Origin of the sequence: Aeribacillus pallidus (genome assembly GCF_050478865.1) — a bacterium.
Classification (GTDB): Bacteria; Bacillota; Bacilli; order Bacillales; family JACDOC01; genus JACDOC01.
Genome location: NZ_JBCNBW010000040.1, coordinates 1 through 55,363, shown reverse-complemented (window position 1 = coordinate 55,363; position 55,363 = coordinate 1). Strand labels below are relative to the sequence as shown.

The following is a 55,363-nucleotide window of genomic DNA, read 5'->3' as shown; positions in this document are numbered from 1 at the left end:
TGTTAAACGATACTGTTGATATTTATACATTACGCTTGTGGCGGACACTTTCCGGGGGCAAGCCGCAAGCCGCTTCTCTCGCTACGCTCAAGTATGGGTCTTGCGGCTTCTTGTTCCCGCTGGAGTCGCCGCCTTTCGTTTCAGTAAACAATTAGCTAAAAATCAACAATGAAATATAACATAGACTTTTTTTATTTTTGTATGACTAATTGAATCAAATTGATAAATCTACAAACAATCAGCATGTTATGATAAGTAGAATTTGACAAACTTCAACAAAATATACAAAAAATTAACGTATCTGCCCGTTTGTACATGTTATGATGAAAATGCAATTTGTCAATATCGGTTATTTTGTAAAATCCTTTATACCATTTCAACATTTCACTATGGAAGAAAAAGATGAAAATTGATACAATGAATACCGAGATATTTGTCGAAAATTGTCCATTTTCTGTATTTACAAAATAATGTATATAATTAATTCTAAAGTACTAGTTCTAAAAAATAGGTTAGTAGTCTTAGGAAATGAAATAGACATGGGGTTTGGAAAACATTACAATAGTTACTGTGATTTTCCGTGAAATTTGTCAAAAAAGATAAAAAAATGTAATCCTCGTAAAAAAGGAGGACGCTATGAAGTTATTTTCATCGACAATTACTTTGCTAGAAAAAGGGTTAGATTATTCTGCCCTCAAACAAAAGGCGATCTCCAATAATATAGCGAATGTGGATACGCCAAATTATAAAGCCCAAAATGTCAGTTTTCGACAAATATTCGAAAAAGAACGGAATTACCAATCGTTCTCTGCTTATCGCACGGACAAAAGGCATTTTGATTTTCAAAGTCGTCAGACAACGACTGGTGCATTTATTACTTCCCAATTGAGGAACTACAATCATTCGGGAAATAGTGTTGATTTAGACAAAGAAATGGCAGATTTAGCGACAAATCAAATTTATTTTCACGCCTTAACCGATCGAATCAGCGGTAAGTTTTCTTCATTACAAACCGTTATTAAAGGAGGTAAGTAAGGTCATGTCGATCTTTACTAGCTTAAATATCACCTCTTCTGCCTTAACCGCTCAGCGATTACGCATGGATGTTATTTCCTCCAATATGGCGAACGTGGACACGACTAGAGCCCAACTTGTGAATGGCGAATGGCAGCCATACCGCCGGAAAATGGTTGTTCTTGAACCAAAGGGTCATTCATTTGCGTCATTTTTGCGCCAAGCAATGGGAACAAATGAGGCGACTAAAGGGGTAAAAGTGTCGAAAATCGTTGAAGACCAAACCCCTTTTAAACTAGTCTATGACCCCAATCACCCAGATGCTAACGAGGATGGTTATGTTGAATTACCGAACGTTGATCCACTCCGCGAAATGGTTGATTTAATAAGTGCAACACGTTCGTACGAAGCGAACGTAACGGTATTTAATGCATCTAAAGGAATGATGATGAAAACTCTTGAAATCGGAAAATAAGTAAAGGAGTTATGAAAATATGCTACTCAATGAAATAAATTCGAATGTTGTTTCTCCTTTTCGACCGTTAAGTGAAAAAAAAGTTCAAAAATCTGCTTTTTCTGCTCAACAATCTTTTGCCAAAGTATTAAAGCAATCCATTGAACAAGTGAACCAATCCCAACTTGAAGCGGATCGTTTAACAGAGAAGTTAGTAAAAGGTGAAAATGTGGAGCTTCATCAAGTGATGATTGCCGCTCAAAAAGCAACGATTTCGTTACAAACAGCTGTAGAAATTCGAAACAAAGTAGTTGAAGCTTATCAAGAGATGATGAGAATGCAAGTATAATTTTACTCTTCAGTAATATCGATAACGCCGGAGGATTACGATGAATGAGACGTTACATAGATATATAGAACCACTGAAACAATTTTGGAACAAAAAATCTACGAAACAAAAATGGCTTATAACCGGTATCTCTCTTCTCGGTATCATCTTAATTTCGGTAACGGTGTACATACTTTCACGTCCCACGATGGTTCCTCTTTATAGCAATTTATCTCCAGCTGAGACTGGATCGATAAAAGAAAGCCTTGATGCAAAGGGGATTCCGTCTGAAATTACCGATGGTGGTACGACCATCAAAGTGCCAGACCAATATGTGGATACGTTATTAGTGGAACTAGCAGCTGAAGGAATTCCTAAGTCTGGGAGTATCGATTATTCATTTTTTAGTCAAAACGCCGGATTTGGTATGACAGAAAATGAGTTTAATGTCATGAAGCTAGATGCGATGCAAACCGAACTTGCTGAGTTAATCAAAGGGATTGACGGAGTACGAGACGCCCGAGTGATGATCAACTTACCAAATGAAGGAGTTTTTGTAAAAGATAAAGCACAAGAAGCGTCGGCTTCCATCGTTCTACAAACAGAGCCGGGATACGATTTTGATGAAAAACAAATAAAATCGTTGTATCACTTAGTTTCTAAAAGTATTCCCAACCTTCCTACTGATAATATCGTTATTATGAACCAATATTTTGAGTATTTTGACCTGAAAGATGATAAAAATTCGACTGGTTCATTATTTGCTGAACAACAAAATATTAAAGAACAAATTGAACGCAATATTCAACGCCAAGTGCAAAGTATGCTTGGAACATTAATGGGACACGATAAAGTCGTTGTTTCCGTAACAGCTGATGTTGATTTTACCCAAGAAAATCGCGAGGAATCATTAGTCACTCCAGTTGATGAGGAAAATATGGAAGGAATTACGATTAGTGCCCAACGGATTACGGAAACCTTTACCGGTAATGCGGATGCTGCAGGAGGGGTGCCGCAAGGAGAAGACCCTACCGATTCGCTCGGTACTTCCTATTTAGAAGGGAATGGAGGAACTGGTGATTACGAACGAATGGAAGAAACGATTAATAAAGAAGTGAATCGAATTCGAAAAGAAATCGTTGAGAGTCCATACAAAATTCGTGATTTAGGAATCCAAGTGATGGTAGAACCTCCAAACCCAGATGATCCTTCCTCTTTACCTGAGGACCGTCGTGAAGACATTACGAAAATGCTAGCAACCATTGTCCGTACTTCAATTGATAAAGAAGTCGCAACACCATTAACGGATGAAGAGATTGAAGATCGCATTGTTGTTTCCGTCCAACCGTTTAAAGGGAAAATCGAATTTAATCCAACATCTACAACTATTATTCCTTGGTGGGCATACGTTGTTGGCGGAGTACTTATTGGTATTATTGGTCTATTAATCTTCCTATTAATAAGAACTCGCCGCAGACAAGATGAAGAGGACATGGTGTTACAAGAAATGAGTGCATCAATTGAAATCCCGGACGTGAACGAAGAAGTAGAAACAGAAGCATCGATGAGGAGAAAACAACTTGAAAAAATGGCTAAAGAAAAGCCGGAAGAATTCGCTAAAATATTGCGTACTTGGTTAGCGGAAGACTAGGAGTGAACTAGAAGATGAGTAAGAAAAATTTTAAAGAACTAACAGGAAGACAAAAAGCTGCCATTCTTCTCATTTCACTAGGACCTGATGTATCTGCTTCTGTTTACAAACATTTAACGGAAGAAGAAATTGAACGATTAACGCTTGAAATTTCTGGAGTGAAAAAAGTTGATTCACAAGCGAAAGAAGAAGTCCTTGAAGAGTTCCATAATATTGCTTTAGCCCAAGACTATATTTCCCAAGGTGGAATCGGCTATGCAAAGACAGTATTGGAGAAAGCGCTAGGGGAAGAACAGGCCGCTGCAATCATTAATCGTTTAACATCATCTTTACAAGTAAGACCGTTTGATTTTGCTAGAAGAGCAGATCCGGGACAAATTTTAAACTTTATTCAAAATGAACACCCGCAAACAATTGCGCTCGTTCTATCATATTTAGATCCTGCGCAAGCAGGTCAAATACTTTCTGAATTACCTCAAGAAGTTCAAGCGGATATCGCCCGACGCATTGCTTTAATGGACTCTACTTCACCGGAAATTATTAATGAAGTAGAGGCGATATTAGAACGGAAATTATCGACGACCGTAACTCAAGATTATACTCAAACGGGTGGAATTGAGGCGCTCGTCGAAGTGTTAAATGGTGTTGACCGGGCAACAGAACGGACCATTTTAGATGCATTGGAAATCCAAGACCCAGAACTAGCCGAAGAAGTAAAAAAGCGGATGTTCGTTTTCGAAGATATTGTTACCTTGGACAATCGTTCCATTCAGCGAGTTATTCGCGATGCGGATAATGAGGATTTAAAGCTAGCTTTAAAAGTTGCGAGCGACGAAGTCAAAGAAATTATTTTTCGCAATATGTCCAAACGGATGGTGGAAACATTCAAAGAAGAAATGGAATATATGGGTCCAGTCCGCCTACGAGATGTAGAAGAAGCCCAATCTCGTATTGTTGCTATTATCCGGCGTCTAGAGGATGCGGGAGAAATCATTATTGCACGCGGAGGAGGGGACGATATTATTGTCTAAAATTATCAAGTCCCGTTGGACCAATGCTCAAGCATCATCAAAGGTTATTGGAATACGTAATCTTCATTTTGAAGTGAAGAAAAATGATGTTCAAAAGAATGAAATCAATGCAGAACAAGAAAAACAGCGCCTTTTGGAAGAAGCACGAACGAAAGCAGAACAAATCATTCAACAGGCCCAATTGGAACTAGAACAAGCGAAAAAGCAAATTGAATTGGAAAAAGAGCAGCTGGAACAAGAAAGGCAGCGATTATTACATCAAGCGAAGGAAGAAGGGTATAAAGCTGGATTTCAACAAGGAAAACAACAAGGGTACGATGAACAGCGGGAATTCATTCAAGAAGCTAAAAAGATCGTTCAATTATCACAACAACAAGCGAATGAGAATATTGAACGATCAGAACATGTCATTTTTGAACTAGGAATGAAGACGGCTGAGCGCATTGTGGGACATGCTTTAAACGAAGACCCATCCATCTTCAGTTCGATTGTCAAACAAGTATTAAAAGAAGCACGAGAATATCGTGATATTCAAATTCATATCCATCCATCAAAGTACAGTTATTTGCTGTCGGAAAAAGAAGAATTACAAACGCTATTTCCGAATGAAGTGCAATTATACGTTTATCCAAATGATGAGTTACCATTAGATGGTTGTTTCATAGAATCACCGCAAGGACGAATTGATGCCAGTGTCGACACCCAATTAAATGAAATCCGCCGACAATTACAGGCAATTCTTGAAGGAGATTCAAATGAATGAAGGCTGAACAATTACTACTTTATATTCCTAAACTTGTCCCCATTAAACGGTACGGTCGGGTAAAACGAGTGGTTGGTTTATTAATTGAATCGCAAGGACCTGAAAGTTCCATTGGGGACGTGTGCTTGATTCATGCAGGGCAACGGAGGATTTTAGCAGAAGTCGTTGGATTTAAAGATGAAAATGTCATGCTTATGCCATATACGAACGTAAAAGAAATAGCTCCAGGAAGTTTAGTTGAAGCCACATTAAAGCCACTTGAAGTAAAAGTTGGTGAATCTTTAATTGGACAAGTAGTCGATGCCTTTGGCCATCCGTTAAATGGCGGAATACTTCCAAAACGGCTTACCAGCGTACCAACGGAACAAGATCCACCTAATCCATTAACTCGACCTCCGATTGTGGAGCCAATGGAAGTTGGAGTAAAAGTCATTGATAGTTTACTAACGATTGGAAAAGGGCAACGTGTTGGTATTTTTGCTGGAAGTGGAGTTGGTAAAAGTACGCTATTAGGGATGATCGCTCGCAACACAAAGGCCGATTTAAACGTTATCGCCTTAATTGGTGAGCGCGGCAGGGAAGTACGTGAATTTATTGAACGGGATTTAGGTCCAGAAGGATTGAAACGTTCGATTGTCGTGGCCGCCACATCGGATCAACCAGCCTTAATGAGAATCAAAGGGGCCTTAACAGCTACTGCCATCGCCGAATATTTTAGAGACCGTGGAATGAATGTGATGTTAATGATGGACTCTGTCACTCGTGTAGCCATGGCTCAACGTGAAGTTGGATTAGCGATTGGGGAGCCACCGACGACCAAAGGATACACTCCATCTGTTTTTGCCCTTTTACCGAAGTTATTAGAACGGACAGGAACGAATGAAAAAGGGACTATTACAGCTTTTTATACGGTATTAGTGGATGGAGATGACATGAATGAGCCAATTGCCGATACTGTTCGAGGCATACTAGATGGTCATATTGTTTTAGATCGAAAGTTAGCAAATCAAGGGCAATATCCCGCCGTCCATGTGTTAAAAAGCGTAAGCCGATTAATGAATCATTTAGTTACCGATGAACATTTAGAAGCAGCTTCCATCATTCGGAATCGACTTCATACATATATACAATCAGAAGATTTAATCCATATTGGGGCTTATAAAAAAGGGACTTCACGGGATATTGATGAAGCCATTCAATTTTATCCAAGTATCATACAGTTTTTGAAACAATCGATGTACGAACAAGTGTCGATGAAAGAAAGTGTTGATCAGTTAATAAACCTCAGCCGTAAAGGAGGTTAGTCGAATTGTCGTTTCAATTTCGTTTAGAAAAAGTAATGGCGATGAAGGAAAAAGAACAAGAAAAAGCGCAGCGGGATTATCAAGAAGCGATTGAACAATTTGACAAAGTGGCTACAAAATTATATGAGCTTTTAAAAAGAAAAGAAGACCTTGAAACGCTTCAACAAAAACAGCTGCTTTCTGGTATGTCTGTACAACAAATGAAACATCATCAACAATTTATCGCCAATTTGGAACGCTCGATTGACTATTTCCAAGGAGCCGTTCGTAATGCGCGTACCCGTATGTATTGGCAAGAAGAACAATTAAAAGAAAAACAAATAGAAGTAAAAAAATACGAAAAAGTAAAAGAGCAAGAATTTAAAAAGTTTATTGAAATCGAAAAACAGCAAGATATGCGGGAAATGGACGAAATTTCAATTTTTCAATATGTATACCGCAGCGGAAGTTAGGTGTTGAAAATGGAAGAGATGACAAACAAAAGGTATAGACCACTTCAAGTTGTTGTGTTTCTTATCGTGATTCCTTTACTTTTTGCAACGACCGTTGCACTTTTTGTCATGACCGCTGCTGGAGTTAACGTATTTGAAAGCGGAAAAGAATGGGCGCACAAAGTACCTTTTTTATCTTCAACAATAGAAGGGGAAACTAAAGATTCGATTACTAAATTAAATGAACAAATTTTTGAATTAGAAGCAGAAATGAAAAATAAAGAAGCGAAAATTACTCAACTTGAAGAGAAATTGGCTTCTTCAGAAAAAACGAATAGCGAGTTAAAAGCCGAGAAAGAACAACTGATGCAACAAATGGAGGAACTTCACCAAATTCAGGAAGAAAATAAGCGAGCATTTAATGAGTTAGTTCAAACGTATGAGACGATGTCTCCTAAAAATGCTGCCTCCATCCTTTCTAATATGGAGGAACAGCAAGCGGTGAAAATTTTAGCAAATATAAGTACAGAAGCGCTTTCGAAAATTTTGGAAAAAATGTCTCCAGAAGATGCGGCCAAATATACCGAACTATTAGCAACAAATAACCATTAAGTTTTTTTGAAGACTATGTTATATGTCATGATTTTTAGCAAGTTATTCACACGGCGACGACTCTAGCGGGAACAAGAAGCCGCAAGACCCATACTTGAGCGTAGCGAGGGAAGCGGCTTGCACCTTGCCCGCGGAAAGCGTCCGCCACAAGCGAAATGAATAAATATCAACAGTATCGTTTAACAGAGCCTTTTTGAAAGGAGGTGAAAAAAGGTGGAAGTGAGTCTCGTAAAAGCAGGAACACCGTTTCTGTCATCAACACCTACAACAACTAAAAGGAATGGTACTTCTTTCGGTGCTGTGTTTGCTCAGTTGCAAGGGAAAACTACTAATTCCCCATTCATTAGTAATGAAACCAACCTTCCATTATCAAGTCATGAAGTGTGGAAGGATATTATTCGCTTATTAAATGAACAAGTCTCTTTTATATCTCCTATTCAAGACGGAACAGCAGAAGAAGTAACATTACAGAAGACCGGTCTAACAAACAGTGAGTTGAACGATGCTCTAAACGAATTGATTAACGGGTTACAACGATTAGAGATAAATGATCCTATATTCCAAGAACAACTACATTGGCTCATAAAAGTTCAAAACCAAGGGGATTGGAGTGCAGTTTTATCTCCATTGCTCAGCCTTTTACATATGGTTCCTGCTGATAAGTTAAGTCAATTGTCATCTAAGCACTTAAAATCCGTCCTCTATGCAGCGAAAATGTTTGAACACGTTATTCGTCATATGGATGGATTCGGAAAACGGTTGGAACAAGCGAACGAGTTACAACAGTTGCTTAGAGGAATGGCTCAACGATTGGAACCGCTGATTGGAAATAACAACAAAGCCTTTTTAAAACAAGTGTATCATCATATGTCCCAATCAAATACTGAAACGGGCCAATCTATGACAACGCTAGGTGGACAATTGGTTAAAGGGTCGATGTTCGGTTGGACTGAAACCATTGGTAACGGACAAAGCGTCTTCATGCAGCCATCCCGAGCAGAGCAACTGATGCTTACCCTAACTTCGCAATCGAAACCATTGAGTTATGAACAATTTGTAGAGGAATTTACGAACATATTGAATCGCTCCTCTTTCATGAAAGGGAAAGGAACAGAGAAGCTGCTCATTAAGCTATATCCTGAGCATTTAGGTAGTTTACGGATTGAATTGATTCAAAAAGACGGGATATTGACAGCAAAAATGTTAGCATCTACTGCTGCTGCGAAAGAACTGCTTGAGTCTCAAGTACAAGGATTAAAATCAGCTTTTGCTCAACACCAAATTCAAGTAGAGAAAATTGAGATCTCCCATGGTCAATTAGAATCACAACGTTTTGACAAAGGGGGACAACAATCACGAGGTGAACAAGAAGCTTCCCAGCAGGAATCGAAACAGAAGCAAAAAGAACAATCAGCAGAATCGTTTGACGAGTTTATAAAAGCGGTCGAAATAATGGAAGAATAAGGTGAGAAGGATGACGGTTTCTTTAGACCCAAACTTATTTTTAAGTTCCATTCAACAAAAACGTACAGCAAAGAGCGATACGTTAGGGAAAGATGACTTTTTAAAAATTTTAATGACCCAATTACAAAACCAAGATCCGTTAAACCCATTACAAGATAAGGATTTTATTGCCCAAATGGCGACATTTTCAACATTAGAACAAATTACGAATCTAGCAACTAGCTTTGATCGTTGGGCCAATGAGCAAAAGCAAAATCAAATGATTCAAATGAATCAATTTGTCGGGAAAGAAATTTCTTGGCATAAAGTTGTCGATGAAGATCAACTGATCGTTGAAGAAGGAACTGGTGTGATTCAATCGATTCGATATAAAGGTGATTATGCGGAATTCATACTAGAAGATGGGACCGTTTTAAAACCTGAGAACATATCAGAAGTCCATCAACCGATAGAACAAGAAAGTAATCTTCTCTTACAAGGCAGTTTGATGATTGGACGAAATGTTACATGGATGAATGATCAAGAAAAACGAACTGGAGTCATTCAAGCGGTTTCCGTCAAATCAGGCATCCTTCAACTGAAATTAGACAACGGTGATGAAATAACGTTAGATGAGGTGATATCCATTTCACAATAAAAGGAGGGATCACATGAAGCCACCGTATGTATTAGGCTTTCCTCCACAGTCGATTCAACCGACAGGGAAAAATAAGTCGTTACAACGTCCGTTAACGAAATCAACGCAAGATTTTAAAACCATTTTTCAAGATACCATTCATCAACAACGAACATTAACAATCAGTAAACATGCCAATGAACGACTTGCGCAACGGGGGATCCATATTCCTGCCCAAGAATGGCAAAAGATCACAGAAAAAGTGTTGGAGGCAAAGAAATTAGGTGTGAATGAATCGCTCGTTCTGACCAAACATGCTGTCTTAATTGTCAGTGCAAAAAATCAAACCGTCATAACAGCGATGGACCGCACCGAAGCAAAGACGCAAATTTTTACTAATATAAATGGGACCATAATTGTAGACGATTAACAGCTGGACCTTTTTTAGGAGGCTGTCACGCTGCTGACTGACAGATGCAGCAAAAAAAAGAAAGGGGTATTCGCTATGCTAAGAGCTATGTATTCAGGTATTAGTGGAATGAAAAATTTCCAAATTAAGTTAGATGTTATTGGTAACAATATTGCCAATGTAAATACTTATGGTTTTAAAAAAGGGAGAACAACGTTTAAAGATATGGTAAGTCAGCAAATCTCTGGTGCTAGTAGTGCAACGGCGACAAGAGGTGGAACAAACCCAAAACAAGTAGGACTTGGCTCCCAGTTAGCAACAATCGATACCATTCATACTCAAGGTAGTTTACAAACAACCGGTCGACCATTAGATTTATCTATTTCTGGTGATGGTTTTTTTGTCTTGTTAAATGGTGCCCAAACCGTATTTACTCGTGCTGGGAACTTTTATTTAGATGTAAATGGTGACTTGGTCAATGCTGATGGTCTTTTTGTAAGAGAAGTTGGCGGAGGTAGAATCAACATTCCGAATACAGCTAAAAGTTTTAGTATTGGCAGTGATGGAACTGTTACTTATATTGACGCAGCTGGTACTTTACAACCTGCAGGGCAAATAACAATTGCTAAATTCGATAACCCAGAAGGATTAGAAAAAGCCGGTTCAAACTTATTTATTGAAACATCAAACTCAGGTGCACCTGCTTACGGTACAGCTGGAGGAGCAAATGGTGAAGGGACAATCGTGGCCGGTACACTTGAAATGTCTAACGTTGATTTATCAGAAGAATTTACTGAAATGATTGTTGCTCAACGTGGATTCCAGGCGAATACGAGAATTATCACGACATCAGATGAAATTTTACAAGAATTAGTGAATTTAAAACGATAAAAAGGAGGTAGAGGGCTAAGCTTTGTGCCTTAGCCCTCAAATTACCGTGATCCAAGTTACACGCTTAAATGGCAAGTCTTTTTTACTTAATGCACTATACATAGAAACTGTTGAGTCACTTCCTGATACAACGATTACACTTACAAATGGAAAAAAGTATGTTGTGAAGGAAAAAGAACACGATGTAATGGAACGAATCCTCCATTTTTACCGTTCTGTTCACGTATTAGGGGTTGTGCCAAAGGGGGATGAAGATGAATAATCGCTTAATCCGAATCATGCTCATTTTATTAACAGTAATTACTTTAGTAGGGGTCGTAGCACTGGTCGTCATATTAAATTTAAATGACGATCCCAATGCAGAACCTACCATAGATGAAGTATTGGAAGCTACTGTAGATATTGAAGAAATTACGACGAACTTATATAGCAATGATTATATTAAAATCTCATTTAAGATTCAGACCAGTTCCAAAAAAGCAAAAGAAGAATTGGAAAAACGTAACTTTCAAGTAAAAGATATTATTATAAAAGAGCTTTCCGAGATGAAAGCCGAGGACCTGAAAGGAAAAGAAGGAAAGCACCATTTAGAAGAAATGATTCGTTCGAAAGTGAACAGTATCATGCAAAAAGGAACGGTTGAAAAAGTGTATATCACCTCCTTAATCATTCAATAATTTATTAACAGAAATTTTACGAAAGAGGAGGTGGAGGTGAAACAATGTCAAGCGAAGTATTATCTCAAAGCGAAATCGATGCCCTCTTATCTGCCTTAACAACAGGAGAGATGAGTGCAGAAGAATTAAAAAAAGAAGAGGACGAGAAAAAAGTGAAAGTTTACGATTTTAAGCGGGCGCTTCGTTTTTCCAAAGATCAAATTCGAAGTTTAACGCGTATTCATGAAAACTTTGCTCGTCTTCTAACAACTTATTTCTCTGCTCAGCTCAGAACTTACGTGCAAATCACCGTCGCCTCAGCGGACCAATTGCCGTATGAAGAATTTGTCCGCTCGATTCCGAAAATGACGATATTAAATGTTTTTGAAGTTCCTCCATTAGACGGTCGTATTTTGATGGAAGTTAATCCACATATAGCCTATGCGATGATGGACCGCGTGCTTGGGGGAAAAGGAACGAGCATGAATAAAATTGAAAACTTGACCGAAATTGAAACAAAAATCATGTCGAATTTATTTGAGAGGGCGTTCGAAAACTTACGAGATGCTTGGAGTACCATTGTAGATATTGACCCTGTTTTATCAGAGTTTGAAGTCAATACACAATTTTTGCAGATGGTATCACCGAATGACACGGTAGTAGTTATTTCGTTAAATACCCAAATTGGTGATACAAGTGGGATGATTAATATATGTATTCCACATGTCGTATTAGAACCGATTATTCCTAGATTATCTGTTCATTACTGGATGCAAACGAAGAAAAAAGAACGTTCACCTGAAGAAATAGTTCAACTAGAAAAACGAGTGAAAAGGGCTGTTGTACCATTAGTTGCAGAATTAGGTACGTCTGAAATCAGCATTGAAGAATTTTTAATGTTAGATGTAGGGGATGTCATCGAATTACATCAAAAAATTGATCAGCCCCTCACCGTGAAAGTAGGAAATATACCAAAATTTATCGCTCAACCAGGTAAGGTGAACAAACAACTCGCCATTCAGATTTTAGACACTTACAAGGGGGGAGATTTGGATGTTGAATGATGGCATGCTCTCTCAAGATGAAATTGATGCACTTCTAAGAGGGACAGCTGATGATGGAGATATGTTCGATAATAAAGAAGAAATTAATGTTGACGATTATTTAAATTCAATGGAGCAAGACGCTTTAGGTGAAATCGGAAATATTTCATTTGGAAGTTCGGCGACTGCTCTTTCGCAATTATTAAACCAGAAAGTAGATATTACAACACCAGAAGTGGGGATCGTACCAAAAAATAACTTGAAAGATGAATTTCCACATCCTTATGTAGCGATACAAGTGGAATATACAGAAGGGATTCTTGGGACAAACCTTCTTGTCATCAAGCAAAGCGATGCGGCTATTATTGCCGATTTAATGCTGGGAGGAGACGGGACAAATCCTTCCGATATGCTTGGCGAAATCCAAATAAGTGCCGTCCAAGAAGCAATGAACCAAATGATGGGATCTGCCGCTACATCGATGTCGACCATTTTTAGCAAAAAGGTAGATATCTCCCCTCCTTCTGTCGAGTTGCTTGATTTAACTCAAGGAGAAGGAACGGATACGCTTCTCGAAGAAGATCTGCTAGTCAAGGTTTCGTTTCGTTTGACCATTGGTAATTTAATAGATTCAAATATTATGCAATTACTACCACTACCATTTGCTAAGACTTTAGTAGGAGAATTATTGAATCCTACATCTACAAATGAAGAAATCTCCGTTACAATGGAAGAGAAGCAATTACAACAGACGGTATCACCATCAGTATCATCATTACAAGAAACTGTATCTAACTCAGAGCCCGTGGAGGTTCAACAACCATCCTTTTATACACCTCCACTATCAGCTCAACAAACACCGAATCACTTTGGTGGCCATGGCTTTGATCAACAACCGAAAAATGTCCAACCAGCCATGTTTTCAGAGTTTCAATCGGTACCTCCACTACAGGAACATGAGACTCGTAATCTAAACATGTTGCTTGATATCCCATTACAAGTGACTGTCGAACTAGGAAGAACTTCCCGTTCAGTAAAAGAAGTATTAGAATTAACATCTGGTTCTGTCATTGAATTAGATAAATTAGCTGGTGAGCCAGTTGATATTCTTGTCAATAACCGTTTAATTGCCAAAGGGGAAGTCGTTGTCATCGAAGAAAACTTTGGGGTACGAATCACGGACATCTTAAGTCAAAAAGAGCGAATTAAAAAATTAAAATAAACAATTCGGAGGTAATTTTGATGGCAAGCAAAATATTAATTGTAGATGATGCAGCGTTTATGAGAATGATGATTAAAGACATTTTAACGAAGAACGGTTACGAAGTGGTGGCAGAAGCAGCTGATGGTGTACAAGCGGTTGAAAAATATAAAGAACTTCATCCAGATTTAGTGACAATGGATATTACGATGCCAGAAATGGACGGAATTACTGCTTTAAAAGAAATTAAGAAACATGACCCAAATGCGAAAGTGATTATGTGTTCAGCAATGGGACAACAAGCAATGGTTATTGACGCGATTCAAGCTGGGGCGAAAGATTTCATCGTTAAACCGTTCCAAGCGGATCGAGTACTTGAAGCGATTCAAAAAACAATTGGGTAAGGATCGTTAAGAGGGTGCCTAGCCTTGTTTAAAAAAGTCAACCTTGTCATAACTTTCATTTTCGTCATGTTTTTTTTCGTACCAGCCCACATAATGGGGGCTGGTACGGAGCATCAACCGTCTGTCTTGGATTGTACGAAAAATAACGTGGATTGTTCTAACCTGACTGACTCATCGTTACATAACGACGCTAGGTCCCAAACGGATATTACGATGTGGGACTATATAAAAATGATATTTGCGTTATTGTTCGTCCTTGGACTTCTTTATGGATTGTTAAAATTTATTCAGCATCGAAGTCGTTCATACCAACCAATAAAAACGATTCAACATTTAGGAGGTACCCCATTAGGAGGTAACCGTTCCTTGCAATTAGTTAAAGTAGGTGACTCATTATTTGTTTTAGGTGTGGGCGAGGATGTCACCTTATTAAAAGAAATTGACGATGAGGACGAAAAAGAGAAACTTTTGACACAGTTTTCGCAAGAAAGAGAAGAGCTTTTTCAACCGATCAAATGGTTAGACCGTTTTCAAAAACAGAGCAATTCTCAGCAGCCGTTTGCTGAAACGCTAAAACAACAGTTGGACGAAATAAAAAAACAGCGACAAAAGATTGTGCAGTCAAAGAAGGAGAAGGGAAAACAAGAGCATGAATGAATTTATCGAATTTTTTAATACAAGCTCTCCTGAAAATGTGTCAACTGCTGTCAAATTATTACTTTTATTAACTGTACTATCATTAGCTCCTAGCATTTTAATTTTAATGACATGTTTTACACGAATCATTATTGTTTTATCCTTCGTACGAACTTCGTTGGCAACACAACAAATGCCACCGAACCAAGTGCTTATAGGCTTAGCGTTATTTTTAACGTTCTTCGTTATGGCTCCTACGTTTCATGAAGTCAATGAACAAGCGCTGCAGCCTTTATTTAATGAGGAAATAAATTTAGAAGAAGCGTATGAACGCGCCTCTATTCCATTTAAAGAATTTATGAGCGCTCATACACGTCAAAAAGATTTACAGTTGTTTTTAGATTACACGCAAGCAGAGCCACCGAGTTCGATCGAGGAGATTCCATTGACGACACTAGTTCCAGCGTTTGCTATTAGCGAATTAAAAACTGCTTTTCAAATTGGCTTTATGATTTTTATTCCGTTTTTAGTGATTGATATGGTGGTGGCAAGTGTCCTGATGTCGATGGGGATGATGATGTTACCTCCTGTGATGATTTCATTACCGTTTAAAATATTGCTATTCGTTCTTGTAGATGGATGGTATTTAGTTGTAAAGTCTCTACTCCAAAGCTTTTAAGTAGGTGAATAGGATGAGTCCTGAAACAGTCATCGGCATCGCTGAGAGAGGCGTCTATATTACGCTAATGGTTTCTGCTCCTCTCTTACTATTAGCACTCATTGTCGGATTAATCGTAAGTATTTTTCAAGCGACGACACAAATTCAAGAACAAACGCTAGCATTCATTCCAAAAATCGTAGCAGTTCTTGTTGGCTTAATCTTTTTTGGACCTTGGATGTTAAGCCAATTATTGATGTTTGCTAACGAAATATTTACGAATTTAAATCGATTTGTAGGTTGATGGTATGGATGAATTACTACCTCAGTTTTCCACATTATTATTAATATTTGTTCGTTTATCGACATTTTTTGTTACTTTGCCGTTCTTTTCATATCGGACCATTCCGGCAAGACATCGGTTAACGTTAGCGCTTATTCTTGCATGGATGATGTATTATACGTTTGATTTACCGCCAATGGAGATTGATGGGCACTATTACTATCTATTAATCAAAGAAGCATTGGTAGGATTGTTAATCGGTTTTGTTGCCAATATGATTGTTTCTATTATTCAAATTGCTGGTGGATTTATCGATTTTCAAATGGGGTTTGCCATAGCGAACGTAATTGATCCCCAAACAGGTGTTCAAAGTCCTTTAATAGGACAATATTTATACACCTTTGCTCTTCTTTTTTTGTTGTCCGTCAATGGTCATCATTTAATTCTTGATGGAATCTTTTATAGTTACCAATTCGTTCCTTTGTCTGCTTCTTTTGCCGGCTTTGGTGAGTCTAGTTTAGCTGAATTTGTCATTAAAACGTTTAGCTCATTATTTGTTGTTGCCTTTCAAATGGCAGTACCGGTTGTGGCCTCCTTATTTTTAGTTGATGTAGCTTTAGGGATTACCGCAAGAACGGTACCACAGTTAAACGTGTTCGTCGTAGGGTTTCCGATTAAAATAGGGGTCAGTTTTATTGTTCTTCTCATTGTGATGGGAATAATGATGTCGTTAGTTCGGGAACTATTTGAAACGATGTTTTACACGATGCGCACGGTGATGGAGCTAATTGGGGGAGCATAGATGAAGTACATACAATTGGATTTACAATTTTTTGCCGGAGAGAAGACAGAAAAAGCTACACCGAAAAAACGACAAGATGCAAGAAAAAAAGGACAAACGGCTAAAAGTCAAGATGTAAATACATCTCTTGTGATGCTTTCTGTGTTTTTCTTCCTATTATTAGGTGGTTCATTTATTAGTCAGCGAATTTATCGATTATTCCATTATTCGTTTGAACATAATTTGTTAGTTGATGTGACTGTATCCAATATTGAAGGTGTATTTATCGATGTGGCCAAAGAAGTAGCAATTATTCTGGCCCCTATTATGGTCATTGCGATGGTAGCAGCTGCTTTAGCCAATTATACACAAGTCGGTTTTTTATTTACGGTTGAACCATTAAAGCCAAAGTTAGAGAAAATTAATCCGATCAAAGGGTTTAAACGAATCTTTTCTCTTCGTGCCATTGTAGAGTTGTTAAAGTCGATTTTAAAAATAACGTTTGTTGGGATTGTCACGTTTTCTATTCTTTGGTTGAATATGGAAGATGTGCTGAACTTAGCTTATAAACCGATGGAAGACATTTTACAAACCATTGCTCGTCTTACGGTTTATATGGGGATAGCGGCATCGATTGCCCTATTATTTTTATCCGTATTTGATTATCTGTATCAAAAATACGAATTTGAAAAAAGTATACGCATGTCGAAACAAGAGATTAAAGATGAACATAAAAATACGGAAGGGGACCCATTAATTAAATCTCGTATTAAACAGCGGCAACGAGAAATAGCGATGCGACGAATGATGGAAGAAGTGCCGAAAGCTGACGTAGTTATAACAAACCCGACGCATTACGCGATTGCATTAAAATATGAGGAAGAAAAAATGAGCGCCCCTGTTGTCGTGGCAAAAGGGGTTGACTATATCGCGCAAAAAATGAAATGGATTGCGAAGGAAAACGACGTAATCATGGTTGAAAATCGTCCATTAGCCCGGGCCCTTTATGACCAAGTTGACATTGGGGAAGCCATACCAGAAGAATTTTTTAAAGCGGTAGCAGAAATTTTAGCCTATGTATATCGAGTCAAAAACAAAATTTAGCAACATAGTGAATTTGGTTAGGAGAGAATTTGTATGCAAGCAAGAGATTTAACGGTACTAGCGAGTGTGATATTAATTGTTGCTATGCTTATCATCCCATTCCCATCCTGGATGTTAAGCGTGTTCATTATTATAAACATTTCTCTTGCCTTAATCGTGTTATTAACATCAATGAATATGAAAGAGCCGCTCCAATTTTCTGTATTTCCTTCACTGCTATTGTTACTCACACTTTTTCGCCTTGGTCTGAATGTTTCGACAACGAGATCGATATTAAGCCGCGGGGAAGCAGGTGGCGTTGTCGAAACATTTGGAACGTTTGTTGTGGGTGGTGAAGTGCTTGTCGGCTTGGTTGTTTTCTTAATACTAATTATCATCCAATTCGTTGTCATTACGAAAGGTTCCGAACGTGTTTCAGAAGTTGCTGCCCGATTTACGTTAGACGCCATGCCGGGTAAACAAATGAGTATTGATGCCGATTTAAATGCTGGAATTATTTCTGAGCAAGAAGCACGTGAACGTCGAGAAAAAGTGGCGCGTGAAGCTGACTTTTATGGAGCGATGGACGGTGCGAGCAAGTTTGTAAAAGGAGATGCGATTGCGGGTCTTGTAATCGTCTTTATTAACTTATTATTTGGCATGATTATTGGGATGGCCCAAGACGGACTTTCCATCACTGAGGCAGCGAGAAAATATAGTTTATTAACGGTTGGCGACGGAATTGTCAGTCAAATACCAGCGTTACTCATATCAACAGCGACGGGAATCGTCGTAACACGAGCGGCCTCTGATGGAAATCTTGGACAAGATATTATGGGGCAGTTATTAGCCTATCCGAAAATGTTGTATGTTGCCGGTGGGACGATTTTTCTCCTCGGTCTGACGACACCGATTCATGACGCCATCACCATTCCGATTGCTGGGCTATTACTATTTGGAGGATACTCTTTATCGCGGGTACCAGAACCAAATGAACAGGAATTAATGGAAATGGAAGAGGAAATCGAAACAGATGAAATGAAGAGTCCTGAAAGTGTCATGAATCTTTTAAGTATGGACCCAATCGAGTTTGAATTTGGATATGGACTCATTCCACTCGCTGACACGAAACAAGGTGGAGACCTCCTTGACCGTATCGTCATGATTCGCCGCCAACTCGCTCTTGAACTTGGGCTTGTCATTCCGATCGTCCGCATTCGTGACAATATCCAATTACAACCGAATGAATATCGCTTAAAAATTCGGGGCCAGGAAATGGCACGAGGGGAATTATTGCTAGATCATTATTTAGCTATGAGCCCAACTGGTGAAGATGATCAAATTGAAGGAATCGATACGATTGAACCATCCTTTGGTCTGCCTGCGAAATGGATTACGGAAGATGTGAAAGAACAAGCAGAAATTTTAGGGTATACCGTCGTTGATCCTCCATCAGTGGTTTCAACACATATTACGGAGGTCATCAAGGCGAATGCCTATGAGTTATTAGGAAGACAAGAAACAAAACAACTAATTGATCATTTGAAAGAGTCTTATCCAATTCTAGTTGAAGAAGTTACTCCAAACCCATTATCGATCGGAGATATTCAAAAAGTGTTAGCTAAATTGCTGAAAGAAAATATTTCCATTCGGAATTTACCGGTTATATTTGAAACGTTAGCTGACTATGGAAAAGTGACATCTGATACGGACTTATTAACGGAATATGTTCGTCAAGCACTTGCACGGCAAATCACTCAACAATATGTGGATTCGCAAAATAAATTAAAGGTTATTACACTTTCCGGTAAAGTAGAAAAATTAATTGCAGAAGCTGTTCAACAAACGGAGCATGGTAATTTCTTAGCATTAGATCCGAACGACTCTCAAAAAATATTAGAAGCAATTGCAGGACAAGTTGAACAACTCTCGTTAATGGAGCAATCGCCAATCATTTTATGTTCGCCAGCTATTCGTATGTATGTAAGACAATTAACTGATAGATATTTTCCTCAAATTCCAATTCTTTCGTATAATGAACTTGAAGCAAATATCGAAGTTCAGAGCGTCGGGGTGGTGACGATTGAATGAGAGTAAAAAAATATGTTGCACCGTCTATGCCAGAAGCGATGAAAATGATTCGGGAGGATTTGGGAGAAGACGCTGTTATTCTTCATTCTAAAATTGTTTATACAGGCGGTTTTTTAGGTTTATTTAAAAAGAAAAATATCGAAGTAATTGCCGCAAAAGATGGGGCGGTTATAAAGGAGTCTCAAAAGGCGGAACCGATGAATAAGCAAATGGTAAAGCCGTCCCAATCACTTTTAACAAAGAAATTAGAAGCTGATTCAGATGATCAAAAAGAAAAGGATCAACTAAAACAAGATATCGATGAATTAAAACAGTTACTTTCAAGATTAACAGCTTCATCATCCTGGATAATGAACTATCCGGAATCGATTCAACGAGTGGTAACAAAATTGCATCAGCATGAAGTCGATGAAAATTTATTACAACTCATCGCTGATGATGCTCTACAGAAATTTCGAAATACAAAAGAAGCTGTCGATTCCAGCATGGTTGAAAAGTGGATGAAAAGTTTTTTAATCGAACTTTTACGTCCCGCTTATGTAAATAACCATATAAAAATGAAGAAATTCATTAATTTTGTTGGGCCAACAGGTGTTGGAAAAACGACAACATTGGCAAAAGTAGCTGCACAAGCGGTGTTAATGGATAAAAAAAAGATTGGATTCATTACTACGGATACATATCGTATTGCGGCAATCGATCAGTTAAAAACGTATGCTAACTTACTAAATGTGCCAGTAGAAGTTGTGTACAAGCCCGACGACTTCCGAAAAGCAGTAGAAAAATTACAATCATTGGATCACATTTTTATCGATACAGCTGGCCGAAATTATTTAGATGAACAATATATTCACGATTTACAAGAACTGATTGATTTTAACGAGGAAATGACGACCTACTTAGTTCTTTCACTTACAGGAAAACAAAAAGATCTAGAAGCGATTGTCGAGAAATTTTTCAAAATTCCTATCGACCAATTCATTTTTACCAAATTTGACGAAACGACTTCTATTGGGGTCATGGTGAACTTACTATACAAATACCGTATCGGTGCTGCTTTTGTCACAAATGGTCAGAACGTTCCTGACGATCTTGTTCCAATGAACGAGGAAAAATTGGTAAATATGGTATTTGAGGGCGAGTAAAATGAGGGATCAAGCAGAAAGTTTACGAAAAAAATTGTTTCATGCACAAATGAATCAATCAGCGAAATCTATTGCTATTGTTTCAGGAAAAGGGGGGGTAGGAAAAACTAATTTTTCTGTAAATTATGCCCTATCCCTCGTGCAACAAGGAAAAAAAGTGTTGCTTTTCGATTTAGATATTGGTATGGGGAATGTCCATCTCATATTAGGGGCTCAAGCAGAAAAAACGATCGCCGATTACATTACAGAAAACTGCAGTTTATCAGATATTATTCAGCATTCCCATGGGCTTGACTATATAAGTGGCGGGAACGGATTGTCCGAATTGATGAACCTTGACTCCGATTTGCTCCAGCGTTTTCTACGCCATATGGAATCATTGCAAACGACATACGATTATCTCATTTTTGATATGGGGGCAGGTGCACAATCGTTTTATTTGCAATTTTTGTTATCTGTTCAACATATTTTTGTTGTCACAACCCCAGAGCCAACGGCGATTACCGATGCTTACTCAATGATGAAATACATTACATTGCTTGACCAAAACCAAAATTTCTACTTAGTGTGCAACCGCGTGGAAGATGATACTGAGGGGCGCGAAGTGTTACAACGTCTTAAAACAGCAGTGAAAAAGTTTTTACAAAAGGATGTTCATATTTTAGGAATGATACCTGAAGACAAAACATTAAAAAAAGCTGTTCTCGCCCAACAACCAGTTGTTCTTGCTTATCCGAAATCGAAAGTAGCCAAAGCCATTCAAACGATTCCATTTTCATTTGAGCAAGGACGTCAAATGGTTGTAGAGTCCGTGAACTTTATTCAACGGCTACGTACATATCTTTTAGATAGGAGGGGGACCTTCTGAGAAAGATAAAAGTTTTAGTTGTTGATGATTCGGCTTTTATGAGAAAACTCATTACGGATTTTTTATCAGAACACGAACAAATTGAAGTCATCGGCACTGCTCGAAATGGTGAAGATGCCCTAAAAAAAATACAAACTCTCCAACCTGATGTGGTGACCCTTGATGTCGAAATGCCTGTGATGAACGGATTAGAAGCATTAAAAAAAATTATGGAAGAACATCCATTACCCATTCTTATGCTTTCAAGTACAACGGCTGAAGGGGCTAAAAATACTGTATTAGCGATGCAATATGGGGCTTTTGATTTTATCACCAAACCATCTGGTACGATCTCGCTTGATTTACATCTGATAAAAGATGAGCTGATCAAAAAAGTTTTAGCTGCCGGTCAAATCAACGAAAAGACTCTAAAAAAGCTTTCCGATTCCAATACCAAAAAGGAAGAGATAGAAAAGCGCCAACCGATGGCAAAACCTGTTCACACACAACGAAGCGTCAATTGGAAGTCACCATCAAATAAGATCGTAGTGATTGGTACATCTACAGGTGGTCCAAGAGCTTTACAACAAGTACTTACGGTGCTTCCTAAAGACTTTCCAGCCCCTGTTTTAATCGTTCAACATATGCCGCCTGGATTTACTCGTTCGTTAGCGTTACGTTTAGATAGTTTATGCCAAATTCATGTTAAAGAGGCTGAAGATGGGGAAATTATTCAAAATGGAACGGCGTATATAGCACCAGGTGGTTATCACATGACAGTTAAGAAAGTTGGAAGTGCAACAGCCATTCAATTACTCCAAACTCCACCGAAAAATGGACACCGACCGTCCGTCGATGTCATGTTTGAGTCCGTCAGTCATTTGGATCAGTTTGATAAAATTGCCGTTATTATGACCGGAATGGGTTCAGACGGGAAGGAGGGGCTCATTTCATTAAAACAACGAGGAAAAGTAATCGCTATTGCAGAATCAGAGGAAAGCTGTATTGTTTTCGGGATGCCTAAAGCGGCAATTCAGACAAACCTTGTTAACCACGTGGAAGAAGTCAATCAAATTGCATATACCATTTTGAAGTATTTCACATGAGAGGTGTGGGCACATGGAAATGAATCAATATTTAGAAGTGTTTATCGAAGAAAGTAAAGAACATTTACAAACATGTAACCAACAATTACTAGAATTAGAGAAAAATCCTAATGATTTAACCATTGTCAATGAAATCTTCCGCTCCGCACATACCTTAAAAGGGATGTCCGCAACGATGGGATATGAAGATTTAGCGAATTTAACCCACAATATGGAGAATGTTCTGGATGCCATCCGGAACCAAAAAATACATGTAACTCCTGAATTATTAGATGTTGTATTTATGGCTATGGACGCTCTGGAAGAAATGGTTTTATCAATTGCTGAAGGTGGAGACGGAAAAAAAGATGTGACAGACATTGTGCAAAAATTAAAAGCCATTGAAAACGGAGAAAACATTTCAGCAGTTAATAAAGCAAAAGAGGAAGCGGCAACTACTATTGCTGAGGATTCTAAAGCGAAAAACACGTACGATTCATTTGAGTTAACCGTTATTCAACAATCGGAAGAACAAGGATTTAATTGCTTCGAAATTTTGGTTTCGCTTCGTAGCGATTGCTTATTAAAAGCCGCTCGCGTGTACATGGTATTTGAAGTCATTGAAAAAAGCGGGGAAATTATTAAGTCAATCCCTTCTGTAGAACAATTAGAAGAGGAACAATTTGATCAAGATTTTGTCGTAACAGTTGTAACGAAAGACTCAAAAGAAGAAATTGAGAAAAAGATTTTAAAAGTATCTGAAATTGAAAAAGTAGAAGCCGTTCCTCTATCTGCGAAAGCTCTTTTGAAACAAGTGGAAGAACAAGAGATGAAATCTTCTACTAGCGAGCAGGTTGCTCACAAAAACGATCAACCAAGAAGTGAAGAAGCAGCTACACCATTAAAAAATGAGGCTTCAACGAAAAAACAAAAACAACACAGTGCTGTAAATAAAACCATTCGTGTAAATATCGATCGGTTAGACATATTAATGAATTTGTTTGAAGAATTAGTTATTGACCGTGGGCGCTTAGAACAAATATCTAGAGAATTAAATCATCCAGAGTTACATGAAACAGTTGAACGCATGTCCCGCATTTCAGGAGACTTACAAAATATTATTTTAAATATGCGGATGGTACCGGTAGAAACAGTATTCAACCGTTTCCCACGTATGGTTCGTCAGCTAGCACGAGATTTAGGTAAACAAATTAATCTAGAAATTATCGGTGCTGAGACAGAGCTTGATCGTACGGTGATTGATGAAATCGGGGATCCACTTGTTCATTTATTACGAAATGCCATTGACCATGGAATCGAAACCCCTGAAGAAAGAAGAAAGAAAGGAAAGCCAGAAGTGGGTACGGTGAAATTAAAAGCGTACCATAGTGGAAACCATGTCTTTATTGAAATTGAAGACGATGGAGCCGGAATTAATCGTGATAAAGTTCTTCGTAAGGCCATTGAAAAAGGAATTATTTCAGAAGAAGCTGGCCATACATTAACGGATCGTCAAGTGTTTGAACTCATTATGGCTTCCGGTTTTTCAACAGCTGATAAAATTTCCGATATTTCTGGTCGGGGCGTTGGAATGGATGTTGTAAAAACAACGATAGAATCGTTAGGCGGAAGTATTACGATTGATTCTGAAGAAGGAAAAGGGTCCATTTTCTCTATTCAGTTACCGTTAACATTATCGATTATTTCCGTGATGTTAGTAGAATTAGAGAAAGAAAAATATGCGATACCATTATCGTCCATTATAGAAACAGCCATTATCCATAAAAACGATATTTTAAATGCCCATAACCAAAAAGTGATTGACTTCCGTGGTAAAGTCGTTCCTCTCGTATTTTTAAAAGACGTATTTGAGGTTCCTGTTCAAAATAAACAAGACGATTATTATTCCGTCATCATCGTTCGGAAAGGGGACAAAATGGCCGGCCTTGTTGTCGATTCCTTCATCGGTCAGCAAGAGGTTGTCTTAAAATCACTTGGAAACTATTTAACGAACGTCTTTGCGATTTCGGGGGCAACCATTTTAGGAGATGGTCAAGTTGCGTTAATTATTGACTGTAATGCATTAATAAAATAAATGAATGCCAATTTTGCAAAGCTCCTATTTTAGTAGAAACTTAGGTAGGTGATAACATGAGCCAAGTCTCTAATACAACAGAAACGAAAGTGATTGTTTTTCAAATTAATGATAAAGAATATGTTATTCCCGTCTCTCAAGTCCGTTCCATCGAGAAAATGATGCCTATTACTCGTGTGCCGCGAACACCTCATTTCGTTGAAGGCGTTATTAATTTGCGAGGTGTAGTCACGCCAATTATCGATTTACGAAAACGATTAGGCGTGGAAGAAGCACCGTATAATGATCATACACGAATTATTATTGTCCATTTAGAAGATAAAGAGGTTGGACTCATCGTAGATTCAGCGAACGATGTTCTTGATTTACCAGCAGAATCCATTGAGCCTCAACCCGAAGTCGTTGGTGCCCAAGAAGAAGAATATATAACAGGGGTAGCAAAACTGAATAAACGCCTTCTAGTTTTAATGAACTTAGAAAAAGTGTTGCATTCTTCAACGTAAGGGGGGCACCTTATGGACTTTATTCATCGTATTACCAGTCTCCATTTAGATATTTTAAGAGAAATTGGAAATATTGGAGCCGCCCATGCTGCCACCGCGTTGTCTCAGCTCCTTAACCAAAAGATAGATATGAAAGTTCCAAACGTTAATATCGTCACATTTGATGAAATGATGGAATTAGCAGGTGGAGCTGAAAACATCGTGGTGAGTGTGTTTTTAAGAATTGAAGGGGATGCACCGGGAAGTATGTTTTTCATTTTACCATTGGATCAAGCATCTCAGCTCATTCAGCAATTAACAGGTGATCAAACGTTTTCGTTTGAACACCCTCCTTATTCAGAAATCGGTTTATCTGCTATGCAAGAACTAGGGAATATTTTGTCTGGTTCGTATTTATCGTCATTATCAGACTTTACAAATCTATCGTTATATCCATCTGTTCCTGCCTTGTCCGTGGACATGGCAGGAGCCATCATTAGTTATGGATTAATGGAATTATCCCAAACGAGTGATTATGCCATTGTCGTTGATACCAATATTAAAAAAGATGAAGCGTCAGATGAGGAAGCGATCAATGGCCACTTCTTTTTATTGCCTGACCCACAATCCTTTGAAGTGATTTTCCAATCGTTAGGAGTAGCGTTGGATGAATAGTGTGATAGAAGTAGTCAAAGTAGGAATCGCTGATTTAAATGTTGTTCGGTCACCGAACTCCATTCGTACATCTGGTTTAGGTTCTTGTGTCGGAGTGGTCATCTATGATCAAGTGGCAGAAGTTGGTGGCTTAGCTCATATCATGCTTCCTGATTCTTCATTAGCGAAAGGTGGACATGTGAATAAGGCAAAATTTGCGGACACCGCTATACCGTTGTTATATGAAAAAGTGCTATACGCCGGTGCTTCAAAGTTTCGACTAAAAGCGAAGATGGCCGGTGGTGCTCAAATGTTTCAAATGACCATTCAAAGTGAAATGATGCGTATTGGTCCACGTAACGTGGAAGCTGTTCGTCATCAACTAGAACGACTCAACATACCAATCGTAGCTGAGGATGTAGGAGGAAATAGTGGACGGACGGTAGAATTTTTTCCACAAACAGGAGTTTTTCAAATCCGAACTGTAAATAAAGGAACAACCGAAATTTAAACTGATCGATTTTGTATAGATGGAATAAAAAATCTATACGTCAAGCGGCGAGGAGGAACGACCATGTCGCAACCAATTTTAAAAGAACAACAAAATATTTGGGAATTATGGTTAAACGAGCAAGATTCTCAAGCTGGCGAAGCTTTAGTTAAAATGTACACGCCGCTCGTATCTTATCACGTTCAACGAATAGCAGTAGGGCTACCTAAAAACGTGTCAAAAGATGAATTATATAGCCTAGGTATGATGGGCCTGTTTGACGCTTTAAATAAATTTGACCCATCTCGAGACTTAAAATTTGATACATATGCTTCCTTTCGAATTCGTGGGGCTATTTTAGACGGATTAAGAAAAGAAGATTGGCTTCCACGGGGGACACGAGAAAAGGCAAAGAAAATCGAAGCAACAATAGAAATGCTTGAACAGCGATATATGCGTACCGTTACAGCTGAAGAAGTAGCCGCATGCTTAGATATGTCTGTTGAAGAAGTTACGCAAACGATGAATGAACATTTTTTTGCTAATGTTCTTTCCATTGATGAACAAAATCACGATACGGATGAGAAAGAATCATACGTCCAATCACTTACTGATAAAAATGAGTTAACGCCAGAAGAGATTTTATTAAAGGACGAGCTTATTCAACAGTTATCAGAAGAAATAAAAAAATTAACGGAAAAGGAACAACTTGTATTAAGCCTATTTTATAAGGAAGAGTTAACATTAACTGAAATTGGGGAAGTGATGAACTTGTCCACTTCACGGATTTCGCAAATTCATTCAAAAGCGATTTATAAGCTTAGAAAGCTTTTGAAAAGAATGGAGTAGTTTTATGAGTTTCAAATCAATTGAAATGCAAGTAGCCCTTCCACGGACCTTCGATGCTGGCAAAGTAGCAGACCAACATCAATTACGTCACACGATTGATCAAAGCCATCTTGCAGAACATATGCAACAAATGGTTCGCCAACAAAGCCAAACGGTTATTTCTAAAAATGGAAAAGATAACGTTCGTTTAAAAGAAAAGCAAGAAAAAGAACGTTTTCGAAATCTCAAAAAACAAAAAAAGAAACCATTGGCGGATGGGAAAAACACCCATCCGTATAAAGGTAAATTGATTGACTATAACGGATGAGGGACGTACAAATGATGCCATTACTTATTACGATACTTTTTTTATTACAGGGCATTTCCCTTTTTGCCATTATCTTATTATATCAGCGCCAATACCGCCTTCTTCAATTAGAAGAAATGCAGAAAAAAGCGTTAAAAGAAATAGAAGAGGTTTTTTCTTCCTATTTGCTTGAATTAAAAGAAGAAAACGATCGGTTGTTGAAAGGTTTGGAAAGTCTAGATTATTCACCTTCCGAACCAGAATTACAAACGCCCCAAAACCATTTGATTGAAACGAATACCCATCAATCAAGGGAAAAGGCCCAACCGATTCCTTCCATCCCGAAAGCTTCTATGCATAAAGCGATTGAACGATACCGGGCGATTGGCTCAACAACCCATGATCAAGAGGTCGACATAGCTCAACATGATGGGGATACAAACCAAATGCTTCGTGATGAGGAACAAATCAACGAAATGGATGTTTACGCCATTGAAGTAATAAAATTAAAAAATAAAGGTTTAACAGTGGACGAAATTGCACAAATTTTAAATAAAGGAAAAACCGAAGTGGAGCTTCTATTGAAATTTCGTCAAAATCATTAACTATTTCTTGATTGACCTTTTTGATTGTGCTATAGTATTTCATGGTGTGAATACACACGCTTAATGATTTAAACAGACGGTGCTATTTTTTAAAATAGTCTCTGTTTAAAGATGAATTAAGCGGAGGAAATAAAACCATTAGGAGGAAAGAAACATGTCAGTAATTTCAATGAAGCAATTACTTGAAGCTGGTGTACATTTCGGTCACCAAACTCGCCGTTGGAATCCAAAGATGAAAAAATACATCTTTACTGAGCGTAACGGCATCTACATCATCGACCTTCAAAAAACAGTTAAAAAGGTTGAAGAAGCATACCAATTCGTAAAAGAACTTGCTGCTGAAGGCGGTAAAATTCTTTTCGTTGGTACAAAGAAACAAGCTCAAGAATCTGTTAAGGAAGAAGCAGAACGTTCTGGTATGTTCTACGTAAACCAACGTTGGTTAGGTGGTACGTTAACAAACTTTGCTACAATCCAAAAACGTATTCAACGTCTAAAAGACATTGAGCGTATGGAAGAAGACGGAACTTTTGATGTTCTTCCTAAAAAAGAAGTTGTTCAGTTGAAAAAAGAACATGAACGTTTAGTGAAATTCCTTGGCGGTATTAAAGACATGAAAGAGCTTCCAGATGCTCTATTCGTTATTGACCCTCGTAAAGAGCGTATTGCAGTTGCGGAAGCACGTAAATTAAATATTCCTATTATCGGTATCGTTGATACAAACTGTGATCCAGACGAAATCGATTATGTAATTCCTGCAAACGACGATGCAATCCGCGCTGTCAAACTCTTAACTTCAAAAATTGCTGATGCAATTTTAGAAGCAAAACAAGGCGAAGAAGCAACTGTTGCTGCTGAGTAATGTTAAAAAGGTGATAAGAGGGAGACACCCTTATCACCTTTTTTTAAGAATTACTTTTCCATACATATGAATGATGAAGGAGGAACTTAAATGGCAATTACTGCGCAAATGGTTAAAGAACTTCGTGAAAAAACTGGCGCTGGTATGATGGATTGTAAAAAAGCATTAACTGAAACAAACGGAGATATGGAAAAAGCAATCGACTATCTTCGTGAAAAAGGAATTGCAAAAGCAGCGAAAAAAGCTGACCGTATCGCGGCTGAAGGTACTACTTACATCTTAACAGAAGGTAACGAAGCAGTTATCCTTGAAGTAAACTCTGAAACAGACTTCGTTGCGAAAAACGAAAACTTCCAAAACCTTGTTAAAGAGCTTGCTGCTCACCTACTTAAAAACAAGCCTGCAACATTAGAAGAAGCGCTTGAACAAACAATGGAAAATGGTGAAAAAGTTGCTGACTACATCAATGCAGCAATCGCGAAAATCGGTGAAAAAATTACGCTTCGTCGCTTTGAAATCAAAACAAAAACAGATAACGATGCGTTTGGTGCATACTTACACATGGGCGGACGTATTGCAGTTTTAACTGTGCTTGAAGGTACAACTGATGAAGAAGTAGCAAAAGATGTCGCTATGCATGCTGCTGCGTTAAATCCTAAGTACGTTTCTCGCGACCAAGTATCCCAAGAAGAAATTGAGCGTGAGCGTCAAGTATTAAAACAACAAGCACTAAACGAAGGTAAACCAGAACATATCGTTGAAAAAATGGTAGAAGGTCGTCTTGGTAAATTCTTCGAAGATATTTGCTTACTTGACCAAGCGTTCGTTAAAAATCCTGACCAAAAAGTACGTCAATTTGTAGAGTCTAAAGGCGCTACTGTAAAAGAATTTGTTCGTTACGAAGTAGGCGAAGGTATGGAAAAACGTCAAGACAACTTCGCTGAAGAAGTAATGAACCAAGTAAAAGGTAACTAATCGATAGCTGCTTTACAAAATAGGGAACACATTGTGTTCCCTATTTTTCAAGCAAATGACTTTAATACTTACATACGGAGGTTCCTATGAGCGTTCCAAAATATAAACGTGTCGTTTTGAAACTAAGTGGTGAAGCGTTAGCCGGAGATCAAGGATTTGGAATTAATCCTACGGTCATTAAATCGATCGCAGAGCAAGTAAAAGAAATTGCCGAGCTAGGTGTAGAAGTTGCTGTAGTTGTCGGTGGAGGTAATATTTGGCGCGGAAAAATTGGAAGCGAAATGGGTATGGACCGAGCTACTGCAGATTATATGGGGATGTTAGCAACTGTCATGAACTCCCTTGCCCTTCAAGATAGTTTAGAACAACTGGGAATTGAAACACGTGTCCAAACATCCATCGATATGCGACAAGTGGCTGAACCATACATTCGTCGTCGTGCGATTCGTCATTTAGAGAAAAAGCGTGTCGTTATTTTTGCGGCGGGTACAGGTAATCCGTATTTCTCAACCGACACAACCGCCGCATTACGTGCAGCAGAAATTGAAGCCGAAGTCATCTTAATGGCGAAAAACAATGTTGACGGTGTTTATTCAGCAGACCCGAAACAAGACAAAAACGCTGTTAAATATGATGAACTTTCTTATTTAGATGTGTTACAACAAGGTTTGGCGGTAATGGATTCAACAGCATCATCATTATGTATGGACAATGATATTCCACTCATTGTATTCTCTATAATGGAGAAAGGAAATATTAAGCGTGCTGTTATGGGTGAATCGATCGGAACTATTGTAAGGAGGAATGGATAATGACAAATCAAGTACTCTCTTCGGCAAAAGAAAAAATGACAAAAGCAGTTCAAGCGTTTTCTCGTGAATTAGCTAGTATTCGCGCAGGTCGTGCAAACGCATCTTTATTAGATAAAATCACAGTTGACTATTACGGGGTTCCAACACCAATTAATCAATTAGCTTCTATTACAGTACCAGAAGCTCGCCTACTTGTTATTCAACCGTATGATAAGTCTGTAGTAGGTGAAGTGGAAAAGGCGATTTTAAAATCCGATTTAGGCTTAACTCCAACAAGTGATGGTTCCTTAATCCGCATCACCATCCCTGCGTTAACTGAAGAACGCCGTAAAGAACTTGTGAAAGTTGTAAAGAAAGAATCTGAAGAGGCAAAAGTAGCTGTTCGAAACATTCGCCGTGACGCAAACGATGAACTGAAAAAGCTTGAAAAGAATGGTGAAATTACTGAAGACGAATTACGTGGGTACACTGAAGATGTTCAAAAATTAACCGATGATTTTATCAATCAAATTGATAAGCTCACGAAAGAAAAAGAAAAAGAAATTATGGAAGTGTAACATAAAAACCCTCTATTTCAGGGGGTTTTTTTACTCATTCCAATGACATACGCATTACATATAATCGTTTGTGCTCATTTCCTTCCATACGGTTCATGGAAAAGATACACGAAAAAGAAGATATCAATCCACATTTTTGGTATGATAGAAAGTGCGAAACATTGATGCACTATTAGCATGAGGAATTCATGTGGAGGACTTGTTTTATGTTAAATAAATTATTCAAATCACAATCGGACCATCAAACAATGGAAGAACGGATAAAAGTCATTCAAAATAATGGAGTACCTGCTCATATCGCCATTATTATGGATGGCAATGGCCGTTGGGCAAAAAAAAGGGCACTGCCAAGAGTAGCGGGTCATCATGAAGGGATGAAAGTTGTCCGTAAAATTACCCGCTTGGCGAACAAATTAGGTGTGAAAGTTTTAACCTTATACGCCTTTTCAACAGAAAATTGGAAACGACCAAAATCCGAAGTTGATTATTTAATGAAACTTCCCGAAGAATTTTTAGGAACGTTTTTACCTGAGTTAGTCGATGAAAATGTAAAAGTTCAAATGATAGGCGATCGGACGAATCTTCCTAGCCATACGATTGCTGCAATAGACAAAGCGATTCATGATACAAAAAATAATACCGGAATTATTTTGAATTTCGCGTTAAACTATGGGAGTCGTGCGGAAATACTTCATGCCGTTCAACACGTCTTAAAAGATATAAATAATGGCATACTAAAAGAAGAAGACTTGTCCGAACAACTTTTTTCAAATTACTTAATGACCCACGACTTACCAGACCCGGATTTATTAATTCGAACGAGTGGCGAAATTCGTCTAAGTAATTTTATGCTTTGGCAGTTAGCCTATACGGAATTTTGGTTTACGAATGTGTTGTGGCCTGATTTCAAAGAAGTGCATTTATTAGAAGCGATTGAAGCATTCCAATCTCGTTCTCGTCGGTTTGGTGGTCTACAAAGTGAGGAATGATGAATGAAACAAAGGATTATTACTGCCGTTGTTGCGGCGGGTATCTTTTTACCCATTGTCATTTACGGTCAATTGCCGCTAGTATTACTCATTTATTTAATCGCTACAATCGGATTACATGAATTACTCCGAATGAGAAAATTATCTATTTTTTCAATCCCAGGGGCTATTTCTATTTTTCTCTTGTGGATTTTTTTACTACCAAAAGAATATATCCATCTACTTGAACAATTTCGATATAGTAAAATAGAAGTTGCATTAATGGGGGTTCTGTTGTTTTTAACATATACGGTTATTTCCAAAAACCGATTTACGTTCGATGATGTCGCCTATTCCATGCTTTCTGCTTTATATGTAGGCATTGGCTTTTACTATTTTATCGAAACGAGAATCGAAGGACTTACATATATCTTTTTTGCCTTATTTATTATTTGGGCAACGGATTCCGGAGCTTATTTTGTTGGAAGAGCCTTTGGTAAACATAAACTTTGGCCAGAAATAAGTCCGAAAAAAACTGTTGAAGGATCTATTGGTGGAATTTTATCAGCTTTGCTGATAGCATTTATCTTCTCTATGTTTAGCGATTGGAACGTTCCTGCACTTCAGTTATATGGAACTACTGCTATTCTAAGTATATTTGGTCAAATCGGTGATCTTGTCGAATCAGCTTTAAAGCGTCATTATGGGGTAAAAGACTCCGGGAATTTATTACCTGGACATGGGGGGATTTTAGACCGATTTGACAGCTTATTATTTGTGTTACCAATTATGCATTTTATGCATTTTGTATAAGAACGGGGGATTAGAAGGTTGAAGTCGATCAGTTTACTTGGGGCGTCAGGTTCGATTGGTACCCAAACGTTAAATATTTTAGACCAACACCCAGATCAATTTCGTCTTGTTGCTTGTACGGTTGGAAAAAATATTGACAAAGTAAGGGAAATTATAGAAAAATATTCTCCAAAACTAGTTTCCGTCCAAAAAAAAGAAGATGCGGAGCAGTTAAAATTGGAATATGACGGAAAAGTGACAATATTATATGGAGAAGAAGGACTTGTCGAAGCGGCAGTTCATCCAGAAGCTGAAATGGTCGTAAATGCGGTCATTGGTAGTGTTGGTCTATATCCAACTTTACAAGCTATTAAAGAAAAGAAGACGATTGCACTGGCCAACAAAGAAACACTGGTTACCGCAGGTCATATAGTCATGGAGGAAGCAAAAAATCATGGTGTTTCCATCTTGCCTGTTGATAGTGAGCATTCGGCCATTTTTCAATGCTTACAGGGAGAAAAAGAAAAAAACATTGAACGTCTCGTGTTAACTGCATCGGGTGGTAGCTTCCGCGACCGGACGAGAGAACAATTAAAAGGGGTTTCCGTGGATGAAGCCCTTAATCATCCAAATTGGTCGATGGGAGCTAAAATTACCATTGACTCGGCTACTATGATGAACAAAGGATTAGAAGTTATTGAAGCCCATTGGTTATTTCATTTACCATACGAACAAATTGATGTGATTTTACATCGAGAGAGCATTATTCATTCAATGGTCGAATTTCATGACAGTAGCGTCATTGCTCAATTAGGAACACCTGATATGCGTGTACCCATTATGTATGCGTTAAGTTATCCAGATCGTCTTCCGCTCCCGCAAGCGAGCAGGTTATCGTTAACTGAAATTGGCCAATTACACTTTGAAAAAATGGATATGAATCGATTCCGCTGCTTACAGTTTGCATATGAGGCTGGAAGACAAGGAGGCACGTTCCCTACCGTTCTTAATGCGGCGAATGAAGTAGCAGTCGCGGCCTTTTTAGAACGGAAAATTGAATTTTTACAAATTGAAGATCTCATTGAACAAGCCTTATCTCGTCATGAAAGCATCGAACACCCAGATTTAACGACGATTCAAGAAGTCGATAAAGAAACGAGAAACTATGTACAAACACTTTTATCCCATACTTAACGGGATTAAGTTTATAAAAAAGGTGGTTTTTCTTTTGAGCTTAAGTACAGTTATTGCGTTTATGTTTATTTTTGGTTCCATCGTCTTTTTTCACGAGTTAGGACATTTTGTTTTTGCGAAACGAGCTGGCATTTTGTGTCGTGAATTTGCGATTGGATTTGGTCCGAAAGTGTTTTCTTATAAGAAAGGTGAAACTATTTACACCATTCGTTTACTACCGATTGGGGGATTTGTCCGTATGGCCGGAGAAGACCCTGAAATGGTTGACTTAAAACCCGGACAACGAATCGCAATCGAGCTTGATGACCACGATCGAGTTCGAAAAATTATCCTAAATCAAAAAGATCGGTATACAAATGTTCGTATCGTTGAAGTGGAATCGGCTGATTTAGAGCACGATTTAATTATTCGTGGTTATGAAGACGGAGACGATGAACACCTTCAAACTTTTTCTATTCACCGTGAAGCTGTTATTGTAGACCAAGGGCAAGAAACGCAAATCGCCCCTTGGGATCGTCAGTTTGCGTCTAAAACTCTTGGTCAACGAGCCATGGCTATTTTTGCTGGGCCGATGATGAACTTTGTGTTAGCGATTCTCATCTTTATCATTATCGGTATTTTTCAAGGGGTTCCAACGAATGACCCTCGTCTAGGTGCCCTTACCGATGATGGTGCAGCCATAGAAGCAGGACTTAAAGAGGGAGATGTGGTCTTAAGTATAGATGGCTCTGAAGTGTCCACATGGGAAGACGTCGTCGAAATTATTCGACGCCATCCTGGTGAAGAGCTGGTATTTACTGTTGATCGAAACGGTGAATTGTTAGAAATACCGGTTACGCCGAAAGTCCATGAAATTGAAGGAGAAAAAATTGGCTTAATCGGGGTGTACAGCCCAGTAGAAAAATCACCAACAAAAATCGTTACATACGGTTTTGAAGAAACATACTTATGGACGAAGGAAATTATTATTTTGTTAGGAAAACTATTGACCGGTCAATTTTCAATTGACATGCTGTCCGGACCTGTAGGCATTTATGTTTCCACTGAAACGGTAGCCAAATCAGGTATTTACTATTTGTTAAAATGGACGGCTATTTTAAGCATTAATTTAGGAATTATGAATTTACTACCAATTCCAGCGTTAGACGGAGGAAGACTACTCTTCTTCGCTGTTGAAGCAGTTCGAGGCAAACCGATTGATCGCCAGAAAGAAGGAATGGTGCATTTTATCGGATTAGCCTTACTGATGCTGCTTATGCTCGTCGTGACTTGGAACGATATTCAACGATTCTTTTTATAATTTGTAGAAAAGGTGTGAGAATAGATGAAGCAAAGTATGATGTTAATTCCAACGTTACGAGAAGTACCAGCCGATGCTGAAATTAAAAGCCATCAATTGCTTTTACGCGCGGGATATATTCGTCAAAATTCAAGCGGTGTGTACAGCTTTTTACCGTTAGGAAAAAAAGTATTGCAAAAGGTCGAAGAAATTGTCCGTGAAGAGATGAACAAAATCGGTGCTGTTGAGTTGTTAATGCCTGCCCTTCAACAAGCGGAATTATGGCAAGAGTCCGGTCGTTGGTATTCGTACGGGCCTGAGCTCATGCGATTAAAAGACCGTCATGACCGTGATTTTGCATTAGGGGCAACACACGAAGAGATGATTACGAGCCTTGTTCGTGATGAAGTGAAATCGTACAAACGTTTACCGCTTACGCTATACCAAATTCAGACGAAGTTCCGCGATGAAAAGCGTCCACGCTTTGGACTGCTGCGTGGTCGGGAATTTGTGATGAAAGATGCATATTCCTTCCATGCGTCTCAAGAAAGTCTAGACGAGACATACGAAAAAATGATGGAAGCGTATTCCAATGTGTTTCGCCGTTGTGGATTGAATTTCCGGGCGGTTTTAGCCGATTCAGGGGCCATGGGAGGAAAAGATACGCATGAATTCATGGTTCTTTCCGAAATTGGAGAGGATACGATTGCGTATTCTGATGAATCCGATTTTGCGGCAAATATTGAAATGGCTCCAGTTGTGGTTACCTATGAAAAAAGTACAGAAGAACCTTTAGCGCTCGAAAAAATTGCGACGCCTAACCAAAAATCGATTGAAGAAGTGTCTACCTATTTAGGAGTAGCTCCTGAAAAATGCATTAAAACCTTATTGTTTAAAGTCGACGATCAATACGTTGTTGCTCTTGTTCGTGGGGACCATGAAGTAAACGATGTAAAATTGAAAAATGTGTTAGATGCGACTGTTATTGAGCTTGCAACACCAGAAGAAACAAAAGAAGTACTAGGCTGTAGTATCGGTTCCCTTGGTCCAATCGGTGTTAACGGAGTAAAAATCATCGCCGATCATGCGGTAGAATATATCGTCAATGGTGTATGTGGAGCGAATGAAGAGGGATATCATTATAAAAATGTTCAACCTGCTCGCGATTTTACCGTTGATCAATATGTTGATTTACGTTTTATTCAAGAAGGTGATCCTTCACCAGATGGAAAAGGAACGATTCGCTTTGCAAAAGGAATCGAAGTAGGTCATGTCTTTAAGCTTGGTACGCGTTACAGCGAAGCTATGAATGCTACTTTCTTAGATGAAAACGGAAAAGCACAACCGATGATTATGGGCTGTTACGGTATCGGTGTGTCACGTACCTTAGCAGCCGTTTGTGAGCAATTTAACGATGAACACGGTCTTGTATGGCCAGCAAGTCTTGCTCCGTTTGATGTCCATCTCATTCCAGTTAATATGAAAGATGATGCCCAGCGGATGTTGGCTGAAGAACTTTATGAACAAATGAAAGAATATCGTCTTGACGTACTAATGGATGATCGTGCTGAACGTCCTGGTGTAAAATTCGCTGATGCCGATTTAATTGGATTACCAGTGCGTGTGACCGTTGGTAAAAAAGCATCCGAAGGAATGGTTGAAGTAAAAATTCGTCGGACAGGTGAAGTGATTGAAGTTGCTAAAGAAGAGGTTGTCCAAAAAGTATTAAAATTATTAAAAACACTTTAATCGAACGAATTATCGGGGGAAACCCCGATAATTTTTTTCCACATGATGGATGATGGATGTACGTTGAAATGTGTCGAACGATTATCTAATATGATAAGAGAAAAAAAGATTTATTGGATGGGAGAGGAAAGTATGAACGAAAATCCCGCCGGAAAAAAAGAACGATTTCAAATATTGCTCCAACAAATCGGATTAACCGATGACGATTATATGCCGTATTTTCAACAAGCACTTATTGAAAAATTATCTGTTTCGAAACAGCGAAAAAAATGGCACTTTTATTTTTCTTTTCAACAGATCTTACCGTTTCGGGTATGGCAACAATTATATCAGCAGTTAACGAAAAGCTTTTCCCACATTGCATCCATCGATATGACGATCAATGTTTTACACCCTGAAGTAACGGAACAATTAGTACACGATTATTGGAAATATTGTGTTCAACAACTTGATGGAATTTCACCGCCCATCTTAACTTTGTTAAACGAGCAATATCCAACGTTGCAAGGTCAAAAAGTCATTGTTAACGTCAACAACGAATTAGAGGGAATGCAAATTAAAAATAAATATAGCTCGATGATTCTATCGGTTTTTGAAAAAGTAGGCTTCCCTCGATTATCGATACAAACAGAAATTGTTTCAACAGAACCATCGGAAGAATATCACCAGTTTTTAGAACAGAAGAGAAAAGAAGACGAAGAACGGGCGAAACAAGCTTTACTTGAAATGCAAAAACGAGAGACAGCACAAAAAGATGCGAAGGATGAAGCACAAGAAGATCATGGACCTCTGATGATTGGTTACACCATTAAAGATGATAGTGAATTCAAGAAATTAGAAGAGATTGTTGATGAAGAACGACGCATTGCGATTGAAGGATATGTGTTTGAAGCAGAAACGAAAGAATTGCGAAGCGGTCGAACATTATTAACATTTAAGATTACCGACTATACCGATTCCATTTTAGTGAAAATGTTCTCTCGGGATAAAGAGGACGCAGCGTTGTTAAATAAAGTGAAAAAAGGGATGTGGCTACGGGTTCGCGGTAGTGTGCAAAACGACACCTTTGTCCGTGATTTAGTGATGATTGCCAACGATATTAATGAAGTGAAACCGGTTGAACGAGAGGACACCGCTCCAGAAGGAGAAAAACGCGTGGAACTACATTTGCACACACCGATGAGCCAAATGGATGCAGTTACTTCTGTAAGTGATTTAATTGCCCAAGCCAAAAAATGGGGACATCGGGCAATTGCCGTTACCGATCATGCGGTGGTGCAATCATTTCCAGAAGCGTATAGCGCAAGTAAAAAACACGATATGAAAGTGTTGTATGGGGTAGAAGCAAACCTTGTCGATGATGGGGTTCCGATTGCCTATAATGACCAACATCGGTTGCTCGCTGAAGATACGTTTGTCGTTTTCGACGTTGAAACGACCGGTTTAAGTGCGGTATATGACACGATTATTGAATTAGCTGCCGTCAAAGTTCGAAACGGAGAAATTGTCGACCGATTTGAATCGTTTGCGAATCCGCACCAGCCATTGTCTGCAACGACCATTGAATTAACCGGTATTACCGACGATATGGTGAAAGATGCGCCAGACGTGGAAGAAGTGCTACACCGTTTCTATGAATGGACAGGCGATGCGATTTTAGTAGCACATAACGCTTCCTTTGACATGGGCTTTTTAAATGTCGGCTATCAAAACATTGGTCTCGGTAAAGCGACAAACCCAGTAATCGATACATTGGAACTTGCCCGCTTTTTATATCCTGAATTAAAAAATCACCGACTCAATACATTGGCGAAAAAATTTGATGTCGAATTAACCCAACACCACCGGGCGATTTACGATGCGGAGGCAACGGGCTATTTGCTTATTAAAATGTTAAAAGATGCAAAAGAAAAAGGAATTCAATACCATGATGACTTTAATAAATACATGGGTAAAGGTGACGCCTATAAACGCGCCCGTCCATTCCATTGTATCTTGCTTGCTAAAAATGAAGTTGGGTTGAAAAATTTATTTAAACTCGTTTCATACGCTCATATTAACTACTTTTACCGTGTACCAAGAATTCCAAGGTCCGTTCTTCAAAAGCATCGGGAAGGAATTATTGTTGGCTCTGGATGCGATAAAGGGGAAGTCTTTGAGGCAATGATGCAAAAAGCACCAGAAGAAGTCGTTGACATTGCCCGCTTTTACGATTATTTAGAAGTTCATCCAAAAGAAGTTTACGCCCCATTAATCGAAATGGAACTGGTAAAAGATGAGCAACAACTAGAAGAAATCATTCGTAACATCGTGCAGCTCGGTGATGAGCTTCATATTCCAGTTGTCGCCACAGGTAACGTTCATTACCTACATCCAACAGATAAAATTTATCGAAAAATTTTAGTCAGTTCCCAAGGGGGAGCAAACCCTCTTAACCGACACCAATTACCGGATGTCCATTTCCGGACAACGAATGAAATGTTAGATGCTTTTTCGTTCCTAGGTCAAGAAAAAGCAAAAGAAATTGTGGTTACCAATACGAACAAAATTGCAGACATGATTGACGTCATTAAACCAATCAAAGACGATTTGTACACGCCAAAAATAGAAGGTGCTGACGAAGAGATTCGCCGCATGAGTTATGAACGTGCGAAAAGTATATACGGGGATCCGTTACCTGAAATTGTTGAAGCCCGGTTAGAAAAAGAATTGAATAGTATTATCGGACACGGGTTTGCCGTCATTTATTTAATTTCTCATAAACTTGTAAAAAAATCGCTAGATGACGGATATCTTGTTGGTTCTCGCGGTTCGGTAGGGTCTTCATTTGTGGCAACCATGACCGAGATTACGGAAGTGAACCCATTACCACCACACTATGTCTGTCCAAACTGTAAACATTCCGAGTTTTTCAATGACGGTTCTGTTGGTTCGGGATTCGATTTACCAGATAAAAACTGTCCACAATGTGGAGCAAAATATAAAAAGGATGGGCATGACATTCCTTTCGAAACATTCCTAGGCTTTAAAGGGGACAAAGTTCCTGATATCGACTTGAACTTCTCAGGTGAATACCAACCTCGAGCTCACAATTATACTAAGGTGTTATTCGGGGAAGACAATGTCTATCGCGCGGGGACCATCGGTACTGTCGCCGATAAAACCGCATACGGTTACGTTAAAGCTTATGCACAAGAAAATAATTTGCAATTACGCGGGGCGGAAATTGACCGTTTATCAAAAGGATGTACGGGGGTTAAACGGACAACAGGTCAGCATCCAGGTGGAATTATCGTTGTACCAGATTATATGGATATTTACGATTTTTCACCGATCCAATATCCAGCCGATGATAATACGTCAGAGTGGCGTACAACCCATTTCGACTTCCATTCGATTCACGATAACTTATTAAAGCTCGATATTCTTGGGCACGATGATCCGACGGTTATTCGTATGTTGCAAGATTTAAGTGGAATCGATCCGAAAACGATTCCGACGGATGACCCTGAAGTAATGAAAATTTTCAGTGGCACCGAATCGTTAGGGGTTACGGAAGAACAAATTATGTGTAAAACAGGAACGCTTGGTATTCCAGAGTTCGGAACCCGCTTTGTTCGACAAATGTTGGAAGAAACGAAACCAACGACGTTCTCCGAGCTTGTCCAAATTTCAGGATTATCACACGGAACGGACGTATGGCTCGGTAACGCTCAAGAGCTGATTCAAGACGGAACGTGTACGCTTAGTGAAGTAATTGGTTGTCGTGACGATATTATGGTATATCTGATCTATCAAGGACTAGAACCATCGTTAGCGTTTAAAATTATGGAGTCCGTTCGTAAAGGACGAGGGCTTCAACCGGAAATGGAAGAAGAAATGCGTAAGCATAACGTTCCGGAATGGTATATTGAATCATGTAAGAAAATTAAATACATGTTCCCGAAAGCTCACGCCGCTGCGTACGTCCTTATGGCGGTACGGATCGCGTATTTTAAAGTTCATCATCCACTGCTATACTATGCATCTTACTTTACTGTTCGTGCGGAGGATTTTGATATTGACACCATGGTAAAAGGTTCACAAGCAATCCGAGCACGAATTATGGAAATTAATGAAAAAGGATTAGACGCTAGTCCGAAAGAAAAAAGTTTATTAACAGTTCTTGAATTAGCTTTAGAAATGTGTGAACGTGGCTTTCGCTTCCAACGGGTAGACTTGTACCGTTCAAGTGCGACCGAATTTCTTATTGATGGGGATTCCCTCATCCCGCCATTTAATTCCATTCCTGGACTTGGAACGAATGCAGCAATTAATATTGTGAAAGCAAGAGAAGAAGGGGAATTCTTGTCAAAAGAAGACTTACAACAACGCGGGCGTGTGTCAAAAACAATCATTGAGTATTTAGAAAAGCATGGTTGCTTAGATTCGTTACCAGACCAAAATCAATTATCGTTGTTTTAATGGAACTGAGCCTTCGTTTGCAAAACATGGACGATTATGGTATATTGGTGTTGGAAATACTATTGATAACTCTGTCAGCTAAAAGAGTGGGGAAACCCACTCTTTCGTATTGTCAGCAAATCAACTGTTTACCGTGTAGGAGGTATGTATGAGCAAAGTAACGGAAGTAGTGGAACAGCTCGTAGCTCCCATTTTAGAAGAGATGGACCTAGAACTAGTGGACGTTGAATACGTAAAAGAGGGGAAAAACTGGTTCCTCCGCGTGTTCATTGATAAAGATACGGGTGTTGATATTGAAGAATGTGGAGTAGTGAGCGAACGTCTAGGAGAAAAGTTGGATGAAATCGATCCCATTCCACATAACTACTTTTTAGAAGTGTCATCACCGGGTGCTGAACGACCACTCAAAAAAGAAAAAGATTTTTACAAAGCTGTTGGTAAGTACGTTCACGTAAAAACATATGAACCGATTGATGGTGAAAAAGTTTTTGAGGGCGTGCTCCTCAATTTTGATGGCGAAACGTTGAAAATGGAAGTGAAAATTAAAACGCGTAAAAAGGAAATCACAATCCCGATGGAGAAAGTGGCTAAAGCTCGACTAGCCGTTTCATTTTCATAAGCAAATTATCGTTTTGTAGAAAAAAGGGGGAAAAACAATGAGCTCTGAAATAATGGATGCTCTTACCAATTTGGCAAAAGAAAAAGGAATTTCAAGTGAAGTGATAATTGAAGCCCTAGAAGCTGCTCTCATTACAGCGTATAAACGAAATTTTAATCAAGCGCAAAATGTTCGTATTGATTTAAGTGCTGAAAAGGGCTCAGTACGTGTGTTTGCTAGAAAAGAAGTGGTGGAGGAAGTAAGCGACTCTCGTTTAGAAATTTCGCTTGAGGAAGCACAAAAGATTAATCCTGCCTATGATATTGGAGACATTGTAGAGATTGAAGTGACTCCAAGAGATTTTGGCCGTGTAGCTGCACAAACCGCGAAACAAGTCGTCACTCAACGGGTTCGAGAAGCTGAAAGAGGCATTATTTATTCTGAATTTATTGACCGCGAAGAAGATATTATGACCGGTATCGTTCAACGTCAAGATTCCCGCTTCATCTATGTCAGCTTAGGAAAAGTGGAAGCACTTTTACCAGTGAGTGAACAAATGCCAAACGAAACGTATAAGCCACATGATCGAATTAAAGTGTACATTACGAAAGTTGAAAAAACGACGAAAGGTCCACAAATTTTCGTATCACGGACCCATCCAGGATTACTGAAACGATTATTTGAACTTGAAGTCCCAGAAATTTTTGACGGAACTGTAGAAATTAAGTCCGTTGCCCGTGAAGCTGGCGATCGCTCTAAAATCTCTGTCTATAGCGAAAACCCTGAAGTGGATCCGGTCGGTGCTTGCGTTGGACCTAAAGGGGCACGCGTACAAACGATTGTCAACGAATTAAAAGGAGAAAAAATCGATATCGTTCAATGGTCTGAGGATCCGGTTGAATTTGTTGCTAACGCATTAAGCCCTTCCAAAGTGTTAGATGTGATGGTGAACGAAGAAGAAAAAGCGACGACGGTAGTTGTACCAGATTACCAATTATCATTAGCAATTGGTAAACGGGGTCAAAACGCCCGTCTTGCGGCAAAACTAACCGGTTGGAAAATTGATATTAAAAGCGAATCAGACGCTCGTGAATTAGGTATTTATCCACGTGAACAAGCATCAGAGGCTGACGATGTTACACTCGAAACATTCGATTTTGATACAGAAGAAATCGAGTAAGAGGTGATATGTATGAGCAGTCGAAAAAAAATTCCGATGCGAAAGTGCGTGGCAACTGGCGAAATGAAACCAAAAAAAGAAATGATTCGAATCGTTCGCTCCAAAGAAGGTGAAGTATCTGTTGATTTAACAGGTAAAAAATCAGGACGTGGAGCGTACCTTTCAAAAAACCGTGAAGCTATTTTACTGGCAAAAAAGAAAAACATTTTATCAAGACATTTAGATGTGGCCATTCCTGAACAAATCTATGAAGAATTACTTACAATTGTGGAGAAGGAGAAATTGAAAACCGAATGAAACAACAAAGATGGTTTCAATTATTAGGATTGGCCAATCGGGCGCGCAAAATCATCTCTGGTGAAGAATTGGTCATTAAAGAAGTGAAGGCAAATAAAGCCAAATTGGTTCTTCTAGCCAATGATGCTTCTTCAAATACAGCAAAGAAAATAGAAGATAAGACAACTTATTATGGAGTACCGCTTAGGCGGGTACCCGATCGGTATATGCTTGGTCAAGCAATCGGGAAAGAAGCCCGCGTAGTTGTAGCAGTTGTCGATGAAGGATTTGCCAAAAAATTAGAGATGTTGCTCGATGAAAAAACGTGGGGGTGAACGTATGAGTAAAATACGAGTTTATGAATATGCAAAACAAAATAAAATTTCTAGTAAGGACGTTATTTCCAAATTAAAAGAAATGAATATAGATGTATCTAATCATATGGCAACAATTGATGAGGAAACGGTTCAAAAACTTAACGCATCGTTTCAACCAAAAAAAGAAAAACCAGCTCGTCCTTCGAAACCAGCGAACGGAAAAGAACAACCAAAGCCTTCTAAAACAGACAACTTTGAAGATGATGATGTAACACCGATAAAAGTAAAAGTAAAATCTGCTCCAAAAAATCGCGAAGGAAAAAAGCACGACCAAGAATATCAATCGAAAGAGAAAAAAGCGTTTAATAAAAACGGTAAAAATAAAAAGAAAAACAAGAATCATCACAACAACAAGCAAAACCACCAAAAACAAGCTTCTCAGCCGAAGAAAGAAAAAGAACTTCCATCTAAAATTACGTATACAGACTCCTTAACCGTAGCTGAACTGGCGAAAAAACTTCATCGAGAGCCGTCTGAAATTATTAAGAAGCTGTTTATGTTAGGTGTAATTGCTACTATTAACCAAGTGCTTGAAGAAGATGCCATTGAATTAATTGCAAGTGAATATGGTGTAGAAGTCGAAAAACAAGAAAGTGTTGATATTACAGATCTAGAAGTGTACTTTACACCAGATGAAGAAGACCAATTAGAAGAACGTCCACCTGTTGTAACGATTATGGGGCATGTTGACCACGGGAAAACAACGCTATTAGACTCCATCCGTAACACAAAAGTAACCGAAGGAGAAGCAGGTGGTATCACTCAACATATTGGTGCGTATCAAGTTGTGGTTAATGGCAAGAAGATTACGTTCCTAGATACACCTGGGCACGCAGCATTCACAACCATGCGTGCACGTGGTGCTCAAGTTACAGACATTACGGTCCTTGTTGTCGCAGCTGACGATGGCGTAATGCCACAAACGATTGAAGCGATCAACCACGCGAAAGCAGCAAACGTACCAATTATTGTTGCAGTTAACAAAATGGATAAACCAACAGCCAACCCAGATCGCGTTATGCAAGAATTAACGGAACATGGTTTGGTACCTGAAGATTGGGGCGGAGACACCATTTTCGTTCCTATTTCCGCATTAAAAGGGGAAGGAATAGATAACCTACTAGAAATGATTCTCCTCGTTAGTGAGGTGGAAGAATTAAAAGCAAATCCAAACCGAAATGCACTTGGTACGGTAATTGAAGCACAGCTTGACAAAGGTCGGGGTCCAGTTGCAACATTACTCGTACAAAACGGTACATTACGCGTAGGAGATCCAATCGTAGTAGGAAATACATTTGGTCGCGTACGGGCAATGGTGAACGATTTGGGACGTCGCGTCAAAGAAGCAGGCCCATCCACGCCTGTAGAAATTACCGGATTAAACGAAGTTCCACAAGCAGGCGATCGCTTCGTTGTATTCGATGACGAAAAAACTGCTCGTCAAGTTGGGGAAGCTCGGGCTCAAATAGCTATACAGGCACAACGTAATGAAAAAACACGCGTAAGTCTTGATACATTGTTTGAACAAATGAAACAAGGCGAAATGAAAGAATTGAATGTCATTATTAAAGCAGACGTACAAGGTTCGGTGGAAGCGTTAGCTGCTGCTCTTCAAAAGATTGAAGTAGAAGGGGTTAACATTAAAATTATCCATACGGCCGTCGGTGCCATTAATGAGTCCGACATTACGTTAGCTGCTGCATCTAATGCGATTATTATCGGATTCAACGTACGTCCAGATGCTAATGCGAAACGTGCTGCTGAGGCTGAAAAGGTAGATATTCGTCTCCATCGCATCATCTATAAAGTCATTGAAGAAATTGAATCTGCGATGAAAGGTATGCTTGACCCAGAGTATGAAGAGAAAGTAATCGGTCAAGCAGAAGTTCGTCAAACATTTAAAGTTTCTCGAATTGGAACGATTGCTGGAAGCTATGTGACGGAAGGAAAAATTACACGTGACAGTGGTATTCGCCTCATCCGCGACGGTGTTGTTGTGTTCGAAGGTGAGATCGATACGTTAAAACGTTACAAAGACGACGTTCGCGAAGTATCTCAAGGTTACGAATGTGGTATTACAATTAAGAACTTTAACGATATTAAAGAAGGAGATATTATAGAAGCGTTCATTATGGAAGAAGTTGAACGTTAATGATTGGGTATGTGGAATGTGAATTTCTAATATATAATGCCCACTCCTTAAAAGAAAAACGAGCCGTGCTTCAACGTACGTTGACACGGCTCAAACAAAAAAGAAATGTTTCAGTCGCAGAAATCAACTATCAAGATGTTTGGCAACGGACAAAAATAGCTATTGTTACTGTTGCTTCATCCAAGCAAACGGCTGAACATGAAATAGAAAAAGCCTTATCATTTTTAGATTCCTTTCCGGAATGGGAACGGACATCAACGAGTTATGAATGGCTTTAAAGGGGTGAAGGATATGACGTTACGAGCCAATCGAGTAGCAGAACAAATGAAAAAAGAATTAAGCGACATTCTTGGTCGTAAAATTAAAGACCCTCGTATTGGTTTTGTTACAGTCACAGACGTACGATTGACTGGTGATTTACAACAAGCGAAAGTGTACATTACCGTGTTAGGTGACGATCAACAAAAGGAAAATACGCTAAAGGGGCTTGCTAAAGCGAAAGGTTTTATCCGCTCCGAAATCGGACAACGAATTCGTTTACGAAAAACCCCAGAAATTATTTTTGAATTTGACGAATCCATAGATTACGGAAACCGCATCGAAACATTGTTAAAAGAAATTCAAAAAGAATCGGAATAACAATAATCGGGGGACTCCCCCGATTCTTTTTACGTTTGGTTCTTTTAAATGATATTGTTGATATTTATACATTTCGTTTGTGGCGGACGCTTTCCGCGGGCAAGCTGCAAGCCGCTTCCCTCGCTACGCTCAAGTATGGTCTTGCGGCTTCTTGTTCCCGCTGAGTGGCCGCCGTGAACAACTTGTTAAAATCAACTATGAAATATAACATAGCCTAACGTTTAAAATCATATGGAGTAGAAAAGAGGTGAGTTTCCTTGGAAGGAATTTTACCGATTTGGAAAGAAAAAGGACTTACGTCACACGATGTTGTCTATCGTGTTCGCAAATTATTAAAAATGAAAAAAGTCGGTCATACAGGTACGCTTGATCCAGATGTAACTGGAGTGTTACCTATTTGTTTAGGTAGAGCTACGAAAATCGCAGAGTATATTACAAACGCAGGAAAAGAATATGTTGGAGAAGTAACGTTAGGTTTCTCAACAACGACGGAAGATGCCTCTGGTAAAGTAGTTGACCAAAAACGGATCGAACGCATCCTTACAAGAGACGAAATAGAGGAAGTTTTACGTTCGTTAAAAGGAAACATTCAGCAAACACCTCCGATGTATTCGGCGGTCAAAGTGAACGGAAAACGATTGTATGAATATGCCCGGGAAGGAAAGGAAGTAGAACGCCCGACACGAACAGTGACGATTTATGACCTAGAGTTATTGGATGAGCGTATGAGTTTCTCAGGTGATACCATAAAGTTTCGTTTTCGGGTGTCTTGTAGTAAAGGTACATATATACGAACTCTAGCCGTGATGATTGGTGAGCGTTTAGGCTATCCAGCGCACATGTCGGACTTAGTTCGCACCCAATCGGCATTTTTCGAAAAGAGCATTGTGTGACCCTTGAACAATTAGAACACCTTGTTCAAGAAGGAGATATTCATCGCCTCGTCTTTTCAATTGAAAAAGGATTATACCATTTGCCGAAAATTGAAATAAATGATACATTAGCAAAGAAAGTAGTTAACGGTTCGGTATTATCAAAACCAAAACAATGGCCCCATGACGAAGAGGATGTAGTTGTTATGCACCAAGGGAGAGCTTTAGCATTGTACCGTTTACATCCTAGCAAACCGTATTTAATTAAGCCAACGAAAGTATTGCGGAATGAATGAAGAAAAGGTGAGGTAACTTGAAGGTAATCACATTGCACCATCCCCACACGATCAATAAAAAGGATTTACCACCATTATGTATGGCGCTAGGGTATTTTGATGGAATTCACAGAGGCCATCAAAAAGTGATTTTAACCGCGAAAGAAATGGCCGATAATAACGGCTGGAATAGTGCTGTTATGACGTTTGATCCCCATCCATCTGTCGTTTTAGGACATAAACACCAGCACGTTCAATACATTACTCCTTTAAATGATAAAATTGAATTGTTAGAACAGATGGGGATTGATTACGTTTTTGTCGTTCGCTTTACATCCGCGTTTGCCAATTTGCACCCTCAAGAATTTGTTGATCAATACATTATTAATTTAAACGTTCAACACGTAGTTGCTGGTTTTGATTTTACATATGGAAAGCTTGGAAAAGGAACGATGGAAACTTTAGCTTTTCATTCCCGTCAGGCGTTTACGTATACAACTGTCGAAAAATTAACTGAAGGGAACGAAAAAGTCAGTTCAACCCTTACGAGAAATTATTTAAGAGAAGGAAACATGGAGCAAGTGGCCCTATTGTTAGGCCGGTATTATGTAACAAAAGGGACGGTTATTCACGGTGATAAACGCGGTCGTAAAATCGGCTTTCCAACTGCGAATATTGAATTAATCGATGCCTATATTGTTCCTAGGACGGGTGTGTATGCCGTTCGCCTACTTGTCAATGAGACATGGTATGAAGGTGTATGTAATGTTGGTTATAAACCGACGTTTAACAATCCCAATGAAACGAACTTATCGATTGAAGTTCATATTTTTGAGTTTTCAGATTCCATCTATGGGGAAGAAGTACAGGTTGAGTGGCACAAACGCATTCGTGCTGAACAAAAATTTCCATCCATTGATGAATTAATTAGACAAATCGAAAAGGATAAAAAAGCGGCGATCACTTATTTCGAAAAAAGTTAAGTTTTTACTTGCATTTTTCTTCTAAAAGTAGTATTCTATAACACGTATGAAATGAACCGTTGCTTGGCAAGTCGAGTCACCGACGCTTGCTCAGTAACTGGGGATTGATCAATAGTAGGAGGTGAAATAGGATGGCGATTTCTCAAGAGCGCAAAAACGAAATCATCAACCAATTTAAAACACACGAGAACGATACTGGTTCTCCAGAAGTTCAGATTGCTATCCTTACTGAAGAAATTAACAATTTGAACGAACATTTACGCGTTCATAAAAAAGACCATCACTCTCGTCGTGGTCTTATGAAAATGGTAGGTCGACGTCGTAACCTTTTAACTTACCTTCGTAAAAAAGACGTTCAACGCTACCGTGAATTAATCAACAAACTTGGTTTACGTCGATAGTCTTTACAAAAGCGGGATTTCTCCCGCTTTTTTGTTAGTTTGAGAATAGTTGCCCCCAAAAGGGGAATGTTTTTTTCCTATTTGGTTGATAATGAGGATAAAGAAATTAAATACATATGAAAATGATACATAGCACTTTTTGTGTGTAAATGATAGACTTTTATTAGTAATGAGGTTAGAGAAAACTCTTTCCTCGATGGCTGAATGAATAGAGAGGAGTACACGTATGGAACAAGAAAAGTATGTCTTTTCCATAGATTGGGCTGGACGACCGTTAACCGTTGAAATCGGTCAACTTGCAAAACAAGCAAACGGTGCCGTTTTAGTCCGCTATGGTGATACGGTTGTCTTATCAACAGCAACTGCATCAAAAGAAGCAAAAGATGTCGACTTTTTCCCATTAACGGTTAACTACGAAGAGCGTTTATACGCGGTTGGAAAAATTCCTGGAGGATTCATTAAACGGGAAGGTCGTCCGAGTGAAAAGGCGATTCTGACAAGCCGGTTAATCGACCGTCCGATTCGTCCGTTATTCGCTGAAGGTTTCCGTAATGAAGTTCAAGTCGTTAGTATGGTTATGAGTGTTGATCAAGATTGCTCACCAGAAATGGCCGCAATGTTCGGGTCATCATTGGCTCTTTGTGTGTCTGATATTCCGTTTGAAGGTCCGATTGCGGGTGTAATTGTCGGACGAGTAAACGGAAAATATGTGATCAATCCAACGATTGAGCAACTCGAAAAAAGCGATATGCACTTAACAGTTGCTGGAACGAAAGACGCGATCAATATGGTCGAAGCAGGAGCAGATGAAGTTCCTGAAGAAGATATGTTAGAAGCTATCATGTTTGGACATGAAGAAATTAAACGTCTCATTGAATTCCAGCAACAAATTACGGATCAAATTGGAAAAGAAAAGATGGAAGTGGAGCTTTATGAAATTGATCCGGAATTAGAGAAACAAGTTCGCAAAATGTGCGAACAAGAAATGCTTCAAGCGATTCAAGTAGCGGAGAAGCATGCTCGTGAAGAAGCAATTCAACAAGTGAAAGATCAAGTTGTTGAAAAATTTGAGAAAAACGAAGAAAACGACGAAAAAGTAATTAAACAAGTAAAAGAAATTCTCGACAAGCTTGTAAAAGAAGAAGTTCGTCGATTAATTACTGAAGAGAAAATACGGCCTGATGGACGTAAAATTGATGAAATTCGTCCGTTATCTTCTGCAGTCGGCTTACTACCGCGTACACATGGTTCCGGTTTATTTACGCGCGGTCAAACACAAGCTTTAAGCGTATGTACATTAGGGGCACTTGGAGATGTACAAATACTTGATGGACTTGGTATTGAAGAATCGAAACGGTTCATGCATCATTATAACTTCCCGCCATTTAGTGTTGGGGAAACAGGACCAATGCGAGGACCAGGCCGTCGGGAAATTGGTCATGGTGCACTAGGAGAACGGGCATTAGAGCCTGTGATTCCAGATGAAAAAGAATTCCCATACACCATTCGTCTTGTTTCTGAAGTATTAGAATCCAACGGTTCTACTTCGCAAGCAAGTATATGTGCAAGTACGCTAGCCATGATGGATGCAGGTGTACCAATAAAAGCACCTGTTGCTGGGATCGCTATGGGTCTTGTAAAATCGGGTGATCATTACACCATTTTAACCGACATTCAAGGCATGGAAGACTTCTTAGGTGATATGGACTTTAAAGTAGCCGGTACTGCAAAAGGTGTTACGGCTTTACAAATGGATATTAAAATTAAAGGGCTCTCCCGTGAAATTTTAGAAGAAGCCCTGCAACAAGCGAAACGTGGCCGTATGCAAATTTTAGAACATATGTTAACGACAATTGCTGAACCACGAAAACAACTGTCTCCATATGCACCGAAAATTTTAACGATGACGATTAATCCAGAAAAAATTCGTGACGTCATTGGACCAAGCGGTAAGCAAATTAACAAAATTATCGAGGAAACCGGCGTAAAAATTGACATTGAACAAGATGGTACCATTTTTATTTCTTCCGTTAACGAAGAAATGAACAAAAAAGCGAAGCAAATTATTGAAGATATCGTAAAAGAAGTCGAAGTTGGTCAGATGTATTTAGGTAAAGTAAAACGTATTGAAAAATTCGGAGCATTTGTCGAAATCTTTAATGGTAAAGATGGTCTTGTCCATATTTCCGAATTAGCAGAAGAACGGGTCCGTCGTGTCGAGGACGTCGTCAAAATTGGTGACGAAATTTTAGTAAAAGTCCTTGATATTGATGCTCAGGGACGTGTCAACCTATCCCGTAGAGCAGCCATTAAAGAACAAAAAGAACAAGCAAACTAAGAAAGTCAGGGAAATGAAACCCTGGCTTTTTTATGTTCGATCTGTTAATCGATACTGTTGATTTATACATTACACTTGTGGCGGACGCTTTCCGCGGGCAAGCTGCAAGCCGCTCCCCTCGCTACGCTCAAGTATGGTCTTGCCTGGCTTCTTGTTCCCGCGGGTGTCACCGCCGTGTGAATAACTTGCTAAAAATCAACAATAAAATATAACATAGCCTTTAGATTAAAGAAATAAGGATTGCACTTTGAGCCATCACGGACGTTTACAGGTATACCTTGTCCTTTTCATACATATCTTTGTAAGTAGGAATCGCTTACTTTTTAAATGCGTTTATATAGATTGAAGAAAAAGGATGTGGAACATGTGAAAAGATGGCTCGTATACGGGATGATCTTTATTCTTTCATTTATCCTCGTACAAAATGAATGGACATCAACTTATATTGAAACATTAAAAAATAAGGCGATACACGTTTCAAAACAAGAAACCCCACTATATCAACAGATAAAAGAGAGAGCACCTAACTATGAAGCTGATCCTGAAGACGCTGTATTCGATCGTGTATGGAAGTTAATACCTGGGTATAACGGTGTAAAAGTAGACATTGAAGCTTCCTATAAAAAAATGAAAAAGAAAAACGAATTTAATGAACAATTACTTGTCTATCATCAAGTCCCGCCCAAAGTTCATTTAGACGATTTACAACCAGCGCCTATTTACAAAGGAAATCCGAATAAGCCGATGGTAAGCTTTATCGTCAACGTGGCATGGGGAAACGAACATATACCGAAAATGCTGGAAATTTTTAAAAAGCATGACGTGCTTGCCACCTTTTTCTTAGAAGGACGATGGGTCAAAAATAATCCAGAATTAGCGAAAACGATTGCTGCAAATGGACATGAATTAGGAAATCATTCCTATTCTCACCCCGATATGAGCCGGTTACCAAGTGTCAAAATCAGGGAAGAACTAGAAAAAACAAATGAATTGATTAAAGGAATTACTGGAACAGAAGTCAAATGGTTCGCCCCACCAAGTGGAAGTTTTCGAGAAGAAACGATTCTTATTGCCCATGAAATGAAGATGAAAACCATTATGTGGAGCGTCGATACGGTTGATTGGAAAAAACCACCCCCTTCCGTTATTATTGAAAGGGTAACATCTAAAATTCATCCTGGAGCCATTGTATTAATGCACCCGACTCAATCGACTGTGGACGCATTAGATGCTTTACTCCAAGCGATGAAAACGAAAAATTTTAAAGTAGGAACCATTTCCGAATTGTTAAGTGAAAAGAGAATAATGAATCGACAGGAAGCTTCTGTACAATAATGGCCCTTTCATGCTACACTCATTAAAGTTGACAATCTATTTTGAAGTTGGACTGTTGGACAGGAGGAATTTTTTTTGATCAAGAAATATACGTGTCAAAATGGAGTAAGAATCATTCTCGAACAAATTCCTACCGTTCGATCCGTAGCGATTGGAATATGGGTCGGCACTGGATCGAGAAATGAAACACCAAAAAATAACGGGATTTCCCATTTTCTTGAGCACATGTTTTTTAAAGGGACGACTTCAAGAAATGCCCGTGAAATAGCAGAGGCGTTTGATTCGATTGGAGGGCAAGTAAATGCGTTCACCTCCAAAGAATATACATGTTATTATGCGAAAGTGTTAGATAACCATGCTTCCTATGCGTTATCTGTTCTTGCGGATATGTTCTTCCATTCCACGTTTGATGAAGAAGAATTGGAGAAAGAAAAAAATGTTGTTTTAGAAGAAATTAAAATGTATGAAGATACCCCTGATGACATCGTTCATGATTTATTAAGCCAAGCCGTATATAAAAAACATCCTTTAGGTTATCCAATTTTAGGAACAGAAGAAACATTAATGACGTTTACAGGAGATACGCTTCGGGAATATATGCATAACCATTACACTCCGGATCGCGTCGTTATTTCCGTAGCGGGAAATGTCGATGAAACGTTTATTAAAGAAGTCGAAAAATGGTTCGGTTCTTATGAAGGTGGGAAGCGTTCTGAGGAAGAAGAACAACCAGTTTTCCATTCCAACCACCTGTCTCGTAAAAAAGACACCGAACAAGCCCATTTATGTATTGGCTACGAAGGTTTGCCATTAGGGGATAAAGATATTTATAGCTTTATTATTTTAAATAATATTTTAGGTGGCAGCATGTCCTCACGATTGTTCCAAGAAGTACGTGAACAACGTGGATTAGCCTATTCTGTATTTTCCTACCATACTTCCTATTTGGATCACGGGATGTTAACGATTTACGGAGGAACGGGTGCAAATCAACTAGATGCTTTATACGAAACCATTCAAACGACATTAGCCTCAATGAAAGAAACGGGCATTACGACGAAAGAACTGCAAAATAGTAAAGAACAGCTAAAAGGTAGCTTAATGTTAAGTTTAGAAAGTACGAATAGCCGAATGAGTCGTAACGGGAAAAACGAATTATTGCTAAGAAAACATCGGACATTAGATGAAATTGTAGAATCGATTGATCGAGTATCTCTAGAGTCGGTGAATCGAGTGATCGAACGGGTATTTACCGACCAATTTGCTGTTGCTCTTATTAGCCCAGATGGTCAATTACCAACAACGTTATCATAATTAAGTCGAGCTTATCGCTCGGCTTTTTTTTTAGGCTTTGTTAAACGATATTGTTGTAATTATACATTTCGCTTGTGGCGGACGCTTTCCGCGGGCAAGCCGCTTCCCTCGCTACGCTCAAGTATGGTCTTGCGGCTTCTTGTTCCCGCTGGAGTCGCCGCCGTGTGAACAACTTGCTAAAAATCAACAATGAAATATAACAAAGCCTTTTTTAAAAAAAACTTCTAAAACCATCTTATCAGCTTATACATGTATTAGAAATGCACAGAAAGGTTCTGCGGGATACTTCAAATAAAGGGGAGAACAGCCGTTGCGACTAAGTGAATTAAGTGGTAAAGAGATTGTTGATTTAAATCGTGCGGAACGACTTGGTGTATTAGGTCAAACAGATTTTGAAATTAATACGACGACAGGGCAAATTGAGGCATTAATCATTCCAACAGGGAAATGGTTTGGTATGAAAAGAAACGGTAGTGAAATTCGCGTTCCATGGAAACAAGTACGTACGATTGGAACCGATATGATTATTCTCGATATCGCTGAGGAGTGAATATGAGACTTTTAAAACAATCGGTTGATTAAAACGCTCGAATAAGTCTTCGAGCGTTTTTTCTTGTGCGCCCGGCATG

General features: G+C 38.9%; 57 protein-coding genes and 1 pseudogene. All 58 read left to right on the top strand.

The window, feature by feature from the left end:
- The first annotated feature begins 636 nt into the window (after window positions 1-636).
- The 58 genes and pseudogenes from flgB (at window position 637) to ABES52_RS09870 (ending at window position 55,284) form a co-directional block, all read left to right on the top strand.
- The gene (gene flgB / locus ABES52_RS10155) at window positions 637-1,035 is read left to right on the top strand and encodes a flagellar basal body rod protein FlgB (RefSeq protein ID WP_429651045.1); all 399 of its coding nucleotides are present in this window, start codon (window positions 637-639) and stop codon (window positions 1,033-1,035) included.
- Window positions 1,036-1,039: 4 nt separating this feature from the next.
- Window positions 1,040-1,489, top strand: coding sequence for a flagellar basal body rod protein FlgC (gene flgC, locus ABES52_RS10150; RefSeq protein ID WP_429651044.1), 450 nt, complete (start codon window positions 1,040-1,042; stop codon window positions 1,487-1,489).
- Window positions 1,490-1,508: 19 nt separating this feature from the next.
- Complete coding sequence (gene fliE, locus ABES52_RS10145; protein WP_429651043.1) at window positions 1,509-1,817, top strand: flagellar hook-basal body complex protein FliE; 309 nt, start codon at window positions 1,509-1,511, stop codon at window positions 1,815-1,817.
- A 40-nt stretch (window positions 1,818-1,857) separates the two neighbouring features.
- Window positions 1,858-3,447: a flagellar basal-body MS-ring/collar protein FliF gene (fliF, locus tag ABES52_RS10140; protein ID WP_429651042.1), complete on the top strand. Its 1,590-nt coding sequence runs from the start codon at window positions 1,858-1,860 to the stop codon at window positions 3,445-3,447.
- Between the two features lie 14 nt (window positions 3,448-3,461).
- Complete coding sequence (gene fliG / locus ABES52_RS10135; RefSeq protein WP_429651041.1) at window positions 3,462-4,478, top strand: flagellar motor switch protein FliG; 1,017 nt, start codon at window positions 3,462-3,464, stop codon at window positions 4,476-4,478.
- Entirely contained in the window at window positions 4,471-5,241 is a 771-nt protein-coding gene (fliH, locus tag ABES52_RS10130) for a flagellar assembly protein FliH (RefSeq protein WP_429651040.1), read from the top strand. Before fliG ends, fliH begins: the two co-directional genes overlap by 8 nt.
- Window positions 5,238-6,545 (top strand): flagellar protein export ATPase FliI, encoded by a 1,308-nt coding sequence (gene fliI, locus ABES52_RS10125; protein ID WP_429651039.1) that lies wholly within the window; start codon window positions 5,238-5,240, stop codon window positions 6,543-6,545. Before fliH ends, fliI begins: the two co-directional genes overlap by 4 nt.
- 5 nt (window positions 6,546-6,550) lie before the next feature.
- Window positions 6,551-6,997, top strand: coding sequence for a flagellar export protein FliJ (gene fliJ / locus ABES52_RS10120; protein WP_429651038.1), 447 nt, complete (start codon window positions 6,551-6,553; stop codon window positions 6,995-6,997).
- Between the two features lie 9 nt (window positions 6,998-7,006).
- Complete coding sequence (locus ABES52_RS10115; RefSeq protein ID WP_429651037.1) at window positions 7,007-7,588, top strand: MotE family protein; 582 nt, start codon at window positions 7,007-7,009, stop codon at window positions 7,586-7,588.
- A gap of 213 nt (window positions 7,589-7,801) precedes the next feature.
- Window positions 7,802-9,052 (top strand): flagellar hook-length control protein FliK, encoded by a 1,251-nt coding sequence (locus tag ABES52_RS10110; RefSeq protein ID WP_429651036.1) that lies wholly within the window; start codon window positions 7,802-7,804, stop codon window positions 9,050-9,052.
- Window positions 9,053-9,062: 10 nt separating this feature from the next.
- A complete protein-coding gene (gene flgD / locus ABES52_RS10105) occupies window positions 9,063-9,689 on the top strand; it encodes a flagellar hook assembly protein FlgD (RefSeq protein WP_429651035.1) in 627 nt (208 codons plus the stop codon).
- A 13-nt stretch (window positions 9,690-9,702) separates the two neighbouring features.
- On the top strand, window positions 9,703-10,098 hold the full coding sequence (locus tag ABES52_RS10100) for a TIGR02530 family flagellar biosynthesis protein (protein WP_429651034.1): 396 nt from the start codon (window positions 9,703-9,705) through the stop codon (window positions 10,096-10,098).
- A 75-nt stretch (window positions 10,099-10,173) separates the two neighbouring features.
- Window positions 10,174-10,968, top strand: a complete 795-nt coding sequence (flgG, locus tag ABES52_RS10095; RefSeq protein ID WP_429651033.1) for a flagellar basal body rod protein FlgG — start codon at window positions 10,174-10,176, stop codon at window positions 10,966-10,968.
- 46 nt (window positions 10,969-11,014) lie between these two features.
- Entirely contained in the window at window positions 11,015-11,230 is a 216-nt protein-coding gene (locus ABES52_RS10090; RefSeq protein WP_429651048.1) for a flagellar FlbD family protein, read from the top strand.
- On the top strand, window positions 11,223-11,645 hold the full coding sequence (gene fliL / locus ABES52_RS10085; RefSeq protein WP_429651032.1) for a flagellar basal body-associated protein FliL: 423 nt from the start codon (window positions 11,223-11,225) through the stop codon (window positions 11,643-11,645). Before ABES52_RS10090 ends, fliL begins: the two co-directional genes overlap by 8 nt.
- A 44-nt stretch (window positions 11,646-11,689) precedes the next feature.
- Window positions 11,690-12,688, top strand: a complete 999-nt coding sequence (gene fliM / locus ABES52_RS10080; RefSeq protein WP_429651031.1) for a flagellar motor switch protein FliM — start codon at window positions 11,690-11,692, stop codon at window positions 12,686-12,688.
- Complete coding sequence (fliY, locus tag ABES52_RS10075; RefSeq protein WP_429651030.1) at window positions 12,678-13,889, top strand: flagellar motor switch phosphatase FliY; 1,212 nt, start codon at window positions 12,678-12,680, stop codon at window positions 13,887-13,889. Before fliM ends, fliY begins: the two co-directional genes overlap by 11 nt.
- A 20-nt stretch (window positions 13,890-13,909) precedes the next feature.
- Entirely contained in the window at window positions 13,910-14,272 is a 363-nt protein-coding gene (locus tag ABES52_RS10070; RefSeq protein ID WP_429651029.1) for a response regulator, read from the top strand.
- Window positions 14,273-14,296: 24 nt separating this feature from the next.
- Window positions 14,297-14,929, top strand: a complete 633-nt coding sequence (locus tag ABES52_RS10065; RefSeq protein ID WP_429651028.1) for a flagellar biosynthetic protein FliO — start codon at window positions 14,297-14,299, stop codon at window positions 14,927-14,929.
- Entirely contained in the window at window positions 14,922-15,587 is a 666-nt protein-coding gene (gene fliP, locus ABES52_RS10060; protein ID WP_429651027.1) for a flagellar type III secretion system pore protein FliP, read from the top strand. Before ABES52_RS10065 ends, fliP begins: the two co-directional genes overlap by 8 nt.
- 13 nt (window positions 15,588-15,600) lie before the next feature.
- A complete protein-coding gene (fliQ, locus tag ABES52_RS10055) occupies window positions 15,601-15,870 on the top strand; it encodes a flagellar biosynthesis protein FliQ (protein ID WP_429651026.1) in 270 nt (89 codons plus the stop codon).
- A 4-nt stretch (window positions 15,871-15,874) separates the two neighbouring features.
- Window positions 15,875-16,651, top strand: a complete 777-nt coding sequence (fliR, locus tag ABES52_RS10050; RefSeq protein WP_429651025.1) for a flagellar biosynthetic protein FliR — start codon at window positions 15,875-15,877, stop codon at window positions 16,649-16,651.
- Complete coding sequence (gene flhB / locus ABES52_RS10045) at window positions 16,652-17,734, top strand: flagellar biosynthesis protein FlhB (protein ID WP_429651024.1); 1,083 nt, start codon at window positions 16,652-16,654, stop codon at window positions 17,732-17,734. It begins immediately after the preceding gene.
- A 33-nt stretch (window positions 17,735-17,767) separates the two neighbouring features.
- Window positions 17,768-19,804 (top strand): flagellar biosynthesis protein FlhA, encoded by a 2,037-nt coding sequence (gene flhA / locus ABES52_RS10040; RefSeq protein ID WP_429651023.1) that lies wholly within the window; start codon window positions 17,768-17,770, stop codon window positions 19,802-19,804.
- The gene (flhF, locus tag ABES52_RS10035) at window positions 19,801-20,949 is read left to right on the top strand and encodes a flagellar biosynthesis GTPase FlhF (RefSeq protein ID WP_429651022.1); all 1,149 of its coding nucleotides are present in this window, start codon (window positions 19,801-19,803) and stop codon (window positions 20,947-20,949) included. Before flhA ends, flhF begins: the two co-directional genes overlap by 4 nt.
- Before the next feature lies 1 nt (window position 20,950).
- Complete coding sequence (locus ABES52_RS10030; protein WP_429651021.1) at window positions 20,951-21,817, top strand: MinD/ParA family protein; 867 nt, start codon at window positions 20,951-20,953, stop codon at window positions 21,815-21,817.
- Window positions 21,814-22,902 carry a protein-glutamate methylesterase/protein-glutamine glutaminase gene (locus tag ABES52_RS10025; RefSeq protein WP_429651047.1) on the top strand — a complete coding sequence of 363 codons (1,089 nt, stop codon included), beginning with the start codon at window positions 21,814-21,816 and terminating at the stop codon, window positions 22,900-22,902. The genes ABES52_RS10030 and ABES52_RS10025 overlap by 4 nt, the downstream gene beginning before the upstream one ends.
- A gap of 13 nt (window positions 22,903-22,915) precedes the next feature.
- Window positions 22,916-24,976 carry a chemotaxis protein CheW gene (locus ABES52_RS10020; protein ID WP_429651020.1) on the top strand — a complete coding sequence of 687 codons (2,061 nt, stop codon included), beginning with the start codon at window positions 22,916-22,918 and terminating at the stop codon, window positions 24,974-24,976.
- Between the two features lie 56 nt (window positions 24,977-25,032).
- A complete protein-coding gene (locus ABES52_RS10015; protein ID WP_429651019.1) occupies window positions 25,033-25,479 on the top strand; it encodes a chemotaxis protein CheW in 447 nt (148 codons plus the stop codon).
- A gap of 12 nt (window positions 25,480-25,491) precedes the next feature.
- Window positions 25,492-26,133 carry a chemotaxis protein CheC gene (locus ABES52_RS10010; protein WP_429651018.1) on the top strand — a complete coding sequence of 214 codons (642 nt, stop codon included), beginning with the start codon at window positions 25,492-25,494 and terminating at the stop codon, window positions 26,131-26,133.
- Entirely contained in the window at window positions 26,126-26,623 is a 498-nt protein-coding gene (locus ABES52_RS10005; RefSeq protein WP_429651017.1) for a chemotaxis protein CheD, read from the top strand. The genes ABES52_RS10010 and ABES52_RS10005 overlap by 8 nt, the downstream gene beginning before the upstream one ends.
- A gap of 63 nt (window positions 26,624-26,686) precedes the next feature.
- Complete coding sequence (locus ABES52_RS10000; protein ID WP_429651016.1) at window positions 26,687-27,451, top strand: FliA/WhiG family RNA polymerase sigma factor; 765 nt, start codon at window positions 26,687-26,689, stop codon at window positions 27,449-27,451.
- 4 nt (window positions 27,452-27,455) lie between these two features.
- Complete coding sequence (locus ABES52_RS09995; protein WP_429651015.1) at window positions 27,456-27,758, top strand: hypothetical protein; 303 nt, start codon at window positions 27,456-27,458, stop codon at window positions 27,756-27,758.
- Between the two features lie 14 nt (window positions 27,759-27,772).
- Window positions 27,773-28,342: a hypothetical protein gene (locus ABES52_RS09990; RefSeq protein ID WP_429651014.1), complete on the top strand. Its 570-nt coding sequence runs from the start codon at window positions 27,773-27,775 to the stop codon at window positions 28,340-28,342.
- A 154-nt stretch (window positions 28,343-28,496) separates the two neighbouring features.
- Window positions 28,497-29,204: a 30S ribosomal protein S2 gene (gene rpsB, locus ABES52_RS09985; RefSeq protein ID WP_429651013.1), complete on the top strand. Its 708-nt coding sequence runs from the start codon at window positions 28,497-28,499 to the stop codon at window positions 29,202-29,204.
- 90 nt (window positions 29,205-29,294) lie between these two features.
- Window positions 29,295-30,179 (top strand): translation elongation factor Ts, encoded by an 885-nt coding sequence (gene tsf / locus ABES52_RS09980; RefSeq protein ID WP_429651012.1) that lies wholly within the window; start codon window positions 29,295-29,297, stop codon window positions 30,177-30,179.
- Between the two features lie 86 nt (window positions 30,180-30,265).
- A complete protein-coding gene (gene pyrH / locus ABES52_RS09975) occupies window positions 30,266-30,991 on the top strand; it encodes a UMP kinase (RefSeq protein ID WP_429651011.1) in 726 nt (241 codons plus the stop codon).
- Window positions 30,991-31,548: a ribosome recycling factor gene (frr, locus tag ABES52_RS09970; RefSeq protein WP_429651010.1), complete on the top strand. Its 558-nt coding sequence runs from the start codon at window positions 30,991-30,993 to the stop codon at window positions 31,546-31,548. The genes pyrH and frr overlap by 1 nt, the downstream gene beginning before the upstream one ends.
- Window positions 31,549-31,796: 248 nt before the next feature.
- Window positions 31,797-32,537, top strand: coding sequence for an undecaprenyl pyrophosphate synthase (gene uppS, locus ABES52_RS09965; RefSeq protein WP_429651046.1), 741 nt, complete (start codon window positions 31,797-31,799; stop codon window positions 32,535-32,537).
- 3 nt (window positions 32,538-32,540) lie between these two features.
- Window positions 32,541-33,329 (top strand): phosphatidate cytidylyltransferase, encoded by a 789-nt coding sequence (locus ABES52_RS09960; protein ID WP_429651009.1) that lies wholly within the window; start codon window positions 32,541-32,543, stop codon window positions 33,327-33,329.
- A gap of 18 nt (window positions 33,330-33,347) precedes the next feature.
- Window positions 33,348-34,502: a 1-deoxy-D-xylulose-5-phosphate reductoisomerase gene (gene dxr, locus ABES52_RS09955; RefSeq protein WP_429651008.1), complete on the top strand. Its 1,155-nt coding sequence runs from the start codon at window positions 33,348-33,350 to the stop codon at window positions 34,500-34,502.
- 34 nt (window positions 34,503-34,536) lie between these two features.
- Window positions 34,537-35,802, top strand: a complete 1,266-nt coding sequence (gene rseP, locus ABES52_RS09950; RefSeq protein ID WP_429651007.1) for an RIP metalloprotease RseP — start codon at window positions 34,537-34,539, stop codon at window positions 35,800-35,802.
- A gap of 24 nt (window positions 35,803-35,826) precedes the next feature.
- Window positions 35,827-37,530 (top strand): proline--tRNA ligase, encoded by a 1,704-nt coding sequence (locus ABES52_RS09945; RefSeq protein ID WP_429651006.1) that lies wholly within the window; start codon window positions 35,827-35,829, stop codon window positions 37,528-37,530.
- 132 nt (window positions 37,531-37,662) lie between these two features.
- Window positions 37,663-41,994, top strand: a complete 4,332-nt coding sequence (locus ABES52_RS09940) for a PolC-type DNA polymerase III (protein ID WP_429651005.1) — start codon at window positions 37,663-37,665, stop codon at window positions 41,992-41,994.
- A 148-nt stretch (window positions 41,995-42,142) separates the two neighbouring features.
- Window positions 42,143-42,613, top strand: a complete 471-nt coding sequence (rimP, locus tag ABES52_RS09935; RefSeq protein ID WP_429651004.1) for a ribosome maturation factor RimP — start codon at window positions 42,143-42,145, stop codon at window positions 42,611-42,613.
- Window positions 42,614-42,650: 37 nt separating this feature from the next.
- Window positions 42,651-43,772 carry a transcription termination factor NusA gene (gene nusA / locus ABES52_RS09930; protein ID WP_429651003.1) on the top strand — a complete coding sequence of 374 codons (1,122 nt, stop codon included), beginning with the start codon at window positions 42,651-42,653 and terminating at the stop codon, window positions 43,770-43,772.
- A gap of 12 nt (window positions 43,773-43,784) precedes the next feature.
- Window positions 43,785-44,069 carry an RNase P modulator RnpM gene (gene rnpM / locus ABES52_RS09925; RefSeq protein WP_429651002.1) on the top strand — a complete coding sequence of 95 codons (285 nt, stop codon included), beginning with the start codon at window positions 43,785-43,787 and terminating at the stop codon, window positions 44,067-44,069.
- A complete protein-coding gene (locus ABES52_RS09920) occupies window positions 44,066-44,383 on the top strand; it encodes a YlxQ family RNA-binding protein (protein ID WP_429651001.1) in 318 nt (105 codons plus the stop codon). The genes rnpM and ABES52_RS09920 overlap by 4 nt, the downstream gene beginning before the upstream one ends.
- 4 nt (window positions 44,384-44,387) lie before the next feature.
- A complete protein-coding gene (infB, locus tag ABES52_RS09915) occupies window positions 44,388-46,577 on the top strand; it encodes a translation initiation factor IF-2 (RefSeq protein WP_429651000.1) in 2,190 nt (729 codons plus the stop codon).
- On the top strand, window positions 46,577-46,855 hold the full coding sequence (locus tag ABES52_RS09910; protein WP_429650999.1) for a DUF503 domain-containing protein: 279 nt from the start codon (window positions 46,577-46,579) through the stop codon (window positions 46,853-46,855). The genes infB and ABES52_RS09910 overlap by 1 nt, the downstream gene beginning before the upstream one ends.
- Before the next feature lie 13 nt (window positions 46,856-46,868).
- A complete protein-coding gene (gene rbfA / locus ABES52_RS09905) occupies window positions 46,869-47,216 on the top strand; it encodes a 30S ribosome-binding factor RbfA (protein WP_429650998.1) in 348 nt (115 codons plus the stop codon).
- Window positions 47,217-47,473: 257 nt separating this feature from the next.
- Window positions 47,474-48,384: pseudogene (truB, locus tag ABES52_RS09900) on the top strand (tRNA pseudouridine(55) synthase TruB).
- Window positions 48,385-48,401: 17 nt separating this feature from the next.
- Complete coding sequence (gene ribF / locus ABES52_RS09895; protein WP_429650997.1) at window positions 48,402-49,346, top strand: bifunctional riboflavin kinase/FAD synthetase; 945 nt, start codon at window positions 48,402-48,404, stop codon at window positions 49,344-49,346.
- A gap of 131 nt (window positions 49,347-49,477) precedes the next feature.
- Entirely contained in the window at window positions 49,478-49,747 is a 270-nt protein-coding gene (gene rpsO / locus ABES52_RS09890; protein ID WP_429650996.1) for a 30S ribosomal protein S15, read from the top strand.
- 226 nt (window positions 49,748-49,973) lie between these two features.
- Entirely contained in the window at window positions 49,974-52,085 is a 2,112-nt protein-coding gene (gene pnp / locus ABES52_RS09885) for a polyribonucleotide nucleotidyltransferase (protein ID WP_429650995.1), read from the top strand.
- Between the two features lie 366 nt (window positions 52,086-52,451).
- Window positions 52,452-53,420 (top strand): polysaccharide deacetylase family protein, encoded by a 969-nt coding sequence (locus ABES52_RS09880; protein WP_429650994.1) that lies wholly within the window; start codon window positions 52,452-52,454, stop codon window positions 53,418-53,420.
- A 75-nt stretch (window positions 53,421-53,495) separates the two neighbouring features.
- Window positions 53,496-54,734, top strand: coding sequence for a M16 family metallopeptidase (locus tag ABES52_RS09875; RefSeq protein WP_429650993.1), 1,239 nt, complete (start codon window positions 53,496-53,498; stop codon window positions 54,732-54,734).
- Between the two features lie 310 nt (window positions 54,735-55,044).
- On the top strand, window positions 55,045-55,284 hold the full coding sequence (locus ABES52_RS09870) for a YlmC/YmxH family sporulation protein (RefSeq protein WP_429650992.1): 240 nt from the start codon (window positions 55,045-55,047) through the stop codon (window positions 55,282-55,284).
- Window positions 55,285-55,363 lie beyond the last annotated feature (79 nt).

What these genes read in the sequence shown, in the direction of transcription:
- rpsO (WP_429650996.1), top strand. Translation starts at nt 49,478, where the DNA reads ATGGCGATTTCTCAAGAGCGCAAAAACGAAATCATCAACCAATTTAAA.
- flgC (WP_429651044.1), top strand. Translation starts at nt 1,040, where the DNA reads ATGTCGATCTTTACTAGCTTAAATATCACCTCTTCTGCCTTAACCGCT.
- ABES52_RS09910 (WP_429650999.1), top strand. Translation starts at nt 46,577, where the DNA reads ATGATTGGGTATGTGGAATGTGAATTTCTAATATATAATGCCCACTCC.
- rpsB (WP_429651013.1), top strand. Translation starts at nt 28,497, where the DNA reads ATGTCAGTAATTTCAATGAAGCAATTACTTGAAGCTGGTGTACATTTC.
- uppS (WP_429651046.1), top strand. Translation starts at nt 31,797, where the DNA reads ATGGAAGAACGGATAAAAGTCATTCAAAATAATGGAGTACCTGCTCAT.
- fliQ (WP_429651026.1), top strand. Translation starts at nt 15,601, where the DNA reads ATGAGTCCTGAAACAGTCATCGGCATCGCTGAGAGAGGCGTCTATATT.
- ABES52_RS09960 (WP_429651009.1), top strand. Translation starts at nt 32,541, where the DNA reads ATGAAACAAAGGATTATTACTGCCGTTGTTGCGGCGGGTATCTTTTTA.
- ABES52_RS09995 (WP_429651015.1), top strand. Translation starts at nt 27,456, where the DNA reads ATGAGTTTCAAATCAATTGAAATGCAAGTAGCCCTTCCACGGACCTTC.
- rnpM (WP_429651002.1), top strand. Translation starts at nt 43,785, where the DNA reads ATGAGCAGTCGAAAAAAAATTCCGATGCGAAAGTGCGTGGCAACTGGC.
- ABES52_RS10030 (WP_429651021.1), top strand. Translation starts at nt 20,951, where the DNA reads ATGAGGGATCAAGCAGAAAGTTTACGAAAAAAATTGTTTCATGCACAA.
- fliR (WP_429651025.1), top strand. Translation starts at nt 15,875, where the DNA reads ATGGATGAATTACTACCTCAGTTTTCCACATTATTATTAATATTTGTT.
- ABES52_RS10015 (WP_429651019.1), top strand. Translation starts at nt 25,033, where the DNA reads ATGAGCCAAGTCTCTAATACAACAGAAACGAAAGTGATTGTTTTTCAA.
- ABES52_RS09920 (WP_429651001.1), top strand. Translation starts at nt 44,066, where the DNA reads ATGAAACAACAAAGATGGTTTCAATTATTAGGATTGGCCAATCGGGCG.
- fliG (WP_429651041.1), top strand. Translation starts at nt 3,462, where the DNA reads ATGAGTAAGAAAAATTTTAAAGAACTAACAGGAAGACAAAAAGCTGCC.
- fliL (WP_429651032.1), top strand. Translation starts at nt 11,223, where the DNA reads ATGAATAATCGCTTAATCCGAATCATGCTCATTTTATTAACAGTAATT.
- fliM (WP_429651031.1), top strand. Translation starts at nt 11,690, where the DNA reads ATGTCAAGCGAAGTATTATCTCAAAGCGAAATCGATGCCCTCTTATCT.
- nusA (WP_429651003.1), top strand. Translation starts at nt 42,651, where the DNA reads ATGAGCTCTGAAATAATGGATGCTCTTACCAATTTGGCAAAAGAAAAA.
- ABES52_RS09940 (WP_429651005.1), top strand. Translation starts at nt 37,663, where the DNA reads ATGAACGAAAATCCCGCCGGAAAAAAAGAACGATTTCAAATATTGCTC.
- flhA (WP_429651023.1), top strand. Translation starts at nt 17,768, where the DNA reads ATGCAAGCAAGAGATTTAACGGTACTAGCGAGTGTGATATTAATTGTT.
- flgG (WP_429651033.1), top strand. Translation starts at nt 10,174, where the DNA reads ATGCTAAGAGCTATGTATTCAGGTATTAGTGGAATGAAAAATTTCCAA.
- ABES52_RS10100 (WP_429651034.1), top strand. Translation starts at nt 9,703, where the DNA reads ATGAAGCCACCGTATGTATTAGGCTTTCCTCCACAGTCGATTCAACCG.
- fliI (WP_429651039.1), top strand. Translation starts at nt 5,238, where the DNA reads ATGAAGGCTGAACAATTACTACTTTATATTCCTAAACTTGTCCCCATT.
- ABES52_RS10010 (WP_429651018.1), top strand. Translation starts at nt 25,492, where the DNA reads ATGGACTTTATTCATCGTATTACCAGTCTCCATTTAGATATTTTAAGA.
- ABES52_RS10020 (WP_429651020.1), top strand. Translation starts at nt 22,916, where the DNA reads ATGGAAATGAATCAATATTTAGAAGTGTTTATCGAAGAAAGTAAAGAA.
- ABES52_RS10005 (WP_429651017.1), top strand. Translation starts at nt 26,126, where the DNA reads ATGAATAGTGTGATAGAAGTAGTCAAAGTAGGAATCGCTGATTTAAAT.
- fliY (WP_429651030.1), top strand. Translation starts at nt 12,678, where the DNA reads ATGTTGAATGATGGCATGCTCTCTCAAGATGAAATTGATGCACTTCTA.
- pnp (WP_429650995.1), top strand. Translation starts at nt 49,974, where the DNA reads ATGGAACAAGAAAAGTATGTCTTTTCCATAGATTGGGCTGGACGACCG.
- flgB (WP_429651045.1), top strand. Translation starts at nt 637, where the DNA reads ATGAAGTTATTTTCATCGACAATTACTTTGCTAGAAAAAGGGTTAGAT.
- ABES52_RS09945 (WP_429651006.1), top strand. Translation starts at nt 35,827, where the DNA reads ATGAAGCAAAGTATGATGTTAATTCCAACGTTACGAGAAGTACCAGCC.
- rimP (WP_429651004.1), top strand. Translation starts at nt 42,143, where the DNA reads ATGAGCAAAGTAACGGAAGTAGTGGAACAGCTCGTAGCTCCCATTTTA.
- tsf (WP_429651012.1), top strand. Translation starts at nt 29,295, where the DNA reads ATGGCAATTACTGCGCAAATGGTTAAAGAACTTCGTGAAAAAACTGGC.
- infB (WP_429651000.1), top strand. Translation starts at nt 44,388, where the DNA reads ATGAGTAAAATACGAGTTTATGAATATGCAAAACAAAATAAAATTTCT.
- flgD (WP_429651035.1), top strand. Translation starts at nt 9,063, where the DNA reads ATGACGGTTTCTTTAGACCCAAACTTATTTTTAAGTTCCATTCAACAA.
- ABES52_RS10115 (WP_429651037.1), top strand. Translation starts at nt 7,007, where the DNA reads ATGGAAGAGATGACAAACAAAAGGTATAGACCACTTCAAGTTGTTGTG.
- fliP (WP_429651027.1), top strand. Translation starts at nt 14,922, where the DNA reads ATGAATGAATTTATCGAATTTTTTAATACAAGCTCTCCTGAAAATGTG.
- flhB (WP_429651024.1), top strand. Translation starts at nt 16,652, where the DNA reads ATGAAGTACATACAATTGGATTTACAATTTTTTGCCGGAGAGAAGACA.
- fliE (WP_429651043.1), top strand. Translation starts at nt 1,509, where the DNA reads ATGCTACTCAATGAAATAAATTCGAATGTTGTTTCTCCTTTTCGACCG.
- ABES52_RS10000 (WP_429651016.1), top strand. Translation starts at nt 26,687, where the DNA reads ATGTCGCAACCAATTTTAAAAGAACAACAAAATATTTGGGAATTATGG.
- fliF (WP_429651042.1), top strand. Translation starts at nt 1,858, where the DNA reads ATGAATGAGACGTTACATAGATATATAGAACCACTGAAACAATTTTGG.
- rbfA (WP_429650998.1), top strand. Translation starts at nt 46,869, where the DNA reads ATGACGTTACGAGCCAATCGAGTAGCAGAACAAATGAAAAAAGAATTA.
- frr (WP_429651010.1), top strand. Translation starts at nt 30,991, where the DNA reads ATGACAAATCAAGTACTCTCTTCGGCAAAAGAAAAAATGACAAAAGCA.
- pyrH (WP_429651011.1), top strand. Translation starts at nt 30,266, where the DNA reads ATGAGCGTTCCAAAATATAAACGTGTCGTTTTGAAACTAAGTGGTGAA.
- ABES52_RS09990 (WP_429651014.1), top strand. Translation starts at nt 27,773, where the DNA reads ATGCCATTACTTATTACGATACTTTTTTTATTACAGGGCATTTCCCTT.
- flhF (WP_429651022.1), top strand. Translation starts at nt 19,801, where the DNA reads ATGAGAGTAAAAAAATATGTTGCACCGTCTATGCCAGAAGCGATGAAA.
- ABES52_RS10070 (WP_429651029.1), top strand. Translation starts at nt 13,910, where the DNA reads ATGGCAAGCAAAATATTAATTGTAGATGATGCAGCGTTTATGAGAATG.